Origin of the sequence: Rothia sp. ZJ1223 (assembly GCF_016900985.1) — a bacterium.
In the GTDB taxonomy this organism is placed as follows: Bacteria; Actinomycetota; Actinomycetes; order Actinomycetales; family Micrococcaceae; genus Rothia.
In genome coordinates this window covers 57,672-115,342 of sequence record NZ_JAFEUT010000001.1, presented here as the reverse complement: position 1 = coordinate 115,342, position 57,671 = coordinate 57,672, and the positions used below count along the sequence as shown (strand labels likewise).

51 protein-coding genes (1 of these 51 only partly in view) are annotated in these 57,671 nt (G+C 54.3%); 5 read left to right on the top strand and 46 right to left on the bottom strand.

Annotated elements, in window-relative coordinates:
* Positions 1-7: 7 nt before the first annotated feature.
* Both JTP09_RS00525 and leuS read right to left on the bottom strand, forming a co-directional pair.
* The gene (locus JTP09_RS00525) at positions 8-877 is read right to left on the bottom strand and encodes a DegV family protein (protein ID WP_204875847.1); all 870 of its coding nucleotides are present in this window, start codon (positions 875-877) and stop codon (positions 8-10) included.
* A gap of 152 nt (positions 878-1,029) precedes the next feature.
* Positions 1,030-3,498, bottom strand: a complete 2,469-nt coding sequence (leuS, locus tag JTP09_RS00520; RefSeq protein WP_204876593.1) for a leucine--tRNA ligase — start codon at positions 3,496-3,498, stop codon at positions 1,030-1,032.
* A gap of 343 nt (positions 3,499-3,841) precedes the next feature.
* Between leuS and JTP09_RS00515 the strand changes: the two genes are divergently transcribed.
* Positions 3,842-4,726, top strand: a complete 885-nt coding sequence (locus JTP09_RS00515; RefSeq protein WP_370592454.1) for an alpha/beta fold hydrolase — start codon at positions 3,842-3,844, stop codon at positions 4,724-4,726.
* Positions 4,723-5,820 carry a glycosyltransferase family 1 protein gene (locus JTP09_RS00510; RefSeq protein WP_204875845.1) on the top strand — a complete coding sequence of 366 codons (1,098 nt, stop codon included), beginning with the start codon at positions 4,723-4,725 and terminating at the stop codon, positions 5,818-5,820. Before JTP09_RS00515 ends, JTP09_RS00510 begins: the two co-directional genes overlap by 4 nt.
* A gap of 9 nt (positions 5,821-5,829) precedes the next feature.
* Here JTP09_RS00510 and JTP09_RS00505 read toward each other — a convergent pair whose 3' ends face one another.
* From JTP09_RS00505 to hisS, 30 genes are all read right to left on the bottom strand, one after another.
* Complete coding sequence (locus JTP09_RS00505) at positions 5,830-7,989, bottom strand: primosomal protein N' (protein ID WP_239478535.1); 2,160 nt, start codon at positions 7,987-7,989, stop codon at positions 5,830-5,832.
* A gap of 10 nt (positions 7,990-7,999) precedes the next feature.
* Entirely contained in the window at positions 8,000-9,205 is a 1,206-nt protein-coding gene (metK, locus tag JTP09_RS00500) for a methionine adenosyltransferase (protein ID WP_204875841.1), read from the bottom strand.
* A 41-nt stretch (positions 9,206-9,246) separates the two neighbouring features.
* Positions 9,247-10,500 (bottom strand): bifunctional phosphopantothenoylcysteine decarboxylase/phosphopantothenate--cysteine ligase CoaBC, encoded by a 1,254-nt coding sequence (coaBC, locus tag JTP09_RS00495; RefSeq protein WP_204875839.1) that lies wholly within the window; start codon positions 10,498-10,500, stop codon positions 9,247-9,249.
* A 24-nt stretch (positions 10,501-10,524) separates the two neighbouring features.
* Positions 10,525-10,914 (bottom strand): DNA-directed RNA polymerase subunit omega, encoded by a 390-nt coding sequence (gene rpoZ, locus JTP09_RS00490; RefSeq protein WP_240333873.1) that lies wholly within the window; start codon positions 10,912-10,914, stop codon positions 10,525-10,527.
* 186 nt (positions 10,915-11,100) lie between these two features.
* On the bottom strand, positions 11,101-11,673 hold the full coding sequence (gene gmk, locus JTP09_RS00485; RefSeq protein WP_204875835.1) for a guanylate kinase: 573 nt from the start codon (positions 11,671-11,673) through the stop codon (positions 11,101-11,103).
* Between the two features lie 18 nt (positions 11,674-11,691).
* Positions 11,692-12,006 carry an integration host factor, actinobacterial type gene (mihF, locus tag JTP09_RS00480; RefSeq protein ID WP_204875833.1) on the bottom strand — a complete coding sequence of 105 codons (315 nt, stop codon included), beginning with the start codon at positions 12,004-12,006 and terminating at the stop codon, positions 11,692-11,694.
* 112 nt (positions 12,007-12,118) lie between these two features.
* Positions 12,119-12,985, bottom strand: a complete 867-nt coding sequence (pyrF, locus tag JTP09_RS00475) for an orotidine-5'-phosphate decarboxylase (RefSeq protein ID WP_204875831.1) — start codon at positions 12,983-12,985, stop codon at positions 12,119-12,121.
* Positions 12,982-16,287: a carbamoyl-phosphate synthase large subunit gene (gene carB / locus JTP09_RS00470; RefSeq protein ID WP_204875830.1), complete on the bottom strand. Its 3,306-nt coding sequence runs from the start codon at positions 16,285-16,287 to the stop codon at positions 12,982-12,984. The genes pyrF and carB overlap by 4 nt, the downstream gene beginning before the upstream one ends.
* Positions 16,288-16,303: 16 nt before the next feature.
* Positions 16,304-17,464, bottom strand: a complete 1,161-nt coding sequence (carA, locus tag JTP09_RS00465; RefSeq protein WP_204875828.1) for a glutamine-hydrolyzing carbamoyl-phosphate synthase small subunit — start codon at positions 17,462-17,464, stop codon at positions 16,304-16,306.
* Between the two features lie 44 nt (positions 17,465-17,508).
* Entirely contained in the window at positions 17,509-18,030 is a 522-nt protein-coding gene (locus JTP09_RS00460; protein WP_370592453.1) for a hypothetical protein, read from the bottom strand.
* Between the two features lie 20 nt (positions 18,031-18,050).
* Entirely contained in the window at positions 18,051-19,352 is a 1,302-nt protein-coding gene (locus tag JTP09_RS00455) for a dihydroorotase (RefSeq protein ID WP_204875824.1), read from the bottom strand.
* Between the two features lie 11 nt (positions 19,353-19,363).
* Complete coding sequence (locus JTP09_RS00450) at positions 19,364-20,353, bottom strand: aspartate carbamoyltransferase catalytic subunit (protein ID WP_204875822.1); 990 nt, start codon at positions 20,351-20,353, stop codon at positions 19,364-19,366.
* 5 nt (positions 20,354-20,358) lie between these two features.
* Complete coding sequence (gene pyrR / locus JTP09_RS00445) at positions 20,359-20,928, bottom strand: bifunctional pyr operon transcriptional regulator/uracil phosphoribosyltransferase PyrR (RefSeq protein ID WP_204875820.1); 570 nt, start codon at positions 20,926-20,928, stop codon at positions 20,359-20,361.
* A gap of 311 nt (positions 20,929-21,239) precedes the next feature.
* Complete coding sequence (gene nusB / locus JTP09_RS00440; RefSeq protein WP_204875818.1) at positions 21,240-21,650, bottom strand: transcription antitermination factor NusB; 411 nt, start codon at positions 21,648-21,650, stop codon at positions 21,240-21,242.
* 14 nt (positions 21,651-21,664) lie between these two features.
* Positions 21,665-22,228 (bottom strand): elongation factor P, encoded by a 564-nt coding sequence (gene efp, locus JTP09_RS00435; protein WP_204875816.1) that lies wholly within the window; start codon positions 22,226-22,228, stop codon positions 21,665-21,667.
* 169 nt (positions 22,229-22,397) lie between these two features.
* On the bottom strand, positions 22,398-23,501 hold the full coding sequence (aroB, locus tag JTP09_RS00430; protein ID WP_204875814.1) for a 3-dehydroquinate synthase: 1,104 nt from the start codon (positions 23,499-23,501) through the stop codon (positions 22,398-22,400).
* A complete protein-coding gene (locus JTP09_RS00425) occupies positions 23,498-24,109 on the bottom strand; it encodes a shikimate kinase (RefSeq protein ID WP_204875812.1) in 612 nt (203 codons plus the stop codon). The genes aroB and JTP09_RS00425 overlap by 4 nt, the downstream gene beginning before the upstream one ends.
* Positions 24,110-24,112: 3 nt before the next feature.
* Positions 24,113-25,327 carry a chorismate synthase gene (gene aroC, locus JTP09_RS00420; protein WP_204875804.1) on the bottom strand — a complete coding sequence of 405 codons (1,215 nt, stop codon included), beginning with the start codon at positions 25,325-25,327 and terminating at the stop codon, positions 24,113-24,115.
* 133 nt (positions 25,328-25,460) lie between these two features.
* On the bottom strand, positions 25,461-26,381 hold the full coding sequence (locus JTP09_RS00415) for a shikimate dehydrogenase (RefSeq protein ID WP_204875797.1): 921 nt from the start codon (positions 26,379-26,381) through the stop codon (positions 25,461-25,463).
* A 10-nt stretch (positions 26,382-26,391) separates the two neighbouring features.
* Entirely contained in the window at positions 26,392-27,597 is a 1,206-nt protein-coding gene (gene mltG / locus JTP09_RS00410) for an endolytic transglycosylase MltG (protein ID WP_204875795.1), read from the bottom strand.
* Positions 27,594-28,133: a Holliday junction resolvase RuvX gene (gene ruvX / locus JTP09_RS00405; RefSeq protein WP_240334023.1), complete on the bottom strand. Its 540-nt coding sequence runs from the start codon at positions 28,131-28,133 to the stop codon at positions 27,594-27,596. The genes mltG and ruvX overlap by 4 nt, the downstream gene beginning before the upstream one ends.
* Positions 28,134-28,136: 3 nt before the next feature.
* The gene (gene alaS / locus JTP09_RS00400; protein ID WP_204875793.1) at positions 28,137-30,821 is read right to left on the bottom strand and encodes an alanine--tRNA ligase; all 2,685 of its coding nucleotides are present in this window, start codon (positions 30,819-30,821) and stop codon (positions 28,137-28,139) included.
* Between the two features lie 53 nt (positions 30,822-30,874).
* Positions 30,875-31,345 carry a peptide chain release factor 4 gene (locus tag JTP09_RS00395; RefSeq protein ID WP_204875790.1) on the bottom strand — a complete coding sequence of 157 codons (471 nt, stop codon included), beginning with the start codon at positions 31,343-31,345 and terminating at the stop codon, positions 30,875-30,877.
* Entirely contained in the window at positions 31,345-31,800 is a 456-nt protein-coding gene (locus tag JTP09_RS00390) for a DUF948 domain-containing protein (protein ID WP_370592451.1), read from the bottom strand. The genes JTP09_RS00395 and JTP09_RS00390 overlap by 1 nt, the downstream gene beginning before the upstream one ends.
* Before the next feature lie 191 nt (positions 31,801-31,991).
* Positions 31,992-32,624, bottom strand: a complete 633-nt coding sequence (gene rpsD / locus JTP09_RS00385; RefSeq protein WP_204875786.1) for a 30S ribosomal protein S4 — start codon at positions 32,622-32,624, stop codon at positions 31,992-31,994.
* Between the two features lie 425 nt (positions 32,625-33,049).
* Positions 33,050-34,168 (bottom strand): hypothetical protein, encoded by a 1,119-nt coding sequence (locus JTP09_RS09930; protein ID WP_239478534.1) that lies wholly within the window; start codon positions 34,166-34,168, stop codon positions 33,050-33,052.
* 309 nt (positions 34,169-34,477) lie between these two features.
* Positions 34,478-35,866 (bottom strand): replication-associated recombination protein A, encoded by a 1,389-nt coding sequence (locus JTP09_RS00375; RefSeq protein ID WP_204875776.1) that lies wholly within the window; start codon positions 35,864-35,866, stop codon positions 34,478-34,480.
* Positions 35,866-36,303 (bottom strand): D-aminoacyl-tRNA deacylase, encoded by a 438-nt coding sequence (gene dtd, locus JTP09_RS00370; RefSeq protein WP_204875775.1) that lies wholly within the window; start codon positions 36,301-36,303, stop codon positions 35,866-35,868. The genes JTP09_RS00375 and dtd overlap by 1 nt, the downstream gene beginning before the upstream one ends.
* Positions 36,304-36,393: 90 nt before the next feature.
* Positions 36,394-38,169, bottom strand: coding sequence for an aspartate--tRNA ligase (aspS, locus tag JTP09_RS00365; RefSeq protein ID WP_204875774.1), 1,776 nt, complete (start codon positions 38,167-38,169; stop codon positions 36,394-36,396).
* A gap of 84 nt (positions 38,170-38,253) precedes the next feature.
* A complete protein-coding gene (gene hisS / locus JTP09_RS00360) occupies positions 38,254-39,603 on the bottom strand; it encodes a histidine--tRNA ligase (RefSeq protein ID WP_204875773.1) in 1,350 nt (449 codons plus the stop codon).
* A 370-nt stretch (positions 39,604-39,973) separates the two neighbouring features.
* On the opposite strand from hisS, the gene JTP09_RS00355 reads away from it, so the two are divergent.
* Positions 39,974-41,257 carry a DUF349 domain-containing protein gene (locus JTP09_RS00355; protein WP_204875772.1) on the top strand — a complete coding sequence of 428 codons (1,284 nt, stop codon included), beginning with the start codon at positions 39,974-39,976 and terminating at the stop codon, positions 41,255-41,257.
* Positions 41,258-41,366: 109 nt separating this feature from the next.
* The gene (locus JTP09_RS00350) at positions 41,367-42,113 is read left to right on the top strand and encodes a hypothetical protein (protein ID WP_204875771.1); all 747 of its coding nucleotides are present in this window, start codon (positions 41,367-41,369) and stop codon (positions 42,111-42,113) included.
* A gap of 132 nt (positions 42,114-42,245) precedes the next feature.
* Here the strand turns inward: JTP09_RS00350 and JTP09_RS00345 are convergent, their stop codons facing one another.
* From JTP09_RS00345 to JTP09_RS00300, 10 genes are all read right to left on the bottom strand, one after another.
* The gene (locus tag JTP09_RS00345; protein WP_204876583.1) at positions 42,246-44,543 is read right to left on the bottom strand and encodes a bifunctional (p)ppGpp synthetase/guanosine-3',5'-bis(diphosphate) 3'-pyrophosphohydrolase; all 2,298 of its coding nucleotides are present in this window, start codon (positions 44,541-44,543) and stop codon (positions 42,246-42,248) included.
* A gap of 335 nt (positions 44,544-44,878) precedes the next feature.
* Complete coding sequence (gene secF, locus JTP09_RS00340; RefSeq protein ID WP_204875770.1) at positions 44,879-45,946, bottom strand: protein translocase subunit SecF; 1,068 nt, start codon at positions 45,944-45,946, stop codon at positions 44,879-44,881.
* Positions 45,936-47,633, bottom strand: coding sequence for a protein translocase subunit SecD (gene secD / locus JTP09_RS00335; RefSeq protein ID WP_204875769.1), 1,698 nt, complete (start codon positions 47,631-47,633; stop codon positions 45,936-45,938). Before secD ends, secF begins: the two co-directional genes overlap by 11 nt.
* An 84-nt stretch (positions 47,634-47,717) precedes the next feature.
* Positions 47,718-48,125 (bottom strand): preprotein translocase subunit YajC, encoded by a 408-nt coding sequence (gene yajC, locus JTP09_RS00330; protein ID WP_204875767.1) that lies wholly within the window; start codon positions 48,123-48,125, stop codon positions 47,718-47,720.
* Positions 48,126-48,261: 136 nt separating this feature from the next.
* Positions 48,262-49,293: a Holliday junction branch migration DNA helicase RuvB gene (gene ruvB / locus JTP09_RS00325; protein WP_204875764.1), complete on the bottom strand. Its 1,032-nt coding sequence runs from the start codon at positions 49,291-49,293 to the stop codon at positions 48,262-48,264.
* A 37-nt stretch (positions 49,294-49,330) separates the two neighbouring features.
* Positions 49,331-49,957: a Holliday junction branch migration protein RuvA gene (gene ruvA, locus JTP09_RS00320; RefSeq protein WP_204875760.1), complete on the bottom strand. Its 627-nt coding sequence runs from the start codon at positions 49,955-49,957 to the stop codon at positions 49,331-49,333.
* An 88-nt stretch (positions 49,958-50,045) separates the two neighbouring features.
* Positions 50,046-50,702 carry a crossover junction endodeoxyribonuclease RuvC gene (gene ruvC / locus JTP09_RS00315; RefSeq protein WP_204876582.1) on the bottom strand — a complete coding sequence of 219 codons (657 nt, stop codon included), beginning with the start codon at positions 50,700-50,702 and terminating at the stop codon, positions 50,046-50,048.
* A 50-nt stretch (positions 50,703-50,752) separates the two neighbouring features.
* Positions 50,753-51,511, bottom strand: a complete 759-nt coding sequence (locus tag JTP09_RS00310) for a YebC/PmpR family DNA-binding transcriptional regulator (RefSeq protein WP_204875758.1) — start codon at positions 51,509-51,511, stop codon at positions 50,753-50,755.
* A gap of 74 nt (positions 51,512-51,585) precedes the next feature.
* The gene (locus tag JTP09_RS00305) at positions 51,586-52,314 is read right to left on the bottom strand and encodes a type 1 glutamine amidotransferase (RefSeq protein WP_204875756.1); all 729 of its coding nucleotides are present in this window, start codon (positions 52,312-52,314) and stop codon (positions 51,586-51,588) included.
* Positions 52,315-53,601: a Mur ligase family protein gene (locus JTP09_RS00300; protein ID WP_204876580.1), complete on the bottom strand. Its 1,287-nt coding sequence runs from the start codon at positions 53,599-53,601 to the stop codon at positions 52,315-52,317.
* Between the two features lie 103 nt (positions 53,602-53,704).
* On the opposite strand from JTP09_RS00300, the gene JTP09_RS00295 reads away from it, so the two are divergent.
* Positions 53,705-54,703: a hypothetical protein gene (locus tag JTP09_RS00295; protein WP_204875755.1), complete on the top strand. Its 999-nt coding sequence runs from the start codon at positions 53,705-53,707 to the stop codon at positions 54,701-54,703.
* Positions 54,704-54,706: 3 nt separating this feature from the next.
* On the opposite strand, the gene JTP09_RS00290 is transcribed toward JTP09_RS00295, so the two are convergent.
* The 4 genes from JTP09_RS00290 to JTP09_RS00275 form a co-directional block, all read right to left on the bottom strand.
* Positions 54,707-55,276 carry an HIT domain-containing protein gene (locus JTP09_RS00290; RefSeq protein WP_204875753.1) on the bottom strand — a complete coding sequence of 190 codons (570 nt, stop codon included), beginning with the start codon at positions 55,274-55,276 and terminating at the stop codon, positions 54,707-54,709.
* A 44-nt stretch (positions 55,277-55,320) separates the two neighbouring features.
* Positions 55,321-55,776: a 23S rRNA (pseudouridine(1915)-N(3))-methyltransferase RlmH gene (locus JTP09_RS00285; protein ID WP_204875752.1), complete on the bottom strand. Its 456-nt coding sequence runs from the start codon at positions 55,774-55,776 to the stop codon at positions 55,321-55,323.
* Between the two features lie 442 nt (positions 55,777-56,218).
* Positions 56,219-57,304 carry an NADH:flavin oxidoreductase/NADH oxidase gene (locus JTP09_RS00280; RefSeq protein ID WP_204875751.1) on the bottom strand — a complete coding sequence of 362 codons (1,086 nt, stop codon included), beginning with the start codon at positions 57,302-57,304 and terminating at the stop codon, positions 56,219-56,221.
* A 171-nt stretch (positions 57,305-57,475) separates the two neighbouring features.
* Positions 57,476-57,671 carry the 3' end of a carboxylesterase family protein gene (locus tag JTP09_RS00275; RefSeq protein WP_204875750.1) on the bottom strand. It continues 1,103 nt past the right edge of the window, so the window shows 196 of its 1,299 coding nt (coding positions 1,104-1,299); its start codon lies off the right edge, out of view; the stop codon is at positions 57,476-57,478.

The following is a 57,671-nucleotide window of genomic DNA, read 5'->3' as shown; positions in this document are numbered from 1 at the left end:
ACGCGGCTTAGTAAGTGACCGCAGCAAGCACGCCCACCCCGGTATGTGCCGCCAGAACATCTGGCAGCGGAGTAACGGTTGCCTGGGGCGCGTTAAGTTCTTCGACAAACCGGTGTGCTTCAGCTGTATTTCCGCTGTAGTGAACAGCGACAACTTTGCCTTTTGGTGCTAGTAGACCTTCCTCAGGCATCCAGAAATCTCGGGGACGCTGCGATTCGCGCTGAATATAGTGTACTAAAGAGGCTTTAGCACGGGCGATGGTGCGGGGGCGTTCAAGATAGACCAGCTTGCCGTCGTCCACCGTTGCCACCGGTCTAATTTGGAACATCTGCCCCACGGTCGCGAGAGCGGGGTGTATACGTCCGCCCCGTCGCAGTGCTTCGAGGGTGGGTACGTAAAAGAAGAGACGGGTGTTATCGGCAACGTCCATAGCGTACTCAGCAAGTACGGGTGCCTCTAGCCCCAGGGCGCTGGCGCGCATCAGCTGCTCAACCACCAGCCCCTGAGCCATTGCCACGGTACGAGTATCAATGACGTAGACGGGAATTTTCATGTTGCGTGCAGCTGTGTGGGCAACCTGAACGGTACTCGAAAGCTCGCCCGAAAGATGCACCGAAAAGATGGCATCGAATCCCTGTGCCTCAAAATCTTCATAGATTCGGAGGAGAGCGCCCAGCCCCGGTGCTGAGGTGGTGACAGGTTCCCCCTGAATGTGGGCGAGGGTGATGCGCTCAGAAGTATCAGCCTCCGCAACCGTTGCACCGCCAACACTCACCGGCAGGGGAACCTGTGCAAACCTCCCGCTGGCAGTAAACTCCTGCACAGTCTCAGACGGTAGTGCGCAGGCGGTATCGGTAACAACGGCGATTTTAGGCATAGAACTATTCTAAGATGGTTGCCAGTTACCTGCCTCCCTCACTACCCGTAACCTCGATATGAGCAAGAACCAGCGCCCCAGTACACAGCAGAGGCAGAACCTGCCTTATAGCACAGATTCTGCCCCTCCTTACTGTTTTTGATAGCAGGTGACTAAATCACAATGTTCACGAGCTTGGGTTCACGAACAATCACCTTGCGAATCTCTGCTCCAGCCAGCGCCTTCTGGATCGTCTCAGATCCCAGCGCCAGCTTCTCAAGGTCAGCGGCGGAGATATCTTTAGCAACCTCTAGGCGGTCTTTGACCTTGCCCTTGACCTGCACCACGGCGGTGACAGTATCATCAACCAGCAAAGCGGGGTCAACGGTGGGCCAGCCAGCAGTGAGCACGGGAGCGTCATAGCCTAGAGTATGCCACATATCTTCTGCAACATACGGTGCGTAGAGAGAAAGCAGAATCGCTAGAGCCTCAGCAGCTTCACGTACTGCCGGATCCGCTGCGCCGGCACCCGAGTCGATGGTTTTACGAGTAGCGTTCACCAGTTCCATGGTCTTAGCAACCACCACGTTGAACTTACCGCTTTCAACCAGCTGAGCAGCGTCATTGAGGGTGCGGTGGGTAATGCGACGCAGGGCAACATCACCGGTGGACGCGTCCGCCCCCATCTCGCTAGTGATATCGCTGGCAATGCGCCAGGCACGCGCCAAAAACTTGGACGCACCGCCGGGGGAAACATCTGCCCAGTCGACATCATCTTCGGGCGGGGACGCGAACACCATGGTGGTACGTACCGCATCCACGCCGAAGATATCGAGCTGTTCACCCAAGTCAACACCGTTGCCCAAAGACTTAGACATTGCCTTGCCCTGGTTGAGTACCTGCCCCTGGTTCATCAGTGCCTTGAAGGGTTCACCGTGTTCAATTAGACCCAAATCGCGAATGACCTTGGTGAAGAATCGTGCATAGAGTAGGTGCAAGATAGCGTGTTCTACACCGCCCACGTACATATCGACCTGCCCCCACTTTTTCATCTGCTCGGGATCGAAGGGAGCCTGGTCATAACCGGGTGAAACGTAACGCAAGAAGTACCAGGAGGAATCCACGAAAGTGTCCATGGTGTCCGAGTCGCGCTTGGCTTCGCCGCCGCATTCGGGGCATTCCACATTGTTCCAGTTGGTAGCTGCCGCCAAAGGAGACTGACCCTTGGGCGCCAAATCTTCGCCCTTGAGGTTATCGGGAAGCAACACGGGCAGCTGTTCTTCGGGCACCAGCACTTCGCCGCACTTTTCACAGTGGATTACGGGAATGGGTGTGCCCCAGAAACGCTGGCGTGAGAGCAACCAGTCGCGCAGACGGTAGATGGTTTTACCCTCGCCAGTGCCTGCGGCTTCAATGATTTCAATAGCCTTGGCAATACCCTCAGCCTTTGACAGACCGGTAAGCTCACCAGAGTTAATGAGCGTACCTTCACCGGCAGTAGCAACACCGGTCTCTGCCGGATCGTCTTCACCAGTATCGAGAACACTCACCACCGGAATATCAAACTTCTTCGCGAAATCCAGGTCACGCTGATCGTGGGCGGGCACAGCCATAATAGCGCCGGTACCGTAGTCAGCCAGCACATAGTCAGAAGCCCAAATCGGCAATTCAGCACCGGTCAGCGGGTTAACGGCGTAACGACCGGTAAAGACACCGGTTTTCTCGCGTTCAGTTGACTGACGCTCAATATCGCTGAGCGCCTTAATCTCTTCGCGATAAGTCTCCAAAGCGTCCTGCTGGTCTTCAGCCACCAAGTCCAGTGCTAGCTGAGAGTCCGCTGCCACCACAAAGAAGGTTGCGCCGTAGAGAGTATCGGGGCGGGTAGTAAACACCGGAATACTGGTTTCTTCTTTGCCACCACCGGCAGCAACCACAAAGTTCACCTCGGCACCGCTTGAGCGACCAATCCAGTTTTTCTGCATAGCAAGGACGCGCTCAGGCCAGTGACCTTCGAGCTCCTTCATATCGTCCAGCAGCTGCTGGGCGTACTCAGTGATCTTGAAATACCACTGGTTCAAATCTTTTTTGGTTACGGCGGTGCCGCAGCGCTCGCACTCGCCGTTAACGACCTGCTCGTTAGCAAGAACGGTCTGGTCTTTGGGGCACCAGTTCACTTTGGAGAACTTACGGTAAGCTAGGCCCTTTTTGTAGAACTGCTGAAAGAGCCACTGCGTCCACTTGTAGTACTCGGGATCTGAGGTGTGCAGGCGGCGGTCCCAGTCAACGGCGATACCGTAGCGTTTGAAGGAGTTAGCTTGGGTCTCAATGTTCTTGTAGGTCCACTCTTTGGGGTGGGTGTTGTTCTTGATTGCCGCGTTTTCTGCGGGCAAACCGAAGGAGTCCCAACCAATGGGGTGCAGAACATCCATGCCCTGCTGACGCCAGAAACGAGCGTTGACGTCGCCAATAACGAATGCCTCAGCGTGCCCCATATGCAGGTCACCCGAGGGATAGGGGAACATATCGAGCACGTAGCGGTTCTCTTTGGCGGGGTCATTGGTGGGTGCGTAGACACCGGTTTCTTCCCAGTAGGGCTGCCACTTCGCTTCAATAGTCTTGAAGTCGTAGGAGGAGCCGTTCATTTCTGTCTCGTGAGACAAGGCAATTCCTTACATATACGTTGTGTGTCATCAAATCCCGTGTTGAAAAATGTAGGACTGACCGTCTATCGAGATAGAAAGCACAGCGCTACCCAACCGGGGCTTTTATGAAGTGGTTATAGTCTATCGTGTTCGGGCGAGCAGGAACTAAATATCTTCTCACGAGGTAGACCACAGATACCTCAGTGCATCAGTACACTAAACGTTTGCGCCCCGCTGCCGGTAGCTCGTGGTTTGCGAGTAAACTGGTGCCTTGTACTCGTGCGCAGTTGAGTTCGCTTGCGCCTATTTTTTAGAGACAAGGTTTCTCGCCAAGGAGGCACCCGTGGTTTTCGAACCGGTTATGCAGTCAATAGACCGCGGCAGTCAGCGCAGCGTGCAGGTCTTGGGGTCTGAAACCCACTACTGGGTCTATGGTAGCGAAAAGAACCCGCTGGCGGTGCTGGTACACGGCTTTCGCGGCGATCACCACGGGCTAGAACTCATTGCTCAGAAACTCTCTCAGAGTTTTCACGTTGTGATACCTGATCTGCCCGGTTTTGGGGTGAGTGAGTCCATTCCCAACGCTCAGCATTCTATTTCAACATACGCTAGCTGGTTGGTGGAGTTCATCGCCACTTTGAGCTCACCGCCGCAGGTTTTGGTGGGGCATTCTTTTGGCTCTATCGTGTGTACCTATGCCGCAGCAAGTCGCCCTGGCATCGCCAAGAAACTGAGTCTCATCAACCCGATTTCTGAACCTGCGCTCGAAGGGCAACAAAAGGTTGTCTCTGTTCTTGCGTCAAGCTACTACAGCGTAGGCGCGAGTCTTCCCGAAAAACTGGGGTTCGGTTGGCTACGGCTGGCACCTGTAACCCGCGCGTCCAGCCGATTTATGATGCGTACCAAAAACCCCGAGCTACGCGATTTCATTGATGCCCAACACGATGCTCACTTTGGCTCTTTCAGCAGCCGCGCCACAGTCCTAGAGGCGTATCGGGCGTCCATCAGCGAAACCGCTGCCTACTATGCCCCTGCCCTTCCGATGCCCACTCAGATGATTGTCGCAGAAGATGATGATTTAGGTTCGCTTGCGACAGCACGCGCCATGTACACTTCTTTAAACCTTGGCCGCATGGACGTCATTGAACGGGTAGGTCATCTTATTCACTATGAGACCCCCCAACGGGCGGCAACTCTGATTAAAGATTTTGTGAAGGACGCGCTGTGAAGCTCATTATTGACGCCCGCTATACCCGCACTGACTACCATGACGGGATTTCTCGCTATACAGCGTCCCTCATTGATGCGCTCAAGAATCTGGTTGATACAAAACACCCAGAGGTCCCTGCCGGTTTTGAGCTGGTTATGGCGATTTCTGATCCGGCGCAGTTGAAGATGCTCCCTGATGTACCGCACGTTAAAATTTGCTCACCCACCGGCTCTTTAGAGCTTTTAGCGGCGCGTCAGCTTAACAAGTTCTCTCCCGATGTCGTATTTTCCCCCATGCAAACTATTGGTTCTGTGGGGCGTAAATTTAAGCTGCTGCTGACCCTGCACGATTTGATTTACTACGATTACCCGACTCCTCCCAGTTTTCTACCGATGACCGTTCGCTGGGGCTGGCGTGCTTTCCACACTTCTTTTGAACCGCAGCGTAAGCTGCTTAACCGGGCAGATGCGGTGGTAACGGTCAGCCAGACCACGGCAGCTCAGATCGCTGAGCACAAGCTGACAAAGCGACCGGTTCATATTGTGCCTAACGCTCCGCAGCCCGGTTCTATCATCGGTGCTGACACCGCCATCGAACGGGCTGAACGACGCACTAAGCACCTGCTCTACATGGGGTCTTTTATGCCCTATAAGGGGGTAGAAACTTTGGTGGAAGCAATGAAGTTGCTGCCGGACTATCAGCTGCATTTGCTCTCGAAGATTAATAGCGCAGACCATATGCATCTGAGTGCTCTGGCTGGCGCCAACGTCACCTTTCATAACGGTGTGGATGAGAGCGATTACCGGCATATGCTATCGTCTGCGGCAGCCCTGCTCACCGCGTCCCGTGCCGAGGGCTACGGTCTGCCGGTGGTAGAAGCCCTGGCGGCTGGTTGCCCTGTCGTTATTTCTGATATTCCCATTTTCAGGGAAATAGCTCCGCACGCTTTCTTCGCTGCCGCCGATCAGCCCGAAGATTTTGCCCAGCATGTGCGCTGGCTAGAAGACACCGATATTCAAAGCACGCAGGTTCTTAATGGTTTAGAGGACGCAGCGGCTTATTCCTGGCAGAATTCAGCGCTGACGCTATTGCGAGTTATCAAAGATCTCTAACCCTAAGGACTAGAGAATATCTAGCCCATCGCAGCGAATTTGCACCGGTGGGTGTAGCCTCAGAGCTGAGGCGGACGCGCGTGCTGACCTGAGCATGGGGGTCACCATGGTCGCCGTGCTGTAGGAGAAGAAGAGAATGGCGCGTACCAGCGTAGTCTCTGGTTCTTCCTCGTAGAACCCTCGTGGATCGTCTAAAGGGGTGGGTCCCACAACTCTCACACCTTCAGGAATGTTCAAGGACTGCATGAAAGCGTGTACCGCAGCTGGCTCACCCGTGACCGCCGCCGTCCGCATGGCAGGTGGCAGTCCCAGCTCCCCGCGTTGGTTAAGTTCATCCAGCGCAAAGCCCACCGGGTCCCACCGCACCAGTGCTTGCAAAGCCACCGAATCGCTGGCGGTAGACACCACGCGTCCGCCTTCAGAAAAAGGACGCACCAGGGCAGCAGCGTTGAACCAGCGTCGCAGGGCTTCTTCGGGTGCTCGCAGGGAGTCTCGCTGAATCATGCGATCAGCGTCCAACAAGAGGGCGGCCGCATAACCTTTTGGTGCCACTGGCTCGGCACCGGGGGTGGCGATCACGAGGGCTGGCTCGTCATCGATTTCAGCTTTGATGTGTTCTCCTGCTGAAGAAATCACGGGTACTTGAGGAAATGCCCTGCCTAGCTCTTCGGCGGTACGCAATGCCCCCACTGAGCTCATGCGCCACTGGGTGAACCCGCACTCGTTACAAGCCCATGTGTGAACTCCACGACCGCACCACGAGCACTCGGGTGCTCCCCCGCGCTTGCCCACGGCAACCGGCCCGTAACAGTGGGTACAGCGCACCGGCATTCTGCAGCGCTGGCAGGCCAGATTGGGAACGTACCCAGAGCGCGCCACCTGCACCAGCACCGGGCCCGTCTCAAGGGCGGAACGAGCCAAATTATAGGCAAGTTGCGGAATGCGGGCAATAGCGGCAAGAGGATCTTTTGCCAGTTGGTAATCATCGCCCACAGTAAGGACGCGAGGGGTTGCCTCACGCACGGCAGGACGCTCAGCACCCACATAGGTTGCCCAGCGGGTGCGTACCAACCGTGCGCTTTCGCTGCTCAGGGAGTAGCTCATAAATAAGGCGGCTGCATCAGTGGCTGCAGCACGCAGTAAAAGTACGTCGCGGGCATGGCAGTAGGGCGCACGCGGCTCAATAAAGTTAGCGTCGGCGTCATCCCAGCATGCCACAAAGCCCAGGTTATGAACCGGTGCATAGGCGGCAGAGCGAGTGCCCACCACTAACCGCACCTCCCCGGTGAGCACTTTCAAGAAGTTCTCGTAGCGTTGAGAGGGCTTATCTGCTGCGGTCAGGCGGACAAAGTGCTCAGAGGCACCCAAACTATCGAGCGCATCTTCTAAGCGGGCGAGTGTTTTTTGGTCGGGCACCACGCCAATAGCACCGCGTCCTGTTGCTCGAACAGTGAGCAGAGCTTGTGCCATAGCATATTCCCAACGATATTCACCGGTGGCAGGTAAAAGGGTCATCACCGCCCGGGCTGAAGCACCCGCAGCGAGATCTTCTATAAACTCGGTGCCGTGAGTGTAAGCATCAAAAGCTGAGGTAGCAGGGGCTGTTACTTCTGCTGGCTCGCGCCAGAGCGAATCTAGGTCAAACACCGTAGCGGGCGGCGCTGTCTCAGCTTCAGAATCGCTCTCAGCTTCTTGGCTCTCGTGAGTTTCAGGGGTTGTCTGCGCGGTAGCAATCAAGCAATCTTCGACCCTCGCTACCCGTGGCGGCACAGCCAAACGCAGAACATCGGCAACCGTACCGCTGCAACGTTGAGCCACCGCGTCCGCCAAGTCAAAAATTTCGGGACCGACTACCGGCACCGGTGAAATAACCGTGCGCAAGGGTAGGATGCGGGTGGGGACGGAAGACTCAGCCACACGCTCTCGAATGAAACCCTGCATCTCACGCCCAGAGAACTTAACTTTGACGCGCGCGCCCACCGTGGCGCTGGCATCTAGGTGTTCGGGCACCTCGTAATCGAAAAGCCGGTCGAGGTGGGGTATATGCGAATCCAGCTGGACGCGCGCCACCGGCAACTCAACCTCGGTATCAAGTGCTGGTGCTTTAAGTTCAGGAAATCCCTGCAACAGATCTGTTTGCAGGGATCCTGAATTTTTCTGTGAACCCATGGGTTCTATTTTATGCGCCGACTGCCTGAGTGAGAGCATCTACGCGGTTTGTGCGCTCCCAGGTGAACTCTGGCTCTGTGCGCCCAAAGTGACCGTGCGCTGCCGTCTTAGCGTAGATGGGGCGGCGCAAATCGAGCTCGTTGATAATCGCCAGCGGACGCAGGTCAAAGACCTCGCGGATTGCCTTCTCAATTTTCACCGGATCAACTTTTTCGGTATCGAAGGTTTCAACGTAAAGCCCCACCGGTGCGGCCTGACCGATAGCGTAGGCAACCTGTACCTCAGCGCGGTCAGCGAGACCTGCTGCAACTACGTTTTTGGCAACCCAACGCATAGCGTAGGCAGCTGAACGGTCAACCTTCGAGGGGTCTTTACCCGAGAAAGCACCGCCGCCGTGACGTGCCATACCGCCGTAGGTATCAACGATGATTTTGCGACCGGTCAAGCCGGCATCGCCTACGGGACCGCCCTGCACAAACTGACCGGCAGGGTTAATGATGAACTTTGCCTGTGAGCTATCGAGGTCAATGCCTGCAAGAACCGGTGAGATGACCTGCTCACGCACGTCGTTTTCAAGGTCTTTGAGATCGTAGTCGGCAGCGTGCTGGGTTGAAACCACCACAGTGTCAATAGCAACGGGTACGTGATTGGAGTCGTAAGCCAACGTGACCTGGGTTTTACCATCAGGACGCAGACCCTCAAGAGTACCGTTTTTACGCACCTTGGTCAGCTGTTCCGAAAGGCGGTGAGCTGCCCAAATGGGGGCTGGCATCAAGACATCAGTTTCATTCGATGCGTAACCGAACATGATGCCCTGGTCACCAGCGCCCTGGGTATCGTAGTCATCCTTCGCCGTATTCTGGCGCACCTCAAGGGAGTTGTAGACGCCAGAGTTGATATCTAGGGACTGCTCGCCAATAGAGACGGAGACACCGCAAAACTGGCCGTCAAAACCGTGGGTTGAGGAGTTATAGCCGATATCTAGGATTGTTTTGCGCACAATCGAGGGAATATCAACGTAACCTTTAGTGGTTACCTCACCGGCAACCATAACCTGGCCAGTGGTCACCATCGTCTCAACGGCGACGTTTGATGTGGGGTCTACTGTCAGCAGACCGTCAAGAACGGCGTCTGAAATCTGATCACAAATTTTATCGGGGTGGCCTTCAGTGACTGACTCACTGGTAAAGAGGCGCAAATGCTGATTATTACTCACGTTCACCACTGTACATTCCGTACCCGTCAAGCGGGCAATGATTAATTATTATTGAGTTGTTGCGCAATACTACGCATGAGAGTCACCGCTACGTCATACTTACTGCCAGAGGCATTGACAACGTCATCTGTGCGGCGGTTCAAAATGAAAATCTCGTTGGTATCTTGCCCGAAGCCTTTAGTCTCGCCTACCTCATTAACCACGAGTAAATCGCAGCCCTTGCGTTGAAGTTTCGCTCGTCCAAATTCGAGGGCTGACGTCGTAGCATCCCCTGTTTCAGCGGCAAAACCCACAATAGTGGCAGGCAGAGAACCTGTGCCGCGCTGTGCCACCGCGTCTTTGAGGATATCGGGGTTACGCACCAGCTCTATGGTCGGTACCTGGTGAGGGTCATCAGTTTTCTTGATTTTGGAAGCCTCAAACTGGGCAGGCTTAAAATCAGCAACCGCTGCTGCCATGACCAGCACATCGTGGGTATTGAGTTCTCCCAGCACCTCGCGATGCAGTTCATCGGCGGTAGAAACCTTGATGACGCGCACATCAGCTGGAGGCTCAACCTCCATATGGGCGGCAATCAGGGTGACGTGCGCACCGGCCGCCACCGCAGCTTGTGCAATAGCAACCCCCTGTTTGCCAGAAGAACGATTACCCAAGAACCTCACGGGATCGAGTGGTTCACGGGTTCCTCCTGCGGTGACTAGGACGCGCCGTCCTGCCAGGTCACCGGCTTGAGGCTGAGCGGGGGCAGCGGCATCGAGCACTCCTCCGTCAGAACTAATAATCTCCAGCGCCTGAGCGAAAATATCTTCGGGTTCGGGCATTCTGCCCACACCCGAATCGGGGCCCGTCAAACGCCCCACGGCGGGGTCAATCACGTGATAGCCAAAAGACCTCAGCGTCTCAACGTTCTTGACTGTTGCCGGGTGCTCCCACATCTGCGTGTGCATCGCTGGAGCAAGAATCACCGGGGCGTGAGTGGTTAGCACGGTGGCACTGAGCAGGTCATCCGCGCGTCCAATCGCCAACCGAGCCATGAGATCAGCGGTTGCAGGGGCAATCACTACCGCATCGCACTGCTCAGCCTGAGCAACGTGATTAACCTGGGGTACCCGCTCAAAAACAGAGACTGACACCTCATTGCTGCTGAGTGCCTCAAGTGTAGGCTTACCCACGAACTCAAGGGCGGCAGCAGTAGGCATCGCAATAACCTCATGCCCCGCCTTAGAAAATAGACGAAGGAGCATTGTTGCCTTATACGCAGCAATGCCCCCTCCGATACCAACGACAATACGCATAAAAGTAATGTCTCTAGCAGAAAATTATTCTGATTCCGGTGCGTCTACGAACTCAACCACCGGTGCGTCAACAAATTCTTCACCGTATACATCACCGGGGAAGAAGTCAGCGCTCATAGCTTCGTGAATAATCTGACCGTTCTCGTCAAACTTTGAATCAGTCACGTGGTTAGCTTCAATCAAACCCTCGTTGATTTCGCGCATTGCAACAGACAGCGCCTTCTCGTTAGGCTCACTATCCACCAAGGGACCTACAAAATCGTAGAGATTGTCGTGAAGCTGCGAGTAGTAGGCGTTGATCTGGCGAGCACGACGCGCACCAAAAATCACCAAACCGTACTTTGATTCAGCCTTCTCAATCAGGGCATCAGCACTGGGGTTGATGATTCCTTCTTCGTTGTGAGCAGTAGCCACGAAAACTCCAAAAATTGTCGGTAAAAATGCGGTGAGTACCGCTTCTTTCAAGAACTCCATAAGCGGAGCCAAAACTAAATATCAACTATAGCCTGTTCGCAGGATTTTGGCACGCAAAAGCCCTGTGAGCCGCACCAAGAACACGTGCCTTGAGCAATTCACAGGGCATATCGGCATGAGAAAACCCTATTTTTTGTTCAGACCCATCAGGGCGATGATTTCCTCTGCGGCGCGCTCAACCTCATCATTGATAACGGTTTCATCGAACTCGACCTCAGCAGCTAGCTCGTCTTTAGCGGTCTCCAAGCGAGCTGCCTGCTCTTCTTTAGTTTCGGTGTTACGACCAACCAAACGGTTCACCAGCTCTTCCCAACTCGGAGGAGCCAAGAAAATGAACTGGGCGTCGGGCATGTTGTTACGAATCTGACGAGCACCCTGAATATCGATTTCCAAGAAAACGTGCTTGCCTGCCTCTAACGCATCCTCAACCATGGTGCGCATGGTGCCGTACTTGTAAGAGTTGTGAACAACAGCCCACTCCAGCATCTGACGGTTATCAACCATCGCATCGAATGCTTCTTCAGAAGTAAAATAGTAGTGCTCGCCGTCAACCTCACCCGGGCGAGGGTCGCGAGTAGTAGCAGATACAGAAAACCACACCTGCGGGTAGTTCTTACGAATGTAAGCAGAAACGGTACCCTTGCCCACAGCCGTAGGGCCTGCAAGTACTGTTAGTTTGGGTGCTGTTTTCTCTGCCATCTGTTACCACCTTGTGTGTTAGCGATTAAGGTAATCAATGAGCGCCTGACGCTGGTGAATGCCTAATCCACGCAGTCGCCGCGAAGACGCAATATTGAGTTCTGCCATGATAGCCTCAGCCTTTATCTCGCCAATGCTGGGGATAGAGCGAAGCAAATCCATTACTTTCAGTCTACTCAGCGCTTCGTCAGATTTCGACCGCTCAAGAACTTCTTCAACAGTTATTTTGCGCTGTTTTAAATCTTCTTTGACGGCAGCTCGTGCTGCACGTGAAATATTAGCCTTCGCTCTTGCTTCGGCTCGCTGCTCATTGGTGAGTGGCTTAATAATCATCTTTACCCCAAGTAAAAAATATCTCTATCGCGAAAGCGTCCCTGTTCCCCATTCACCGATTGATATCGGCTCATCAGGGACACTTTCGCACAAGATAGGTTATGCAATAGTTTTAGGCGGCGTTCAAAACCGTCAAGAGATCTTCGCGCGACGCTTCGGCAGCTTCGCGCAAAGAATCGGTGTTTGGACCGTGCGCCAAAACGCCACGGCTCGAATTCACCAGTACCTGTTTCTCAATTCCTGAGAATACAGAATACAGGTCAGCAGCTGTTGCACCTTGCGCACCGTAACCGGGTGCCAAAATGGGCCCGTTGAAGCTGGAGAGGTCAATCTCCAAATCTACAAGCGCCTGCCCCACAGTAGCACCCACCACCAGACCACATGAGCCCATATGGTACCAGCTGCTACGCTCGTTCTCAGCATGAGCTTGCTCGATGATAGAACGGGCTACGGACGCTGTGCCTCCGATATGCTGTACCGAGCGTCCTTCAGGGTTTGAGGTGAGCGCCAATACAAAGGTGCCACGCTGATGCTTATCAGCTGCATCTAGTGCCGGACGCAAAGACTCAAAACCCAGATAGGGGCTCAACGTCACAGAGTCAGTAGCTAACGGTGAACTACCCAACCATGAATCAGCATAGGCCTTCATCGTTGAGCCAATATCACCGCGCTTGGCATCAGCAATAATCAGAATATTTCGTACACGCGCCTCGGTGAACAACTCTTCAAGCACCTGAAAGCCAGCGGCTCCATGGCGCTCAAAGAAAGCTACCTGCGGCTTGAAGGCTGCAACGTGGTCACCGCACCCCTCAACCACAGCCTCAGTAAAAGCTCGCAGACCCTCAGCGTTATCGGGCAGTCCCCACTGCTCCAACAACTGGGCGTGCGGGTCAATACCCACGCACAGAGAACCGCGCTCGCTGATGGCTGTTGCCAGCCGATCGCCGAAAGGCATCTTTTCTACTGACGGATTGCTCATGCTCGTGCCTCGACTGAGTCAAGAAGCTGAGCTTCATGCTCCTGCAAACTCATGACGTCCCAGCTGTACTCGCGCAGAGCGTTAATTGCCTGAACCGCCGCACCAAATTCAGAGATAGTGGTGACGATGGGGCAACCGATACTGGTTGCCGCCGCGCGAATCTGGTAGCCATCACCGCGAGCCTGACCACCTGAAGGCGTATTGAAAATCAGGTTGATCTCGCCCTCGCGAATCATATCGACAATTGAGGGCTCACCCTCAGCTTCTTCACCGATCTTAGGTACAACCTGCGAAATAACGCCGTTGCGGCGGAGCACAGCAGCGGTGCCGCCGGTGGAAACAATGTCAAAGCCCAGCTGCTCTAGCATCTTCACATAGATGATGGTGCTGCGCTTATCGCGGTTAGCCACTGACACAAAGACCTTGCCTTCGGTGGGTAGCTTGGCCCCCACTGCTGTTTGGGCCTTGGCGAAAGCGGTATCGAGGTAGCGGTCAAGACCCATGACCTCACCGGTTGAACGCATTTCCGGGCCCAGCAGTGAATCAACCACAATACCCTCGGGGGTGCGGAAGCGGTTGAAGGGTAGTACAACCTCTTTGACCGCAATAGCAGTCTCATCGGGTAAGGATGCGCCGTCCATCTTGCTCGGCAAAACACCGTCAGCCTTCAGATCAGCAATGGTCTTACCCACGCCAATCAGTGCCGCTGCCTTCGCCAGCTGCACACCGGTTGCTTTAGAAACGAAAGGAACGGTACGCGATGCACGGGGGTTAGCTTCAATGACATAGAGAATATCTGAAGCAACCGCGAACTGCATGTTAATCAGACCCTTGACACCCACGCCCTGAGCAATCTTGAAGGTTGCTTCTTTGACTCGTTCAAGGATGTCGGTGCCCAAGGTAATCGGGGGCAGCGTACACGCTGAGTCACCGGAGTGAATACCTGCCTCTTCGATGTGCTCCATGATGCCTCCGAGGTACATGTCTTCTCCGTCGTAGAGAGCATCCACGTCGATTTCGATGGCGTCCTCAAGGAACTTATCAATGAGAGCGGGTTGTGAGGGCGAAACCTCAGTAGCGTTTTCAAGGTAACGTGCCAACTGAGCTTCGTCATACACGATTTCCATGCCGCGTCCACCCAGCACATAGGAGGGGCGTACCAGCACGGGGTAACCGATTTCATCGGCAATCTTCTTGGACGATTCGAAGGTGAAGGCTGTGCCGTTCTTCGGTGAAATCAGCTGAGCTTCTTCAAGGACGCGCGCGAATTCCCCGCGGTCTTCGGCAAGATCGATTGCTTCGGGGGTGGTACCCAGAATTGGAATGCCAGCCTCTTTAAGAGCCTTAGCAAGTTTCAGCGGGGTTTGACCACCCAACTGTACAAACACGCCCATCAAACCACCGGTGCGGCGTTCTGATTCAACAACCTCGAGTACATCTTCGAGGGTGAGCGGTTCAAAGTAGAGACGGGTTGACACATCGTAATCCGTTGAGACAGTTTCGGGGTTGCAGTTAACCATGACGGTCTCGTAGCCCGCCTCGCGCAGAACCAGTGAGGCATGCACACAGGAGTAATCGAACTCAATGCCCTGACCAATGCGGTTGGGGCCCGAACCCAGAATCATAATGGAAGGCTTTTCGTGGGGTGCTACCTCGTCCTCAGCATCATAGGAGGAATAGTGGTAGGGGGTGAATGCCTCGAACTCAGCTGCGCAAGTATCAACGGTCTTAAAGACCGGGCGAATACCCAGAGCGTGGCGAACACCGCGCACCACGGCTTCTGAGTTGAGGGTCAGTTCTGCAATCTGAGCGTCAGAGAAACCGTGACGCTTAGCAAGACGCAGGGTGTCAGCATCCAGATGCCCAGCCTTAGAAGAAACCTCTTCGGCAACCTCATTGAGCAGTACCAGCTGGTCCAAGAACCAGGGGTCGATAGCAGTTGCTTCGTACATCTGCTCAATGGTTGCACCGGCAAGCAGAGCCTGTTGCACCTGGTAGATACGCTCGGTAGTGGGAGTCTTCGTCTTTTCAATCAGCTCGGCAAGTTCAGCTTCGGTCAGCTCAGGCTTGACGAAAGAGAAGGACGAGTTCTTCTGCTCCATCGAGCGCATCGCCTTCTGCAGTGCTTCGGTGAAGTTACGGCCCAGTGCCATAGCCTCGCCCACTGACTTCATGGTGGTGGTCAGGGTCGGGTCAGCTGCGGGAAACTTCTCAAAAGCGAAACGGGGAACCTTAACCACGACGTAGTCGAGGGTAGGTTCGAAGGACGCCGGGGTCTTCTGGGTGATATCGTTAGGGATTTCATCCAGGGTGTAGCCCAGCGAAAGTTTGGTTGCGATCTTAGCAATCGGGAAGCCGGTTGCCTTGGAGGCGAGAGCTGATGAACGTGAGACGCGGGGGTTCATCTCGATAACGACCACGCGACCGGTGTTGGGCTCAATCGCGAACTGAATGTTGCAACCACCAGTGTCGACGCCAACTTCGCGAATCACGTTGATTGCGATATCGCGCAGCTTCTGGAATTCGCGGTCGGTGAGGGTCAGCGCGGGGGCTACGGTGATGGAATCACCGGTGTGTACGCCTACGGGGTCAAAGTTTTCGATCGAGCAAACGACCACCACATTGTCGTTGGTGTCGCGCATCATCTCTAGCTCGTATTCTTTCCAGCCTAGGATTGATTCTTCGAGCAGAACCTCGCTGGTGGGGCTGTACTGAATACCTGCACCTGCGATGCGGTAGAGGTCTTCTTCGTTGTAGGCAAGGCCTGAGCCCAAACCGCCCATGGTGAATGAAGGACGCACCACCATGGGGTAGCCGAGTTCTTTGGCTGCTTCCAGCGCTTCTTCCATGGTGTGAACAATTACCGAGCGCGCTGACTCGCCACCAGCGCGCTCTACAACGCCCTTGAACGCCTCGCGGTCTTCACCCAGGTTGATTGCCTCGATGTTCGCACCAATCAGCTCAACCTTATACTTATCGAGAATTCCCGCTTCGTCCAATGAAATCGCGGCGTTGAGCGCGGTCTGACCGCCCAGGGTCGGCAAAATCGCGTCCGGCTTTTCCTTAGCGATAATCTTCTCAATCACCTCAGGGGTAATCGGCTCAATATAAGTGGCATCAGCAAACTCAGGGTCAGTCATAATGGTAGCCGGGTTGGAGTTCACCAGGATGACGCGCACGCCCTCTTCTTTGAGCACGCGCAGTGCCTGGGTACCCGAGTAGTCGAACTCAGCTGCCTGACCAATAACAATGGGGCCAGAACCAATAACAAGAATACTGTTCAAATCTTTTCTGCGTGGCATAGTGTGAGGTTCTCTCTTAGTTCTTCTTCTCGAGCATCAGGTCAATAAAACGGTCAAAGAGGTAGGCAGAGTCGTGAGGACCTGCCGCCGCTTCGGGGTGGTACTGCACACTAAAGGCAGGAATATCTAGGCAGCGCAAGCCCTCAACCACCTGATCGTTCAGACCAACGTGTGAGACCTCAACGGTGCCGAATTCAGCTTCGGGTGCCTGTACGGTGCCTTCAACCGGCGCGTCCACAGCAAAACCGTGGTTCTGGGCGGTGATTTCTACCTTGCCGGTGAGCTTATCGAGCACGGGCTGGTTGATGCCGCGGTGACCGAAAGGCAACTTGTAGGTGCCAAAGCCAAGGGCACGACCCAGTAGCTGGTTACCAAAGCAGATGCCAAAGAAGGGAGTGCCCTGCTTGAGAACGCTCTGCAGAAGCTGCACCTGGGTATCGGCGGTAGCGGGGTCGCCAGGACCGTTCGAGAAGAATACGCCGTCAGGGTTATAGCCGTTGATATCTTCAAGAGTTGAAGAAGCAGGCACCACGTGAACACGCACACCGCGCTCAGCAAAACGCTCGGGGGTCATTGACTTGATGCCCAGATCGACAGCAACGAGGGTTGCCTTGGGCTCTGAATCCCAGCCGAAGTTCTTGGGTTCAACGGTGTACGCCTCATCGATTGATACTGAATCAGCGAGGGCGCGACCAGCCATCGGTACAGAGTTTTTGACCTCGTCGAGCAGTTCTGCTTCAGGACGCTGCGCAGCGTCTGCGCTAAAAATACCGGCACGCATCGAACCAGCTGAGCGCAGGTGACGGGTGAGGGCGCGGGTATCAATACCCTGAATGCCCACGATGCCCTGCTCAATAAGTTCTTCATCGAGGGTGCGCTCGCTACGCCAGTTGGAGGCACGGCGGGCGGCATCGCGTACCACATAACCAGCAACCCAAATCTTGCGAGATTCCGCGTCTTCCTCGTTAACACCGGTATTGCCGATGTGCGGTGCGGTTTGTACAACAATCTGACCGGCGTAGGAGGGGTCGGTCAGGGTTTCCTGGTAGCCGGTCATGCCGGTGGAGAACACAGCCTCACCGAGAGTTGAACCGGTTGCACCGTAAGCGGCGCCACGGAATACAGTTCCGTCTTCAAGGATTAGAAGCGCCAGCTTCTGTGCTGAATTTGTAGCCATGAATCCTTTTCTTTCTGTGTCAAAAATGAGTATAAGTGTGTGGTTTATAGGGAGGGCAGTTCTTGGGCCGCGTGCGGTGCGATAGTGCAAATCTCTTGCAGCAGCATGGGCTTATGCTCAGCGAACTGGGTTCGGAACCCGGTATCGAGCTTTGCCTGACCGTGCTGCCAAGAGACCATCACGAGCCCGTCTTTCTCAACGAACTTTCCACTCATGCCAGCCTCAGTACGTACCGCAATGATATCGGTGACGGGTATGAAAAGATCATGAGCACCCTCGCGAGAAATAATCAGCGCGTCCTCGTAGACCAACACGGTAGCTTTAGCTTTAACACCTAAGCTGTGTACCGCCACTCGGTCAAGCCAGTCTCCCATGACGGTGGTGGCAACGTAGGTGCCAGGTACGCCAATCGTTGAAGCACGTTGGTCATAGCCGGCGGGCACCACCGCAAGAGTAGGTAGGTTTTCTTGGCGGCGTTGGCGGTTTCTCCATCCCAGCCACATCAGTGAGAACACCGCAATCACAATTCCGATGCAGATGAGGGTGGGTATAAGCCTAGTTTCCACGACAACGGTCTCCCCTGGTCTTAGCGGTTGGGTGTAGCAAGTTTTCCGTCGAGCACGGTGGGATGACCCTTATAGAAAGTCGCCTGAACCTTGCCGGGTACCTCCATGCCGCGATAAGGGTTGTTCTTGCCCTTGGTTGCCTGAGCATGTGGGTCAATGACGCGCTTGGCTGCGGGGTCTACCAGCACAAGGTTGGCGGGCTCTCCCTCTGCCAGCGGACGTCCCTGCTCATGTGCCAAACCAATTTCGGCGGGCTTGGTGCTCATAATACGAGCTGCATCAGCCCAGGTAATCTTGCCGGTATCAACCAGGGTCATCTGAATGACAGAGAGCGCCTGTTCCAGACCTGTCATGCCGTTAGCCGCACACGCCCACTCCACCTCTTTAGCTTCGGTGGGGTGCGGGGCGTGGTCAGTACCGATGACATCGATAGTGCCATCGGCAATTGCATCGCGCAGAGCCATGACGTCTTCTTCGGTGCGCAGGGGCGGGTTGACCTTGTAGACCGGGTCATAGGTTCGTACCATTTCTTCGGTCAGAATCAGGTGGTGAGGGGTCGCTTCGGCAGTGACATTGATGCCACGCTGCTTTGCCCAGCGAATAATATCGACGCTGCCTTTGGTGGAGAGGTGGCAGATGTGGACGCGTGATCCCACGTGCTCAGCCAAAAGTACGTCACGAGCGATGATAGCTTCTTCAGCTACTGCGGGCCAGCCTGCCAGACCCAGCTCAGCTGAGACGGTACCCTCGTTCATCTGGGCGCCTTCGGTGAGGCGGGGCTCCTGGGCATGCTGGGCAATAACACCGTCAAAGGTCTTGACATATTCAAGGGCGCGGCGCATCAAGGCAGGATCCCACACACACATACCGTCATCTGAGAAAACGCGAACTTGAGCACGGGAGTTAGCCATAGCCCCGATTTCAGACAGACGCTCACCCTTGAGACCAACAGTGACAGCGCCCACCGGGTTAACATCAACCCAGCCAGATGCCTTGCCTAAGGCGTGAACCTGCTCCACCACGCCTGCGGTATCAGCCACCGGGTTAGAGTTAGCCATCGCGAATACAGCGGTGTAACCACCCAAAGCTGCAGCCTGAGTACCGGTCTCTACTGTCTCGGCGTCTTCCTGACCGGGTTCACGCAGGTGGGTGTGAATGTCCACTAAACCGGGCAAAGCAATCAGGCCCTCGGCGTCAATAACAGTGGCACCATCAGCGTCAAGATTCTCACGCACACGGGCAATTACACCGTTTTCAATCAGCAAATCGGCGGTGGTTTCGCCCAAGAGGGAAGCACCCTTAATTAAAAATTTCTCGCTCATAGTCATCTTCCTTAGTATGATGCGTGAGGGTAAAAGTCGTCGGCGCTACCGCCGGTCATCAGAAGGTATAGCACCGCCATGCGCACCGACACGCCATTAGATACCTGGCGCAGCACCCACGAACGCTCAGAGTCAGCGGCAACAGCACTAATCTCAAGACCGCGGTTCATGGGGCCGGGGTGCAGAACGGCGGTTTCATGTTCCATCGCGTCCAGCTGAGCAAAACGCTCGGGGGTCAAACCCCACAGACGGGAATATTCTTCAGCGGAAGGAAAGAAAGCAGCATGCATACGCTCGCTCTGAATACGCAGCAACATAACCGCGTCCAGACGGGTTTCAAGAGCATCATCAAAGTTGTAAAAAACTTCACAGGGCCAGTTCTCTACACCCACCGGTAACAGGGTGGGCGGCGCGACGAAAATAGCCTCAGCGCCCAAGGTGTTGAGCAACCACAGGTTTGAACGTGCCACGCGAGAGTGCAAGATATCGCCTACAATGGCTACACGCATACCGCTTAGATCCATACCGCGGGTTGGCTCACCGGTGACCTGAGACTTAAACTGGCGCAAAGTCATGGCATCTAGGAGTGCCTGGGTAGGATGGGCGTGAGTGCCATCGCCCGCGTTGAGCACAGGAGCGTCAATCCACCCTGCCTCTGCCAAACGCTGAGGAGCACCCGATGCTGAGTGGCGAATAACCACAGCATCAGCGTTAATAGCAGCTAAGGTCTGGGCTGTGTCCTTGAGTGATTCGCCCTTAGACACCGATGAGCCCTTGGCTGAGAAATTGATAACGTCTGCTGAGAGACGCTTCTCTGCTGCCTCAAAAGAGAGTCGAGTGCGGGTGGAATCCTCAAAGAACAGATTGACCACAGTGCGACCGCGAAGCGCGGGGAGCTTCTTGACCTCTCGTGTTCCGACCTCAGCCATGTAATCAGCTGTATCGAGAATATTCAGTGCCTCGTCTTTGGTGAGGTCTTTAGTATCAAGAAGGTGACGCATATGCCCTACTCCCCCTGTGAGATTTCTACGCGGTCATTGTCACCGTCAATATCAGTGAGAACTACTCGCACCTTTTCATCGGACGAGGTGGGCAGGTTCTTACCCACGTGGTCGGCACGAATCGGTAGCTGACGGTGCCCTCGATCAACGAGCACAGCCAAGCGCACAAGTGCCGGTCTACCGAAATCGTTGAGAGCGTCAAGAGCCGCACGAATCGTACGACCCGAGTAGAGCACATCGTCTACAAGAATTACTTTTTTACCGTCAACGCCACCGGTAGGAAGTCGCGTGGGCTCGGGAGATTTGCCGGGGTGAGAACGCAAATCGTCACGGTACATGGTGATATCTAACTGCCCTAAAGAAGATCTGATATCAAAAGAAGAATCGTTAGCAGCTATTTTTTCTGCCAGGCGCTGGGCAATCGGAAGCCCCCGACGGGGGATGCCCAAGAGAACGACATCTTGGGTTCCCTTATTCGTTTCAATAATCTCAAATGAGATTCGAGTCAATGCTCGATCAATGTCGGCTGCTGTGAGAATCACTCGGGGCTCAGTTGATACACCGGTGTCAGTCATAGTGCCGGCCTCCTTCCCCGCCTCTCAGGACGGACTTAAAGGTTGCTTGCTTGATGCCTAACTTACCATGTCAGCCACCTTTTCGCGTCCGTATGACACCTGTGAGCTACAAAAATCGCTTACACCTCGCGCTATCATTCTTGGGCACACGGTGTTCTTCTTCATCAAGCACCCTAGGTAGCACAAAGGAGCCGGATTATTCATCACAATGCAATGAATAACCCGACCCCTCAATGTTTTTGCGCTCTTAGAACCCCAAGGACGAACGCACACTCAGCAATGCTGTGTTCGCGGTGAGGTATAGGTGCCGTTTAGGCAAGCAGGGTGGGTTTAACCTGACGTAGTCGATCCAGCAAACCGTTGACAAACTTTGGCGAGTCGTTAGTCGAGAGAACTCGAGCTAAACCGGCTGCCTCAGAAATTGCTACGGCATCAGGAACATCGTCGTTGAAGAGTAGTTCCCATGCGCCAATACGCAAAATAGTGCGGTCTACATCGGGCATGCGATCAACGCTCCAGCCCTTGGAGTAGGTTTCAATGTACTCACGAATTTCTTCGTCGTGTTCCACTACTCCACGAACGATTTGTTCTGAGTAAGTAGAAATTTGCGCAGAGGTGTGCGCGCGGCGTCGCACGAGGGTATCGAGTACAGTATCGCCCCGTTGCTCCGCTTCGAAGAGCACTTCGAGTGCTCGCAGGCGTGCTTTAGTTCGTGAATTCATATGAAAAACTACCCTTAGTCGTTGACGCGACCGAGGTAGTCACCGGTGCGGGTATCAACCTTGATTTTGGTGCCCTGTTCAACGAAGAGGGGAACCTGAATCTCAGCGCCGGTCTCAACGGTCGCGGGCTTGGTGCCTGCTGATGAGCGGTCGCCTTGAAGGCCGGGCTCGGTGTAGGTGATTTCGAGTACAACTGAGGCGGGAAGCTCGATGTAGAGCGGTGAACCGTCGTGCATAGCGATAGTTGCGTTCTGGTTTTCGAGCATGTAGTTAGCTGCATCGCCCACTACAAGACCGGGTACATAAATCTGATCGTATGTCTTCAGATCCATGAAAACGTAGTCATCGCCATCCTGGTAGAGGTACTGGTAATCTGAGCGGTCAACGGTTGCGGTCTCGACCTTTGCGCCAGCGTTGTAAGTACGGTCTACAACCTTGCCGGAGGTAACATTACGCAGCTTGGTGCGCACAAAAGCGCCACCTTTACCGGGCTTGACGTGCTGGAATTCGAGGACTGACCACAGCTGGCCGTCAATCTTGAGAACAACGCCGTTCTTGATGTCACTGGTAGTTGCCAACCGACTCTCCTTTAGTATGGGGTTTTCAAAAAACAAATGAACGTAAGCAATTCTAACGGGTGGAGCACTAGAAGTAAGCCCTTGGCTGACGTGTTCTGCGCCAACTTATTGAGTGATGTCACCAGCTGTAATATACAGGGCAGGAGACACCACTCTTGGTGTACCGTGTTTATACCTCAGACGCGATTTCTTGGTAGGTGGCAAAAAGAATCGAGTCGTCTGGAACCTCCATAATGCGCGGTTTGCCCGGTGCGTCAAGAACTACAAAGCGCAGCAGGGATCCGCGGGATTTTTTATCGCGACGCATAGCTTCAAGCAGTTTCTTCCACTGGTCACCACGGTAGCTAGTGGGTAGTCCCAGAAGCTCGCAGATGCGGCGAGTTCGATCAACGGTAGCTTCATCCAGGCGTCCTGCGGCAAGGGCAAGTTCGGCAGCAAAGACCATGCCAACAGCCACGGCTGCACCGTGACGCCACTGATAGCGCTCATTGAACTCAATAGCATGCCCAAAAGTATGACCGTAGTTCAAGAACTCACGTTTACCCGATTCTTTGAGGTCCTCAGAGACCACGGCAGCTTTGACTCGAATAGCTCGCTCAATCAGATCGCGCACCACATCAGACTGTGAGTCTTTGAGCTTTTCGGGGTTAGCTTCGATGATGTCAAGAATCTCAGTATCTGCGATAAAACCGCACTTGATGACCTCTGCCATCCCAGTGAGTAGCTCGTTTTCGGGCAGGGTACGCAGGGTACCCAACTCGCACAGCACAGCAGCGGGCGGGTGGAAAGCACCCACCAGGTTCTTACCCTCAGCAGTGTTAATACCGGTTTTTCCGCCCACTGCCGCATCCACCATGCCCAGCAAAGTGGTAGGTATGTGTACAACACGCACGCCGCGCAACCAGGTAGCGGCTACAAAGCCGGCAAGGTCGCTGACAGCACCGCCACCGACGGAGATAATCGCATCCGTGCGGGTGAAATCATTCTGCCCCAGTACCTGCCAGCAAAAAGCGGCAACCTGAACATGTTTGCCCTCTTCAGCATCGGGAATTTCGGCGCTAAAGGTCTCAAACCCGACCTTACGTAAGTCGGTCATCACGAGTTCACCGGTTGATCGCAAGGCACGCGGGTGAATCACCAGAATACGCTGGGTACGCTGACCCAAAATCTCGGGGATTCGAGCCAGCAGATTATGCCCCACCAATACGTCGTAGTTTTCTGAGGGCTGGTTACCCGTGACCGAAATAGTTGTTATCTCGTGTTCGGCACTCATGAGTTTGCCTTTCGTGTACTCAGAACAAACTGCTGAATCTGCGCAGTCATGTCTGTGATGGTCTGTGAACCGCTAGCGTTGAGGGTAAACGACGCTAACGATTCGTAGCGTCCGCGGCGGGCAGCAAAGATTTCTTGCCATTTTTCAACCGGGTTGGGTTGCAATAGCGGACGGTTTTTGTTTCCTACAATGCGCGGAGCTACGGTCGCTACGTCAATAGAGATATAAATAACCGTCTCATGCGCCAAGAGCTCAGCTACGGCTGGGGTCATGACAGCTCCCCCACCCAATGAGAGAACGGTGTTACGGTGGGCAGGATTTTCCAAGATTTCACGAATAATCTCTGCCTCGCGTTGCCTGAAACCAGCTTCGCCGTACTTCTTAAAAATGTCGGGAACAGCCCCGTAGCGTTCAACCAGTACCTGGTCGCTGTCAATAAACTCGTAGCCGTAAAAGCGCGCTAAATGCATACCGATGTACGACTTACCAGCAGCCATCGGCCCAATAATAACGATGGGGCGATGCCTGTCAGCAAATTCTTCTTGAAGTTCGCGAACCTGTTGCGGATCAATAAAGTCCGCGCGAGATCTTCGCGCAGGTGACGTCATTTTCTATGCGTCCCCACCGGCAACGTTTGATTCCCAGGCTAACGACTCGGGAATTGCCGCCAGGTAAGCATCGAGGTTGCGACGTGTCTCGGTGATAGAGTCACCACCGAACTTTTCCATGTAAGCATCAGCCAGCACCAGGGCGGTCATTGCCTCTGCGACTACACCGGCAGCCGGTACCGCACACACATCGGAACGCTGATGGTGAGCCTTAGCAGGTTCACCGGTGGTCGTGTCAATGGTAGAAAGCGCTTTAGGCACAGTAGCAATGGGCTTCATCGCGGCGCGTACTCTCAGCAAATCACCGATGGACATGCCACCTTCGATGCCGCCTGCACGGTTAGTAACGCGCTTGATACCGTTTTCGCCAATTTCGATTTCATCGTGTGCCTGGGTTCCGGGGCGATCTGCGGTCAGAAAACCATCGCCAACTTCAACGCCCTTGATTGCCTGAATGCCCATGAGGGCAGCTGCAAGCCGAGCGTCCAAACGGCGGTCCCAGTGAACGAAAGAACCCAGCCCCGGTGCCAGACCATAGGCGAGAACTTCTACAAGACCACCGAGAGTTTCGCCGTCTTTCTTTGCCTCTTCAACCCTGACCACCATTGCCTTACTGGTGGTCTCGTCGAAACAACGCAAGGGGTCAGTATCCAAAACAGGGACGTCGCCGGGAGCAGGCTTGGGCGCATCGATCGGGGTGTTAACTCCCCCAACGCCTACGGTATGGCTCACCAATGAAACACCCAGTGCTTTGAGAGTCTGAGCTGCTACAACACCGAGCGCTACACGGGTAGCAGTTTCACGGGCGGACGCACGTTCTAGCGCCGGGCGGGCTTCATCGTAGCCGTACTTCTGCATACCGGTGAAATCCGCGTGGCCTGGACGCGGACGCGTCAGCGCTGCGTTGCGCGCACGACCTTCAAGAAGCGCCGGGTCCACTGGATCTGAGCTCATCACGTCTTTCCACTTAGGCCACTCGGTATTTCCAATCTCAATGGCAACAGGGCCGCCCATGGTCTTGCCGTGGCGCACACCGCCCAAGATGCGAACGGCGTCCTGCTCAAACTTCATGCGGGCACCGCGCCCGTGGCCCAGACGGCGGCGAGCCAGCGCGTCCTGAACCATCGACGAGGTAAGTTCAACCCCGGCAGGCACGCCTTCGATAACGCCGATGAGGGCTTCACCGTGCGATTCACCGGCTGTTAGCCAACGCAACATATTATTTTCTCGCAATCTTTATGTGTACTACCGGGCAGGGCACGGCAATATATCAGTCTTCAGCTGTTCTCAATAGTTCAAGAGTTCCAAAAAAACTAGGGGACTTCAAGCTGACGCCATGATATGAAAGTTATTAAGCGTCCACTTGCCCTAGAGCCGAACCGTCGTACACCTGCACAGCAGGCAGCTGACGCTGGGGTAAACCGACCGCCCGGCACATGGCATTAATGACGTCTTCCTCGCGCGGCAGGCGCTCATTCAGAGTGTGCCCGGTAAACAGTTTGACCTGATCCACCGCCTGATACATGAGCATCTCTAACCCAGAGACAGCGGTACCGCCAGCGCTTTCAAAAGCCGAAGCAATGGGTGAAGGCCAGGGGTGGTAGCTAACATCAAGCAGCACAGCATCATCAAGGGGCATCACAATATCGTCAGCGAAAACGTCAGCGGCTCCGGCAGGCAGGGTTGAGACAACCGTGGGATAACGCAGATAAGCGGTCGCAAAACTCTCTAGGGGGTTGAAACTAGTTTTCACGCCCAGACGTTGTGCAACCTCTGACACCGCACTGGCGCGGGTTTCATCACGGACGAAAATATCGATGCTCTCAGTACCCATGAAGCGTAGGGCCGCTACAGCGGCAGTGGCAGTACCTCCCCCACCCAAGATAGCGGGAACGCTCTCTCGGTGAACCAGCGCCTTTGCATAGTTGAGAGCATTCACAATGCCTGATACATCCGTATTGTGTCCCCATGCTTTGCCATCACGCCAAAAAACCGTATTGACAACGCCCACAGCACGCGCAAAGTTGGTGAGTTCATCGAGGTGGTCGATGATCGCAGATTTAAGGGGCATCGTGACAGAAAAACCGCGTACATCGTAAGCACCAGTGAGCTGTTGCCACACCGAAGGAAGGCTCACGGCATCTGTCTCTTGGCGCTCGTACTCAAGCTGCTCCCCCAGTACCCGGTAGGCTGCCCTGTGCAGATCAGGTGATTTGGAATGGGAAATAGGATGCCCCAAAACATAAGCTTTGGGGCAGTTGTGAATAGTCATATTCAATATTTTAGACGCACTTACCGGGGTTATCTGAACACCATTGCTCGTAAACTTCTACGTTCTTAAGGTGCTCTTCATAGGTCTCAGCGAAGAGAGTCTTACCGGTGTTCAAATCAACGGTAACCCAGAAGTAGTAGTCATTATCTTCGGGGTTCGATGCCGCCTCAATTGAAAGGCTACCGGGAGAGCCAATGGGACCTACCGGCAAACCCTTGTGGTAGAAGGTGTTGTAGCGGTTAGATTCATCGTTCTTTTCAGCTGTGGTGATGTGGTAAGTCTTCTTACCCAAGCCGTAGGCAACGGTAGCATCAGACTGCAGGTAACCGCTGGTTTCACCCTCTGGGTTATCCAAACGATTTTCAATGGCACCGGCAACAGCTTTGTAGTCCTGTTCCAGAGCCTCAAACTCAAGAATGGAGGCTACGGTAAGTACGTGGAAGATTTCCTCATCGCCAGTGATACCCGCTTTTTCTAGCTCACTGCGAGTACGATCCACCAGGCTCTGAAGGATTTCCTCAACGGTGGTGCCTTCTTCAAAGCGGTACTCGCCCGGGTGAATCCACCCTTCTAAGGAGGGAAACTTCTCTGGAATACCGAAGCGTGACCTTTCTTTGTCGTAGCGGCTAACCTCAGAAACATCAACACCGGCAGCATCTGCAATCACCTGATACGCCTCGTCAGCTCGCAGGTTGCGTTGCAGCGCGATATAGACGGAATTTGCGTTCTGCTCCCCCACCAGTTCAGAAATAGCAGCTGAAGAACTCATCTCCTGCTGCATCTCATACTCGCCGGGCTGAATGAACTTCTTGGCAGCCTCTTTTGAGTAGGTCTCCACGAAGCGTCCAGCATCCGCAATCACACCCGCCTCTTCAAGGTTGGCGGCAATAACACCAATGGGGTCACCCTCGTTGACGGTGAAGCTCACGGACGTGCCGTTACCCTCACCGGCGAAGTCCTTGCGCTTGAACCAGCCGTACTGCGGTGCCAGGGTAGCAATGACCAAGACGATAGCAACACCGAAAACCAGCATGGCCGTAATCATGAAGTTACGGCTGCGTGCCCTGCGGCGGCGACGTTCGTCATCGCGGCGCTCACTGTGTTCAATGAGCGGGCTGACGATTCCTTCCTGTTCTTCAGCGTCGGTTGGTGCCAGAAGATCAGAGAGGCTGTCTGGCTCGTTGTCAGCACCGTAAGAACTCGGATTCTTAGTCACTCGGGTTCTCCGTTTCGTTCGCGAGTAGGGTGGGGGGAATCTTCGGCTGATACTTCGCGTGGTTCTACCAAGTATCCAGGTAAAGAGCGATCCGCTTTGAGAGTATCAAGACTGAACTGCAAAATATTGACGGCTGCAACCTGATCCACCACAGCCTTAAAGTTTCGTGATGAAACTCCTGCTTCGTGGAGGGATCGGTGGGCGCTCACCGTGGTCAGGCGTTCATCAACGAGATAGATAGGCAGGGGGTTACCTTCGGCAGCTAGCTCATTCGCCAGAGCCTGAGCGTATGTTTCTGCCATCTCGGTGGATGCGCTAGAACCACCTGACATGGTTTTGGGCAGACCCACAAAAATTTCGGTTGCCTCATGCACCTCAATCAGTTTGCGCAGCACCCGTCGATCTGAGTTCTTCTTCAGGTCTCTGCGCAGGGTCTTGAGGGGGGTTGCTAGGATTCCGTCTGGGTCGCACGCAGCGACGCCGACCCGGGCATTGCCCACGTCGATACCGATGCGTACCCCGCGTGTGAAGCTCACGCTTTAGGCACCTGCCGCCGTGATGGCATCGCGCAAAGCCGCAAATGCTGCGTCAATCTTAGTGGCGTCCTGCCCACCACCCTGAGCAAGGTCGTCCTTGCCACCACCGCCGCCACCGAGGACGCCGGTTGCAACGCGCACGAGTGCGCCTGCCTTGATACCTGCATCGCGGGCTGCCTGGTTGGTAGCAATGATGATGACGGGGCGTCCGTTGCTGACGCCGGTGACAGCAACAGTTGCTGCGTCTTCACCCAAGCGTGAACGCAGGTCAATAGCCAAATCTCGTACTTCGTTGGCTGAGAGTTCACCCGCCTTATGCAGCAGGGTGCGCACGGAGCCAATCATTTCTGCCTTTTCGGTCAGCTTGCCGGCTTCAGCCTGCAGTTTCTCCTTACGCAGTTTTTCGAGTTCCTTTTCAGCCTGCTTGAGTTTGTCGAGAGTCTCGGTGAGCTTAGCGGGCAGGTCAGCTGATTTCTGAACCTTCATCAGACCGGTGAGCTGGTTGACCAGGGTGCGCTCAGCAGCCAAGTGGTTGAAGGAATCCAAACCAACGAGTGCCTCAACACGACGGTTACCTGAACCAACGGACTGCTCGGTGAGCAGGGTCAGCGAACCAATCTGAGCTGACGAATCAACGTGGGTACCACCACAGAGTTCACGGGAGAATTCGCCACCAATTTCGACCATACGCACGGTGTCGCCGTACTTCTCGCCGAAGAGACTCATAGCGCCCATGGCCTTTGCTTCATCAAGTGACATCTCACGGGTAACAGTCTGCAGGTTGTCGCGAATAGCGAGGTTTGAAAGTTCTTCGACTTCCTGCTTCGCTGACTCTGACAAACCTTCGTTCCATGCGAAGTCGAAACGCAGGTAGCCTTCTTTGTTGAAGGAGCCACGCTGGGTTGCTTCGTTACCCAGAATCTGGTGCAGGGCTGCGTGAACGATGTGGGTTGCCGAGTGGGCTTTTTCGCCATCGCGGCGACGCTGCACATCAACCTGAGCAGTCACAGAAGTACCCGCAGCGACTTCGCCGTCAAGCACAGTTGCGCGGTGAACGCTCAGACCCTTGACAGGCTGCTGAACGTCGTGAACCTCAATGGTGAAACCGTCGCCGGTAATTTTGCCGGTGTCTGCTGCCTGACCGCCTGCCTCAGCGTAGAAGGGGGTCTCGTCAAGAACAACCTCGACCTTATCCCCTGCTTTAGCAGCGGGTACGGTGGCACCGTCTACCAGCAGGGCACGCAACACAGTCTCGGTGTGCAGTTCGTCATAGCCGGTGAAGACTGAGCCACGCTCGTCTGCCAACTGGCGCAGGGCAGAAAGATCAGCGTGTGAGCCCTTCTTTGCCTTGGCATCTGCCTGAGCACGTTCGCGCTGTTCCAGCATAAGAGCACGGAACTGCTTCTCATCGACCTTCACGCCAGCTTCTTCAGCCATTTCGAGGGTCAAGTCAATGGGGAAACCGTAGGTGTCGTGCAGGGCGAATGCTTCTTCACCTGAGACAACAGCGTTGCCGCTCTTGGCCGCCTTCACGGCAGTTTCAAGGCGCTCAGTACCAGATTCAATGGTGCGCAAGAAAGCGAGTTCTTCTGCGTAGGCAATGCGTGAAATACGCTCGAAGTCATCTGCAACGTAAGGGAAAGCGCCCTTCATCGCATCGCGGGAGGCAGGGAAGAGAACGGGTAGGCAGGGCTCGGTAACGCCCAGCAGACGCATAGCGCGAATAGCACGACGCATCAGACGGCGCAGAATGTAGCCGCGTCCTTCATTTGACGGTGAAACGCCGTCGGCAATGAGCATGAGTGAGGAGCGAATGTGGTCAGCTACCACGCGCATGCGCACGTCGTCCTCATAACCCTCATCAGCGGATGACTCTGAGCCGTGGTACTTCTTACCCGAGAGCTTGGACGCCGCATCGAGGACGGGGCGCACTTGGTCGGTCTCGTAGAAGTTCTCAACCCCCTGCAAGAGCATAGCTAGACGCTCAACGCCCAAGCCGGTATCGATGTTCTTCTTGGGCAGTTCGCCCAGAATCTCAAAGCTGTCTTTGCCGGTACCCTCGCCACGCTGGTACTGCATAAACACGAGGTTCCAGATTTCAATGTAGCGGTCATCGTCCGCTGCTGGGCCGCCCTCTTTGCCGTACTCAGGGCCGCGGTCGTAAAAGATTTCGGAGTCGGGGCCGGCAGGACCGGGCTGGCCGGTTGACCAGTAGTTCTCTTTCATGCCCATGCGCTGAATACGTTCGGCGGGGAATCCTACGCTCTTAGTCCAGATATCGTAGGCCTCATCGTCACCCTCGTAAATGGTGACCCACAGGCGGTTAGCGTCCAGACCAAAGCCGCCGTCTTCAACGGATGAGGTTAGCAGCTCATAGGCCCAGGGAATAACTTCTTTTTTGAAGTAGTCACCGAACGAAAAGTTACCCGCCATCTGAAAGAAGGTACCGTGGCGGGCAGTCTTACCGACCTCTTCAATATCTAAGGTACGAATACACTTCTGCACCGAAACAGCACGCGAATAGGGTGCAGTTTCACGGCCCAAGAAATAGGGAATGAAAGGCACCATACCGGCGATAGTGAACATAGCGCCGGGCTCGTGTGAGACCAACGATGCTGAGGGAACAGGGGTGTGCCCGCGAGCTTCAAAGAACTCAGTCCAGCGCTTGGAGATTTCCTGTGAAAGCATGAAGAAGTTTTTCCTTACCTTCGATCATCAAAACTTATGTGTACTCAAGACTATTACGCGAAGAAGTCTTTGCCTAATTGCGTATCTCGCGCCATTCTTTGGCGGATGCCCTCTGCTGAATCGACTTCAACCACTTCAGATTCGAGGTAGTCGCCGGGTTCGGCTGACTCTAACGGACGGTTGCCGGGTTCTTCCTCCCAGCCATCGAGAGAGCCGGGGCGCACGTCTTCAACGTGAGCATCAAACTTGGTTTTTAGCTGCTCCTCGCGTTCGTTCATTCCCTGCTTGACCGTAGCCGCGAACTTTACAGCTTTCAGTGCATAGGGCTGCAGGGGCTTACCCAGGGGCGAGTCGAAGAACTTTGCCATGTTCGCCTGCCTTTGCGTCAGAAGTTCTTGAGCAGAGCGCTCTCGACGCTCAAGCTCTGTAGATGTTTCGTGTTTTCTGCGCTCTTGAGTTTGGGAGGCCAAGTAGCCTGCGATAGCGCCCCCAGCTAGCAGCGCCGCTGTTCTGAGAAACCCCATTAGATACTGCCGCCCTGACCAGGGGCTTGGGTAAAGCCAGCTGATTCACCGGTGGCGCGAGCAGACGCGCCAGCTGCGGTACTGCCTGTAGCGGTGGGGTTGGAGCCTGCATCATCGCCCTTGACTGCCTTACGCAGACCGTAAGAGAAAGAAGCGACTTTAATCAGTGGCTGACCCACCGTTGAAGCAACCAGCGAAGAAAGCGCTGAAACATTAGCTGAAGCATCAGAGACGTTAGAGGTGATGCCGTCAACCTTCTCAAGCTGTGAGTTGGTGGTAGCAACAGTGCGGGTCACCTCGTCGATAAGCGGGGTGGTGTTCGCATTGAGGTCTTTGACAGTATGGGTGAGTTCATCAAAGAGTTTGCCGAGCTTCCACAGGGGAATAGCTAGGGCAACGGTTAGCGCCACTGAGATAAACGCTAGGACTATAACTGCTGCCTCGGGAGCACTCACAATGAACCTCATAACGACTAAAAGATAACGAACTGATAACAGTCTACTGTAAGGGCTTTGAGTTTCGTAGTTAAGAGTCCTTCGTGGTGGCACACACCATTTAGCGCCGACCGTGAAGAATATCGTCTCTTAAATAACTAGCGACCCGAACCCATCTGTTGCCAGAGGGGCGCGGGCCACTAGGTTAGCGATTACGCCAGGCGTGAGTAGTATTCAACCACGAGCTGCTCTTCACAGGTCACGGGAATCTCTTCGCGCTTGGGTGAACGCTCAAGCTTAGCGTGCAGCTTCTCAATTTCAACGTTCAGGTAAGCGGGAGTGTCAGGCAACACGTCCTGGTGTGCACCGGTTGCTGCAACCTGGAAGGGAGCCATCTTCTCTGACTTGGGGTGAACGTGAATGAGCTGACCGGGCTTCACACGGAATGAGGGGCGGTCAACGCGTACGCCGTCTACCATGATGTGACGGTGTACAACGAGCTGACGTGCCGCTGCAATGGTGCGTGCGAAACCTGAGCGCAGTACAAGTGCGTCGAGGCGGGTTTCGAGGATTTCGACCATGTTCTTACCTGTCTGACCTTCGATACGCTTCGCTTCGAGGTATGCGCGACGCATCTGTGCTTCGCGGATGTTGTACTGTGCGCGCAGACGCTGCTTCTCTTTCAGCTGGGTAGCGTAGTTTGAGTCAGCTTTCCTACGCGCGCGACCGTGCTGACCGGGGCCGTACGGGCGACGCTCCAGGTACTTTTCAGCCTTGGGGGTCAGTGCGATGCCGAGCGCACGTGAGTGACGTACGGTACGGCGGGTGCGATTCTGCTTAGACACAGTTCATATTCCTTTTCTTTAGCGGTTGACACGGCTCGTAACGCATGTACGGTGATGTGCTGAGCCTTCCCAGCTGTGTGGATGTGCCATTTGTTCTGGTGACCTGGCCTCCCAATGGGTCGCCCACAGTTTGAGCGGTGGAGAGCAGAGAGCAGCCGCACTCTCGATACTACGAGCTACCCAGTAATCAGTACCTTCTCCCTTACCAAGGGCAGATACTGCGTTTAGGGTAGTCTGCCAGTCACTTCATCTAGTGTAACCCCGAGCCTAGAACTTGTCAGCGTAAGAACACCTAAGCTAGGTGTGGGTTTCTGCACAAGGTATAGCTACAGGACAAAAAGGTGGCGCCCCATTACAAGAGCGCCACCCTAAATCACAGAGCATCAACTGCACTTAGTAATTTTCACCCTTGGCGCAACAAAGTCTTACCAGATGCCATCTGCGTACATAAGCTGATAACCCAGCTGAGTGTTCTGACCAGCGGTAAGCCCGACCAGCTGCTTGTTAAAGAAGTCAATGGCGTTGGTATCGCCAGAGGCGAAGCTAGTACCTGTAAGTGCCCCCTGGAAAGCACCAATCTCGTGTGAATAAACAAAGTCGTCACTAAAGTAGGCAACGGTCTTAACATCACCGGTAGAATCAAAACCCCAACCGCTGAATTCAACAGTGGCACCAGCGAAACGCTCACTGCTGCTACGCCAAGCTTCTGCGCGCTTGGTGTAGGCCTCTACCAAGCAAGTTTCGTCGATAGAAGATCCAACAGCCGCACGAACCTCTTCAAAGCTGGGAGGAAGGTAGCCGATGGGTCGCACACCAAGAGAGGTGTAAATTGCACCGCCGCCACCAGCACCGGTACCACCATCACGCCAGTTAGAATTAACGAAGTCTACAACTGATCCCTTAGTGACGGCGGTATCCGGCCTCATAGCAAGAATCCAAGTGAGGTGGTTACCCCGGGGAACACCAGTCTCCTCACCAAATTCACCCGAAGCTAAATCGTTGTAAAGACCGTCCGCGGAGTAAGACTTGGCGAAAGAAGAAGCGTGGGAAACATCTCGCTGGTTAGCCGCAAAGGGATCATCGACATTGATAGCACGCGGAGTAGAATTTGCTACACCAGTTCGAGTGTTCCACTTAGCATTCGCGGGCCATTCCACCGGCATCCGAGCGGTACGAATAGTACCACCCGAGAAGAGCTTGTTAATGGCAGCTGAAGTAGCAACGTTGCGCTGAGCGAATTCAAAACCGAAAGGCAGACCGGCAGCGTCAATTGCACCACCGTTAGTTACCTGCGCACGCAGGTTGGAAGTATGCAGACCTCCATTAATACCAGATCTATTGGTGAACCATAAACGGATAGAGGTGCCGGAGAGATCGGGCAATGCAGCCAGGCGAACCTGGAAAACTGCATCGACCTGACTGTCAATATCTGAAGGGCAGTTGGGGGATGCAGCGTAAGCTGGCACCGCAGATGACGCGACAACTACAGGAGCTGCCCATGCAGCACCCTTTGCCAGGCTACGGCGTGAAATATTCTGAGTCATAGTTCCTCAAAGTGTATGGTGGGGTATAAAAATCTGAGACATTCACAGCGAAAAGATGCTCGGAATGCATTTTTCACCAAAGTCAGTCTCGACTCTTTATGATAACGCACCCTCGCTGATTTATAGTTTTACATGCGGCAAACGCTAAGTCACAAGGGGGCAATAGAGTGTTTTACCTGAAGAAAGCCGACCTAAAAACAATTCTGACTAGGCTAAAAGTCTTCTCAGGGAGCAACTTTCAAATTATCGAGTGAATACTTTCAGATGTTCAGCGTGTCGCGTAATGAACGTAAAAGATTCCTTCTCTGGTCATTCCTCCGGGTGCAACAATCCCTCAACCCTCTCCAGCCGCTCTGCCAACATTTTCTCAGCCCCGTAGCGGGAAGGAACGTAATATACAGTACCCATCAGCTCATCGGGTAGGTACTGTTGGGCGGCTACCGCTGCCGGTTCATCGTGCGGGTAGATGTAGCCGCGACCGTGCCCCAGCGCGTCCGCACCCTGATAATGAGCGTCCCTCAGATGCAGCGGGACGGAACCAGCTCCCCCAGCTTTCACATCGGCAATCGCCGCATCGATAGCCCGATACACCGCATTAGATTTGGGTGCAGTCGCCAAATGCACAGTTGCCTGAGCAAGATTCAACCGCGCCTCAGGCATACCAACCAGCTGCACCGCCTGCGCCGCACTCACCGCCGCCGTCAGTGCCGTAGGATCAGCCATACCGATATCTTCACTCGCATGCACCACCAAGCGGCGGGCAATAAACCGCGGATCCTCCCCCGCCACTATCATGCGCGCCAAATAATGCAAGGCAGCGTTCACATCAGAGCCACGAATAGATTTAATAAAGGCACTCGTGACGTCATAGTGTTGGTCTCCCGCACGGTCATAGCGCACCGCCGCCTGGTTCAAAGCCTCCAAAGCGTGCTCCAGAGTAATCTCAGGAACACCCTCCTGCTGTACCTCAGAGCTTTGATGCTCGGAGCTTTCTTCGAGCGCAACCGCAGCGGCAGCTTCCAACGAAGTGAGCGCGCGCCTAGCGTCCCCCATTGAAGCTCGTACCAGATGTTCCCGAGCAGAATCACTCAATGATACCGACCGGTAGAGTCCGCGTCTATCGGTCACAGCTCGCTGCAAAAGGTCAGCAATATCATCATCTTCTAAAGCGGTGAGAGTTAACAACACAGAGCGCGAGAGCAAAGGTGAAATCACCGAAAAAGAAGGATTCTCCGTGGTTGCCGCAATCAGTACCACCCACCCGTTCTCGACCCCCGGCAGCAAGGCATCCTGTTGGGCTTTCGTAAAACGGTGAATCTCATCAAGAAACAGCACGGTAGAAATACCGTGAAAATCTCTGTCTTGCAGCGCCTGCTCCATCACCGCGCGCACATCTTTCACACCGGCGGTAATAGCAGAAAGCTCCACAAATTTGCGCCCACCAGAGCGGGCAATCACGTTGGCGAGAGTTGTTTTACCGATACCGGGCGGGCCCCACAAAATTACCGACTGGGCAGCGGTGGCACGCCCCTTCTCCCCCGCTAATACTCGCAAGGGAGAACCGGGGCGTAAAAGATGCTTTTGCCCCACAATCTCATCAAGCACCCGCGGACGCATACGCACAGCCAAAGGCGCACGCACCCTGCGAACCTCAGATTCAGTCGAATCATCGTCTACCGCATCGAACAGATCAGCCATTAGAGCAAATCCTCAGAATCCAGCAGAAGGGTCACCGGACCATCATTCACCAAACTCACCTGCATGTCGGCACCAAAGACTCCAGTTTCAACCTGCGCCCCGGCATCGCGGAGCGCCTGAACGTAGGCCTCATATATCGGCTCAGACACAGCCCCCGGAGCCGCCTGTGACCAGGACGGGCGGCGCCCCTTCTTCATATCTGCATAGAGGGTGAACTGACTAACCACCAAAAGAGGAGCACCGATATCAGCAGCCGACTTCTCACCGGCAAAAATGCGTTGATTGAGGGTTTTCTCGGCAAGTTTAGCGACCTCACGCTGCCCATCAGCGTGGGTAATACCCACTAAAGCCAGCAAGCCGGCTCCTTCAATAGAGCCCACTACCGCACCATCCACCTCAACGCTAGCGCTAGAAACCCGCTGCAGAACAACCTTCATCTCTACCTCACCCTCGCAACAATAAAACAATCTTTAAACAACTCTAGCGCCGCTACACATCAGCGACGCTAGAGTTACGCAATGAGAAGACTACTTCTTGTCTTCATCCTTCTTCGGCTTGAAGTCAACGCCAGCTTCCTTGCGCTGAGCCGGGGTAATCGGCGCGGGCGCTGCGGTCAGCGGGTCGAAGCCGCCACCGGTCTTGGGGAAGGCGATGACGTCACGGATAGAGTCGGTGCCGCCAATCAGCTGCAGGACGCGGTCCCAACCGAAAGCGATACCGCCCATGGGAGGCGCGCCGAAGGAGAAAGCGTCCAGCAAGAAGCCGAACTTCTCCTGAGCTTCTTCTTCAGAGATGCCCATAACCTTGAAGACACGCTCCTGAACGTCCTTACGGTGAATACGGATTGAACCGCCACCAATTTCGTTGCCGTTGCACACAATGTCGTAGGCGTAAGCAAGTGCTTCACCGGGCTCAGAGTCGAACGAATCCATGAACTCGGGCTTGGGCGAAGTGAAAGCATGGTGAACAGCAGTCCAAGCTGAGTTACCCAAGGCAACATCGCCGGAGGCAGTAGCATCAGCAGCAGGTTCGAACATGGGCGCATCTACTACCCACACAAATGACCAGTTGCCGTCCTTGATAAGACCGGTACGGTGACCGATTTCAACACGAGCCGCACCCAGCAGAGCACGGGAGGACTTGGCATCGCCGGCTGCAAAGAAGATGCAGTCGCCGGGCTTTGCACCGGTTGCGGCAGCCAAACCTTCACGCTCAGTTTCAGTAATGTTCTTTGCGACAGGACCGGTCAGTTCGCCATCTTCCTGAATCAAAACATACGCCAGACCCTTAGCACCGCGCTGCTTAGCCCATTCCTGCCAAGCATCGAGGGTGCGACGTGCCTGAGATGCGCCACCGGGCATCACTACAGCACCCACGTAAGGAGCCTTGAAGACACGGAAGGTGGTGTCTTTGAAGTAGTCAGTCAGCTCGGTCAGTTCAAGACCAAAGCGAAGGTCAGGCTTGTCAGAGCCGTACTTCTCCATCGCGTCCTTGTAGGTAATACGCTCAATGGGGCGGGGAACCTTCACATCAATCAGGTTCCATACAGCCTCAACAATGCGCTCACCGAGATCGATGATGTCTTCTTGATCAACGAAAGACGCCTCGATATCAAGCTGGGTGAATTCAGGCTGACGGTCAGCGCGGAAATCCTCATCTCGGTAGCAGCGAGCAATCTGGTAGTACTTCTCGATACCGCCCACCTGCAACAGCTGCTTGAAGAGCTGGGGTGACTGGGGTAATGCGTACCAAGAACCGGGCGCCAAACGGGCGGGCACCAAGAAGTCACGCGCACCCTCAGGGGTTGAACGGGTCAGGGTGGGAGTTTCAACTTCAGTGAACTGATCCCCCGCCAGAACCTCGCGAGCAGCGCGGTTAGCATCCGAACGCAAACGCATCAGACGCGCAGGCTCCGGGCGGCGTAAATCGAGGTAACGGTACTTCAGGCGAGCCTCTTCACCCACCTCAACGTGCTCATCAATCTGAAAGGGCAGGGGCGCTGCGGTGTTCAGCACCTCAACCTCTTTGACCATAACCTCAATCTCACCGGTAGTCAGGTTGGGGTTCTCGTTGCCTTCGGGGCGCTTAGCAACCTCACCGGTTACCTTCAGCACGTACTCATTACGCAGGTGCTCAAAGTCAGCTTCATTGTGGAAGACAACTTGGGTGACACCTTCACGGTCGCGCAGATCGACGAAAGCCACACCACCGTGGTCGCGGCGGCGAGCTACCCAACCAGCTAGGGTCACGGTCTCACCAATGTTCTCGGCAGTTAGTTCACCGAGGGTATGTGTGCGTAGCACTCATAGTCCTTTCGTTAGCGCCACCGATTCTTTGTCGGAGGCGGCACGTTCAATAATGTATAAAACTTCTAGTGAAAGCTGGTGTTATTCAGCAACAACCGGGCGGACGCGCACCTGCAAGTCCTCTGCCGGGGGCATCCAAGCAGTGGGATCAGCTTCTACCTGCTCACCGGTACGAATGTCTTTGACCTCGTGAACCAGCTGACCTTCCTTCTCGTTGATAAACCACACGAAAGGAATACCACGCTTTTCAGCGTACTTAATCTGCTTGCCGAACTTCGCTGCGGTTGCAGAAACCTCACAGGCAATCTTGCGTGTACGCAGGGCATCAGCAACGTCCTGGGCTGCTGACCACATCTCATCGTTAGTCAAAGCAATAAAGACTGCCGAAGGCACACCGCGAGATGCTTCTGCTAGGTTTTGCGAAAGGATGCGTGCTACCACGCGGGTAACACCAATCGACAACCCCACACCGGGGTAGGTGCGCTTGCCGTTAGAGGCCAAAGACTCGTAGCGACCGCCGGAACAAATGGAACCTAGCTGCTCGTGACCCACCAGCACCGTCTCGTAGACAGTGCCGGTGTAGTAATCAAGGCCGCGAGCAATTGACAGATCAGCCCGCACTCGACCGGGGGCACGCTTAGCAGTCTCAGAAATAACCTCGCTCAGCTCGGTCAGGCCCTCCTCTAACAGCTCATGGTTCACACCCAAAGCGCGCACCTGCTCAACAAAAGAGGTGTCCTCGGTTTTGATCTGCGCCAGCTTAATAGCAGCCTGTGCCTGCTCATCACTTGCACCCAGCTCGTCCTTGAGAAGCTGAGCAACTGCGTCCGACCCAATCTTGTCAATCTTGTCAATCGAACGCAGAACACCGGCAGTATCTTCTAACCCAATGCCCTTATAAAACCCCTCAGAGAGCTTACGGTTATTAATACGCAGCTTGAACTCAGGAATAGGCAGTTTCGAGAGGGCATCAACCATTACCAGCGCCAGCTCAACGTCATAGCGGAAAGGCAGGACGCCATCGCCAACTACATCAACATCAGCCTGAGTGAACTCACGCGCACGACCCTCCTGCGGACGCTCACCGCGCCACACCTTCTGAATCTGATAACGCATAAACGGGAAGTTCAAGTACCCGGCGTTCTCCACCACATAACGAGCAAAAGGCACCGTCAAATCAAAGTGCAACGCCAGCTTTTCCTTCTTGCCACGCTCACTCTCGTCCTCTTGCAAACGTGAAACAGCGTACACCTCTTTATCAATCTCGCCCTTACGCAGCAACTGCTCAACAGTCTCAACGCTGCGAGTCTCAATCGACGAAAATCCGTGAAGCTCAAAGGTCTCACGCAAAGTATCTAGCACAAAGTTTTCGACCAGACGTTCAGCCGGTAAGTGCTCGGGAAAGCCAGACAGTGAAGCCTTACGCGCCATGAGTCATCTCCTCATAAAAAAGGTGGTACACCAGTAAAAATCTCGCGCCAGCCACCAGAGACCAACGCACACTTACACCTAACATTACTGGAAACAGCGCACCGCACCCAACCTGCACACCTCCTACGCGCGCAAGTTCAACACTTGGAATTGGTCACAATAACCCTCAGCCCTTCTCACCGCCTTTCCAAGCGCACACTTGTTTAACAGTGTCAAAGATGCACACCTGCCCCTCGCTTCAGTACACTAAAATCAATTGCCGGTTTAACCTCAACCCATCGATGGTGACCGGCAGTCTAAGTTTTTGCAGATAAACAACCACAAACCTGCAACTTATTTTCCAGTTCGCTCAAGCAAGAAAGTTATAGCGGTGACTACTAAATCCGACGACACTGTAAACCTCGAAGAAGCCCGCAAGTTCGGCCGCGTCTCTGACGACAACCACGTTTTCGTCATTGTTGAAGGCGAAGACTTCGTGGTCGGTCAGGTTCCCGAAGCGCAGAGCGCAGACGAAGCACTGACTTACTTCGCCCGCAAGTTCCAGAACGTAGAGGCGCAGGTTGCTCTACTTGAAGCTCGCGTCGAAAATAAAGCTCCCGCAGCTGACACCCAGAAAGCGGTTGAGCACCTTGCAACCCAGGTTGCCAAGCGTGACATGGTAGGTGACTACACTAAGCTCACTGAGCGCCTGACCAACCTGACCGCTAAGATTGCAGCACGCGCAGAAGAAGAAAAAGCTGAGTCAGAAGCCAAGCGCGCTAAGGCTATTGAAGCCCGTGAAACCATCGTTGCCGAAGCTGAAACCATCGCAGCTCAGGACGAAGCCAGCATCCACTGGAAGAACTCCTCCAACCGCATGAACGAGCTCTTTGAAGAGTGGAAGCAGGTTCAGCGCACCCTTCACCTGGCGAAGTCAGTAGAGGACGATTTGTGGAAACGATTCCGCGCTGCCCGCACCTCTTTCGACAAAGCACGACGCGCTCATTTCTCGCAGCTTGACACCCAAAACGCTAAGGCGAAGAAAGCCAAGCAAGCACTGATTGAAGAAGCTGAAGTGCTCTCCAGCTCCACCGATTGGGCTGAAACCGCTACCAAGTACCGCGATCTGATGGATCGTTGGAAAGCAGCTCCCCGCGCATCACGTCGAGAGGACGACGCACTGTGGGCACGATTCCGCGCCGCTCAGGACAAGTTCTTCGACGCGCGCACCGCAGCTAACGCTGAACTCGACAAAGAGTTCGAAGCTAACCTCGCCGTCAAGGAAGGTCTGCTCGAAGAAGCACGCGCTATTCTGCCCGTCACCGACATCAAGGCAGCAAAAGCAGCGCTTGAACCCATTCTTGACCGCTGGGACGCAGCAGGTAAGGTACCCCGCAACGCAGTACGTCGCGTTGAGGGTGAGCTGCGTAAGATTCAGGACGAAATCAACGGCGCTGAGCAGGCTAAATGGTCAAAGACCGACCCCGAGAAGAAAGCACGCGCTAACTCCATGCTGACTCAGCTTGAAGAAGCCATCGCAGGTCTTGAAGCTGACCTTGAAAAGGCGCGCGCCACCGGCAACGCCAACAAAATCAAGAAAGCTGAAGAAGCACTTGAAGCTCGCCGTCAGTGGCTGGCGACCTTGCAGGCATCATCATCTGACTTCAATGCCTAAACGCTAAAAACATAGCTGACTAGGCTTTATCTCGCACTGTTACAGAGTTATCCACAGGCTCTGAGGCAGTGCGAGATTTTTTATGCCCGTCTGTTGTAGATTGAACACCATGAACCACACACGAACTTCTCTACTGACCGCACTGCCCTACCCCCTGCTAGCAGGCACCCATAGCGCACAAGCCCAGGTTGCCCACTGGCGTCCGCCCTCAACACCCAGCACTATTGCCACCAACCACAGCACCTTTGAAAGTTCTCTTGGTCAGCTGTGCCTCGACGATTTAGTCAATCTAGCAAGTGCCGGAATAGCAGTTGAAGAACATGACGTCTTTGCCCGAGAGCTAGGGCTGGTTCATCTGCACGGAAGCATCTACGTGGAACAAAACACCACCGTTACTGCCCGCCACAGGGCCCTTGCGGTCTCTCTGCAATTTCCTGAGGTTTTTAGTCTCTATGATGGGCGCATCTCGCGCTCAACAGCCAGCTGGGTATGGGGGTTCACCACCGCCTGCCCAGTAGTACACATTGACTTCAACCGCCACCGCCGCGCCAACATAGGAATGCTCGAACGCAAAGGAATCATTGCCCACCAAATCAACTTTCATCTCTACGACGATCTGACTTTCAACGGCATACGATGCGCCACTCCCCTGCGTACCGTGGCAGATATGCTTATCTACGACCCCGATGCCAGTGAGGCTGTTGTGCCTTATATCCTCGCACACGGAGTTCTCGGCTGTACGGTTGAAAAAGTGCGATTTTATCTGCGACAGACGCCCTACCTCAAATATAAGAAGCAAGGTCTAGCACGCCTACTCATTGCCGAAAAAATTGCCTCTACCTTAGACATGAGATAGGTGGCAATCATCGACAACGCCCAACCTGCGTCTCTGAGCAATCAGAAAAGCCCCCGCCACTGGCGAGGTAGCCAATAGTGGGGGCCTCTTTAATGAAAGTGAACAACACGCAGCTTTTAGGATGCCACAAACCTAAGCATGAACATACTCAGGACGCGTGCCGGTGAGGCGGTAGGCGCTGTAAACACCCTTGACATTCAACAACACGTTAATGAGGTGCTCCACCATGAACCTATCGCTGATATCCAACTGATACGTTGAGATAGCAACACGGTCACGGGTAGTAGCAGTTCGCATATCAACCACGTTTACTCGCTGCTCCGCAAAAACCTTGGTGATATCAGCAATCAAACCGCGACGATCAAGCGCCTCAATTTGAAGACGTACCTGGTAGGTTGTGTTGCTGTTGGGCGCCCACTTGACCTCGACCGAACGAGCAGCACTCTCCTCACTCGCAACGTTGGTGCAATCTTTGCAGTGAACAGAAATGCCCTGCATCTTAGTCACCACACCAACAATTTCATCGGGCGGAATAGGGCTACAACAACGGGCAATACGGGTCATCACAGAATCCGCGCCCGCTACCATCACACCGTTGTTACTGTTCTCCAGTGTGGTTGGGCTACCAAACATGACCTCGTCGAACTCGTCTACCTCAGGTTCAGGTGTACCCTGATGACCGTAGTAGAGAGACACCAAGTGATCGATGACGTCCTGGGTAGAGACAGTCCCCTCGCCTACAGAGTGGTAGAGAGTCGCCATATCGTTCTTGTTCAGCTTATGAGCAACCTGCGTCATGAGGCTCTGAGTCATCATCTTCTGTAAAGGCAGCTCATGGTGACGCATAGCCTTCGTCAGCTGTTCTTTACCCTTATCAATCGCCTCCAGACGACGCCCCTTAGCAAAGTACTGGCGAATCTTCGTGCGAGCACGAGAGGATTTAACAAACTTTAGCCAATCCTCACTCGGCTCGGCAGTTGGTGATTTACTGGTTGTAATCTCCACCGTGCTACCTGACACCAACTGAGCGTGCAGGGGCACCATCTTGCCATTGACATGGGCGCTCACCGTCTTCTCCCCCACCTCAGTATGCACAGCGTAAGCAAAATCCACCGGCGTAGAACCGGCAGGCAAAGCAATAGGCTTACCCTGAGGTGTCAGCACCACAATCTCATCGGTATCCAGAGTGTCAGCCAACATCTCATAGAACTTCTCAGAATCCGGGTTAGAACTCGAAATCTCAGCGATACTCTGCAAAATACCGATGTTAATCGACTGCGTATGAGCGTCCGGCTCCTTCTTCGCCTCAAGCGACTCACCGCGCGAAGCAGCCTTATACCGCCAATGCGCCGCAAGGCCGTACTCAGCCTCTTCATGCATCTTATAGGTGCGAATCTGCACCTCCAGCGGAAAACCGCCAGGACCAATCAAGGTAATATGCAAAGACTGATAATGATTATTCTTCGGAGTACGAATATAATCCTTAAACCGCCCCGGAACAATCGGCCAAATACTCATCGCCTGCCCCAGCGCACTGTAGCATGCGTCCTCGTCCTCCACCAGAATACGAACAGCCAAAATATCATTGATATCATCAAAGTTCTTATTCTGGGTCACCATCTTCTGGTGAATCGAATAGAAGTGCTTGGGTCTTCCAGTAACCTGAGCCTCAATACCCGTATCCGTCAGACGGTTCGCAATCGTGATGCGCGCGTCCGCTAAATGCTTTTCCATCTGCGGGGTGCGCTCACCCACCATCTCTACCAGCTCGGCATAAACATCAGGTGACATCGCCGCAAAAGAAAGATCCTCAAGCTCCCACTTAATAGTGTTCAGTCCCAGCCGATGCGCCAGCGGAGCATAAAACTTCAGGGTTTCCTCTGCCTTCTTTGCCGCAGAACCGGGCGAGACGAAACGCCAGGTACGGGCATTGTGCAGACGATCCGCCAGCTTAATGAGCAGCACACGCACGTCCTGGGTCATGGCAATAATCAGCTTGCGAATAGTCTCAATCGGCGCATTCACACCGTAATCAACCTTATCGAGCTTAGTCACACCGTTAACCAGCAGTGCAATTTCCTCACCAAAGTCAGCCGTCAGTTGCTCTTTAGTGTACTCAGTATCTTCAACGGTATCGTGCAGCAATCCAGCCACCAGCAGCGGGCCGGTAGCACCAAGCTCCGCCAAAATAGTGGTTACCGCAACCGGGTGAGTAATATAAGGATCCCCGCTCTTACGCTTCTGCCCGCGGTGGTACTTATCAGCAACCTCAAAGGCACGCTGAATAACATCCAAGTCCTCGTTCGGGTGGTATTTCTTCACCGTACGGATCACCGGCGCCAACACCGGCGAATAGTGACGCGCGGACGCATTCTGTGGGTTTACTCGTGGAAAAACAAGGCGGGTGGGGACGCGCTCTCCTGCCGACATCACTCGATGGGAGCCGCGGGTAGGCTTCTTTGCCCTACCCAAATTTTGACTCGAGTTCTCTTGAACAGACACGGTCAACTCCTTTCGATGGCATGGTGTGTAGATTTATTCTAAGCAATCGCGCGAACGAATGTGTCAAAGTGCCCCGCTCTAGCCAAGAAAGTCTGAACCTTTTGTGTAAGGTCTTCGATCAATAGCTGCTGTTGTGCCTCTATTCCCCACAAAGTCGCGGTTTTAAACGGTATATCCCGCCGAACCCTCATTGATGGGTCGGCGGGATATACCGCTACGTTAAAGTCACTGCGACGTAATGCCGCGTTCCTCACCTTTGACTTTTACAGATTGATGTTGTTGACCTCGATGCGTTGCATGGTTGCTTCAGGTCGAGTAACCGGCTGCTCATTGTGTTCTTCTGTGATCTCGCCGCGGCAGTGCTTTTCAACCAGCGCGTCGTGTTCGACAATAGCTTTCTCTCCCAGGCGCAGCCACGCATAAACCGGTGCAGCAACAAAAAGAGTACCTAAGGTACCCACGATGATACCGATGAAAAGAGCCAACGAGAGGTCTTTGAGAGTACCCGCTCCGAGCATCAGCGAACCAATGAAAAGAATCGACCCCACCGGCAGCAAACCAACAATCGAGGTGTTGATGGAACGTACCAGGGTCTGGTTGATAGCCAGGTTAATCTGCTCACCAAAGGTCTTGTCTTTACCTTCAAACGCGCGGGCTGTGTTCTCACGAATTTTATCGAAGACCACCACCGTGTCGTACAACGAGTAACTGAGAATCGTCAGGAACCCAATAATTGCACTAGGGGTAATCTCCAAACCAATCAGTGCGTAAAGACCGACGGTGGTAACCACAGTGAAAATAAGACCGGCAATGGCTGAGACTGCCATCTTCCAGGTGCGGAAGTAAAGCGCCATACCAGCCATGACCAGGGTAACGAACCAGACCAAACCCCACAGCGCCTGACGGGTTACATCAGCACCCCAGGTTGGGCCAACAAAGGATGAGGTCACCTCAGCATCACTCACCGCATAGGCATCGCGTAGGGATGACGCAACAGCAAGCGTCTGATCGTCAGTCAGCTCGCTCATCTGGGCACGCATAGTACCGGGGGCGATGTTCGTAACACGTACATCTGACGCTTCGGGTGCAGCTGTAAAGATGGCATTTTCACCGATGGCAGGGGCAGTCTGCTGAACGGAGGAAACAGTGAACTCTGAACCCCCGCGGAACTCAATACCAAGGTTGAAGCCACCGCGCAGTACCGGCACCAAAGCAGCCGCCACCACAATCAGTAGAGCCAGCACAGCCCATTTTTTACGGTTGGCAACAAACCCAAAAGACTTTTGCCCCGAATGTAGATCATTACCAAATTGAGCTAGTTTATTCGCCACGGTTGCCACCTGCCTTCATCTTGTCAGCTTCTAGAGCTTCTTGTTCAGCTGCCAAACGTGCAGCCCGGCGACGCTCTGCCGCGCTTTCTAGCGGCGCTTCATCGGGCGTGCGGACGCGTCCGGCACCTCGGTACAACGGAGTAGCGCCCAGCGCCACCGGATCCATACCCGAGAAACGCCCACCGTTCTTGAAATAGCTGGTGTTGCCCAGAAGAACAATCAGCGGGTGAATCAGCAGGTAGGTCACTACCAGGTCAGAAATCGCGGTCAATCCCAGAGTAAAGGCAAAACCACGAACGTTACCCACCGACGCCAGGTACAGCACAACCGCAGCCAGTAGGTTCACTGCCTTCGACGCCAAAATAGTGCGCTGGGCACGTTGCCAACCGTGATCAATCGCTGCGGCAATAGTTCTGCCACTACGAATCTCATCGCGAATACGTTCAAAGTAGACGATGAAGGAGTCAGCCATCAAGCCAATCGACACAATCAAACCGGCAACACCCGCCAATGACAGACGGTAGTTCATCAGGTTGCCCAGCAAAACAATCAAAGCCAGCGAAAAAATAGCCGCGACAATGATGGAGAAGATATTAACCAGACCCACCAGGCGGTACTGGAAAATTGAGTAAATGAAGACCAACACCAGACCAATCAGACCCGCTAACAGACCCCACTTCAACTGGTCGGTACCCAGGGTTGCTGAAATCTGCTGCTCAGACTGAATAGCAAAGCTAATGGGCAAAGCACCATACTTAAGCTGCTCGCTCAGCGCCTTAGCGCTCTCTTCAGTAAAGTTACCGGTAATCTGCGCGCGACCGTCGGCAATAATAGCCTTAGATGAAGGTGAAGAAAGCACCTTGCCATCAAGCAAAATCGCAAAACGAGAACGGGGGCTACCGGGGGTAGTAGCACCAATACCAACCATACGAGTGGTGATATCGCGGAACACTTCACGAGCAGTATCGGTGAATTCAATATTCACACCCCACTGACCGGTCGCAAAACCCTGAGCAGACTGTACCTGACCGTAGGATGCGTTCTTAATATCGGTACCGTTAAGCTCCACCGGGCCCAGAATGTACTTCTCAGTGCCATCGGTTGCACAGGCAACAATCGCGCTTTCAGGGTTTTGTGCTTCGGCGTCCTCGTTAGCAACAGCGGCACAATCCAAAGCCTCAAACTGACGGTACAAATCAGCGCTGATCCAGTTAGGGTCTGAACCGTTCTCAGGCTCCCCCGCAGGCTGAGGCAACTGATCCTCCGACAAACGACTCTCCTCAGCAACAGCCGTAGGTGCCCCCGCCTGCAATACCGAACGGAAAGACATCTGCGCGGATGCCTGAATCAAATCACGGGTCTGCTTATCAAGCGCACCCGGCAAAGACACCACAACGTTCTGCCCCGACTGAGTAGTAACCTCAGCTTCAGCAACACCTGAGCCATCCACACGCTGACGAATAATATCAACCGCTTGCTCAAGCTGCTCCTCTGTCACCTCTTGAGAATCAGAACCTGAAACCTGCGGTGCAAGAATCAACTGGGTGCCCCCGGAAAGGTCCAGCGCCAACTTGGGCGACCAGGAGCCACCCGATGCTGTGGTAGCAAAAATTCCGCCCACCACAGCGGCGATTACTAAAAACATACCCACCAGAGTGTTTCTAGCATGAGAGAGTTTACGGACCATACCCCCACTACTCCTTCTTGTGTGCTCACAATACTAAAGCACGCAAGCAGCACCGGATGTGCTACTTGCGTGCGAGAAAAATCTTTACTGTTGCGGACGCTCGTTATCGGCTACGCGCGAGCTCTCAGATGCACCCGATGCCGGGTACTCCACAGCTGATGCGGGCTGCTCGGAAGAAATCTGAACGGCAGACTGAACATGGGGAGCGCCGGTCTCAACGATTTCAGCAATAGCCGCCAAACGTATCTTGACCACAGTGCCGGGTGCAATCTCAACCAAAGCAAACTGAGAATCCCTATTAACCTCTTGGATCACTCCAAAAATGCCAGCCACGGTTACAATCTGGGCACCCGCCTGCAAACTGTCGTGCATCTGCTGAATCTGTGCCCGCAGAGCCTTCGCACGGCGAGCCGGCAGGATAAAGAGAAAGACCACCATCAGCACCAGCATGAGAATATAGAAAACTGCGCTGGATGAAGAACCCGAATTCATAGAAACCTAACGTCAAAAAACAATTAATCCCATACTAGTAGACGTACCGGTCTAGCCCAGAACAAACGCGCCACTAAGGTAAACCTCAGTAAAGTCACGGCTTGAAGCTGTCTATTGAGAAAGTGGTGCCCCTAGGCTAGGGCAAATCGGGTGCCTCTAAGTCCAAGTGCTCCCAGGCAGCAGGTAGAGCCACGCGTCCGCGCGGTGTACGACCAATCAACCCCTCACGCACCAAGTAAGGCTCAGCCACCGTTTCAACAGTTTCAGTTTCTTCGCCCACCGCAATAGCAAGAGTAGAAAGACCTACAGGGCCACCACCGAATTTGTGAATCAGGGCTTCGAGCACCTCGCGGTCAAGGCGATCAAGACCGCGCGCATCCACCTCATACATATCAAGAGCGGCAGCAGCATCGTGGGCGTTGATGTAATCAATGCCGTTAACCAGCGCCCAATCTCGCACACGACGCAAGAGGCGGTTGGCAATACGCGGGGTGCCACGGGAACGTCCGGCAATTTCGGCGAACCCTTCAGAAGAAATCTGCATATCCATAAGCCCCGCTGAACGGCGTAAGACCAGCTGTAGCTCGTCCACCGAATAGAACTCAAGGTGACCGGTAAAACCAAAGCGGTCACGCAAGGGACCGGGTAACAAACCTGCACGGGTGGTAGCGCCCACCAGGGTAAAAGGAGGCAACTCTAGAGGAATAGAGGTGGCACCGGCACCCTTACCCACCACAATATCTACACGGAAATCCTCCATCGCCATATAGAGCATTTCTTCGGCTGGGCGGCTCATGCGGTGAATTTCATCGAGAAAGAGAACTTCGCCGGGGGTCAAGGACGAAAGAATAGCCGCCAAATCACCCGAATGTTGAATGGCAGGTCCGGACGTAATACGCAACGGTGCCTCCATCTCAGCGGCGATAATCATCGACAGAGTTGTTTTACCCAGACCGGGAGGCCCCGACAGCAAAACATGGTCGGCGGAGCGTCCGCGCATTTTTGACGCCTCAAGCACCAGAGAAAGCTGCTGACGCACCCGCTTCTGCCCCACAAAATCGTCCAGCGACTTGGGTCGAAGCGCCGCCTCAATCATCTTCTCTTCTGGCTCTTCCTCCATGGCGACAAGACGCTGACCGGGAATCTCAGCTGCGGAATCAAAACTCATAGAAACTGGTGATCTTTCGTAAAAGGCTGAAAAAAAATTAGTGACGTCCCAGCGAATGCTGAGAGCCTAAAGTCGCAAGCACTGCTTTTAGTGCCTGGGCAACGGTCATGGTCTCAGCCTGCGGTTCATGCTGAATGAAGGTATCGACGGACGCGGTGGCGTCCTTCTCGCTCCACCCCAACCCCATGAGGGCATCAATAACCTGAGGCTTCCAGACGATACCGGTATTCAGCGGTAGTCGATCAGCAGACTGGTCTTCGCCCGAAAGAATCAGCTTACCCGCGAGTTCCAAAACAATACGGCGGGCACCCTTAGGACCAATGCCGGGCACCTTAGTAAAAGCTTTATCATCACCCATTGCTACCGCCCGCTCAATATCTTGAGCAGTGTGAATGCCTAGCGCAGCTAAAGCGATACGCGGCCCCACACCTGAGACTGAGAGCAAGAGGTCAAAAACTGCCCGCTCAGCAGGTTCAGAAAAACCGTAAAGAGTCATGGAATCTTCACGCACAATCATGGTGGTGAGAACCGTTGCCGTTTCACCGGTACGCAAAGAAGCAAGCACTCGGGCAGGTGCATTCACCAGCATGCCAAAGCCATTGACATCAATTACGGCAGAATCAAGACCAACGTGTACCACGCGGCCGGTCAAAGAAGCAATCATAGAACCCATACTATTAGAAAATATGTTCGAAAATCCACTCAGTCACGCACAGCGCAGCTACCCGTTTACTCACCTGTTCCGCGCCCATCTACTGCCCCGCACGGCGGGCTTTGGCTTCAGCGTCAGCCCACGCCCGCTGGGCAGGAGTAAGGTTCTGTATGCGACGCGCCCGCGCAGCAGATGGACGCGAGCCCTGGTGAGTCTGAGTAGTTGCCGCCATGTTGATACCAGAACCGATGCCACCACCACGCCAGCCATGACAGATAGCAAGCGCCAGCGCGTCCGCCGCGTCCGCAGGTTTAGGCAGAGTCTCCAGACCCAGAATGCGCGCCACCATGCGCTGCACAGACGGCTTATCGGCGCGTCCAGAACCCGTCACAGCAGCTTTCACCTCAGACGGAGTGTGAAAGAAAACCGGGATACCCCGCGAAGCAGCCGCAGCAATCACCACACCCGAAGCGTGGGCGGTACCAATCACAGTATTCACCTGCTCCTGAGCAAAGATACGTTCAATTGCCAAGGCGTTAGGCTTATAGGCATCAAGCCACTGCCCAGCAGCCTCAAAAATAGTGTGGACGCGGGTATCAAGAGGCTGGGCGGCAGCGGTTCCAGCAACCCCCACATCCACAAAATACGCCTTGCGGTTGGCAGTCATATCAACCACCCCAAAACCGCACCGCGTCAAACCGGGGTCAACCCCTAAGATACGGGCGGCGCCCGGAACGCGAGCTTCATGCTCACCCACCGGGCGCCTGAAAACATGGGAAGAAGGCAAGCCTTCACATCCTTTACATTTTATTCAGCGTCGAGTTCTGCAGCTACTTCGTCTGAAATATCAGCGTTGGAGTAGACGTTCTGAACATCGTCAAGCTCTTCGAGAGCGTCCGCCAGCTTGAGGAACTTCTTAGCGCCTTCAGCGTCCAAATCAACGTTCATAGTGGGGCGGAATACGGGATCATCATTGTTGTATTCCAGCTCAGCTTCTTCAAGAGCCTTACGGATTTCGGGCAAATCTGAGGGACCAGAAACCACAGTGAATACATCGCCATCGTCGATAACTTCTTCAGCACCGGCGTCCAGCACTGCCATTAAGACGTCATCCTCGGTCAGACCGTCAATCTTGGTAACCTCAGCAACGCCCTTACGCTCGAACATGAAAGCAACAGAACCTGAGTCAGCCAGGGTGCCACCGTTGCGGGTCACCGCGGTGCGAACCTCTGCCGCTGCACGGTTGCGGTTATCAGTCAGACACTCAACGTAGAGAGCGGTACCCTGCGGGCCGCGTACCTCGTACATAATTTCGGTGTAGTCAATGGTTTCACCGGTCAGACCAGCACCACGCTTGATAGCGCGGTCAATGTTGTCGTTAGGAACAGAGTTCTTCTTAGCCTTTGACACTGCCAAGTCAAGCGCGGGGTTAGCTGAGGTATCAGCGCCGCCCATGCGTGCGGCAACTTCAATACCCTTAATGTACTTAGCGAAAGTCTTAGCGCGCTTAGCGTCGATGGCTGCTTTCTTGTGCTTGGTAGTAGCCCATTTGGAGTGACCCGACATGGAATCTCCTTTTATCTCAGTCTTTCACCCGCTAGAAGCGAGTCTTTTTCACAGTTATCTATTGTACCGAACCGCTAGCGGGGGCGTTCCATGGCGGACGCACGCGCCCTCTCAATCACAGAATCATCAAGTGTGGCAGGAGTAAACTCGCCGTACTTGTTCAAGACCGCCTTTTCAATCAAAAAGTCAGAAATGCGAGGGTTTTTAGGAAGCAACGAACCGTGCAGGTAGGAGCCTACAACATTATGGACGCGCGCGCCCTCTCCTGAGTCTTCGGTATTGTTGCCCTCGCCCTTAGTGACGTGTGCCAGCGGTTTGACGTTTTCGCCCAGGTAGGTCAGCCCTGAGTGGTTTTCGTAGCCCACAATGGTGCCGAATTCCTCTGATTCCTCAACGATATTGCCAATCAGGCGCTCTTCACCGCCGACGGTGTGCAGGTCGAAGATGCCGATACCCTTGAGATTTTCGCCGCCAATGGTACGAAACTCTTTGCCGAAGAGCTGGTAGAGACCACAAATCACCAGCATGGGTGTACCCGCCTCTGCTTGAGCTTTGAGGGTATTGCCCAGGGCAAGCAGGTCATCCTGAATAATGGTCTGACCTGAATCTTGACCGCCGCCGCCCACAATAACGTCAGCGTCTTCGGGGAAGGTATCACCGGGGTTATAATCAACAATCTCGGTCTCAAAGCCGTGCGCCTGCGCGCGACGAGAGAGCGAAAGAGTATTGCCCCAGTCCCCATAAATATTCATGTCTTGGGGGTACAGCTGAAGAATTTTCAGAGATTTTCGAGCCTGAGTCATTTAGGAAATCTCCTCAACATCGGTAATCTTCGCAAGCTCTTTACGCAGGGCAAGCATGGCGGTGTAGGTGCAGAAAATACGCATGGGCTTACCCGCAGAGTTCTTGATAAAGGTCGCCAAGGCTGATTCTAAGTTCTCGTCGATGTGGGCAACGGTAACGTCATCGTGCTCCAAGCGCAGCGCCATATCGTAGGCACGCACACCGGTCACCATATCAACCCCGCCGTTTTCGAGGGAGTGGAAATCAACATCCCACAACCACGAAACATCGCGACCATCAGCGTAAGCATCGTTAATGGCAATCATAGTGGCGTAATCCTTGGCATCTGCTGAAGCCAAGGAGAGGCGGAAACCCGAAGGATTCTTCACCAGCAGCAACTGCAGGGTCTGCCCCTCTACATTGAGGGTCTCACCGCGACCAAAAGCCGGGGCAATCTTTGCCAACTCAGCAATCAGAGCCGAACAGTTCGCGTCCGCACCCATCACTTCGAGGGTCAGCGCCATCGCCGCAGCTGCATTAAAGATGTTGTACACACCGTAGAGGTTGACCTCGCCTATGACCTCTTCACCCTCAATATCAAAGGTTGAACAGGTGCCCGCAAAATCGGCCAGAGCGACCTTAGCCTCGGGGAGATTCTGCTCGCTGGCAGTAACTCCCGAACGCATCTCATCATCAGAGGGGAACATCGCCCGCAACTTGGGGCTCAGACCGAAATACTCAATATTGGTACCGGTGGCAACGTCATCAGCAATACGACGAATGCGCGAATCCTCGCGGTTGAGCACCACCGTGCCAGTAGTTGCCGCAGCAACGGTTGAGAGCATACGGCGGGTTGTGTCAATCTCACCAAAACGATCTAACTGATCGCGCAAAACGTTCAACAACAGCGCATAATCAGGCTTGACCATCTTCACAAAATGAACAGCATGCGCTTCATCAAGCTCAAGAACAGCGATATCAGCATCCAGCTTGCCGGTCAGACTCATCTCGCCCAACAAAGCAGCCGCCACGCCGCGCACAAAGTTAGAACCCGTACGGTTGGTAAAAACCTTCAACCCTTGAGACTCCAGCAACTGCACCACCATTTTGGTAGTGGTCGTCTTACCGTTAGTACCCGAGACCACCACAACGCCGCGCGGCAAAGTCGCCAACGCCTCAGCTACAAAACCGGGGTGAAATTTTTCCATCACAAGACCGGGGAAAGCAGAACCTCCACCACGCAACCTACTCGCGTAACGAACACCCTGACCCACAAGTCGAATAAGAGGTCTAGACATGCACACCAGTTTACAGGGTGAAGAAAAATCGTGCTGAGGTTCTCCCTCCCCTACACCCTCCGGCTATGTTCCTGGCAGGTGCTCATCCCTGACCGTGGATTAGACTTAATCGGTGCATAACCTACTTTTTACTGACAACGCTACCCCGGTAATTTTTCGCGACCTCAAATGGGTCGACCGAGCGCCCACCCTCGTCCTTGAAACCACTCAGGACGTGCGCCCCACCGGCATCCTTACCCAGGTACCGCTAACGCCTGGCGCTTTTCTGGGCTTCTCAACCATAAAAACCGACCTTCAAGCAACCGGTCTGAGCACCAACCGCTATTGCGCCGGTTACGCACAAGCATCCCACCAATACGTCGGCTTCGAACATCGCCCCTGCCCCAACACAGCACCCATCACCACCGGCAAACAATGCTCCCGCTGCATAGCTCTCGACGAGTTCTCAGCCATGCACGGCATCCACCGCGGGGCACGCCTGCTCCCGGCAGCCCAAGCCTACGCATCCTTAGACCACTGGCTCTACATCGCAACCTTTCCCGACGGAACCTCAAAAATCGGCACCGCCAGCGCCCACTCCAACCCCCGCCGACTCGACGAACAAGCCGTGGCATTTGCCACCTTCATCGGTCACGCCAATGACGGGGCACAAGTACGCATCTGGGAAGACTTCATCAGCAAAGAAACAGGGCTAGTACAGGCAAAACAAGCGCGAGCCAAATACAAGGCATGGTGCTCACCGCTACCCCACGACCGAGTGGAAAAAGCTCACTCACAAGCCGTCGCGCTCGCCCGTTGGAGCCTGCAAGAAGCCGCTCTCTTTGAAGACTTCATCACTGAGGATCAGATTATTGACCAACCGTGGCAGCCCTCCTCGGCGATGGAAAGCACCTATTCAGCTCTCAAAGCCGGATGGCTCAATGCGCTACCTACGCTGGTAGATCGTGAGTGTGGTTTCTACGTCAGCGGTGCCACGGGGAAATTCTTGACCGTTCATCACGGTGACCCGGCTCTGCCCTTTTTAGTTAACCTCACAGAGCTCAGCAACCGGGCACTTCTACCCCACCACCAACCGAGCGAACAGCCGCTGAGCCAATCCTCACTCTTTTAAAAACTAAGACTCGTCAGCCCAGCCCTCAGCAAGCAGGGTACGGATCTCATCCAGAGTCTGGGTCATGGTTTTGGTACCCGCAATGATGGGCAAGAAGTTGGTGTCACCAGACCACCTAGGCAAAACATGCTGATGCAGGTGGGCTGCGACTCCAGCGCCGCCAACCTTGCCCTGATTCATGCCGATATTAAAACCGTCAGCTTTAGAGACCCCGCGCATGACCTTCATGGCGCGCTGGGTGAGAGCCGCGATCTCGGCAGTCTCCTCAGCGCTGGCATTGTCATAGTTTGGAATGTGGCGATACGGGCACACCAACAAATGCCCTGGGTTATAGGGGTAAAGATTCAAAACCACGTAGGCGTGCTCGCCGCGGTACACAATGAGCGATTCTTCATCGGTACGCTCTGGGGCAGCACAAAACGGGCAGGAATGTACCGTGTAATCCTGCTGACCGGTTTTCACGTAGGCACGACGGTGTGGGGTCCACAAACGCTGAAAGGCGTCAGGAACACCGGGCAACTCGAAATCATCAACAGTAACGGCAGCGTTTTCACCAGCGAGGTTTTCAGACATACCAACAGTCTAAAGCAAGCGCAGCCAACTGCCCGTTCAAGAGTCTATACGTGGTGGTAAGGGCGGTTATGAGCGATCTCGCCTGCCCGGTAAATCTGCTCCGTCAGAATCAGACGCACCAACTGATGCGGGAAAACCAGCTTCGACAGGCTCCACACCGTGTTAGCGCGCTGGCGCACAGAGTCATCAACACCGTAAGCGCCACCGATCACGATGATAATCTGTTTGAAACCCAAGTGACTGTTGAGCAGAGCTGATAATTCTGGTGAGCTCAAATTTTTACCCCGCTCGTCTAAGAGAATGAGGTAGTCACCGTTGCTGACCTTATCGAGAATACGTTTCGACTCTTCAGCCCGCGCCTGCTCTTCGGCAAGTGAAGAATGCGGTAGGTAGGTCCAGGTGATATCCCACGGCTTGCGCAAACGGCTCTCATAGCGGTCAATCCCCTCGCTCACCCACTTCTCGTGCTTCTTGCCAATAGCAATAATCTTGATAGTCACAAAAAAGGGTTCCTCTCGAAAAGTATTGAAGTGAAGAGCCATTAAAAGAAAGGCAAAAGTAGTGTTCACAATGGGGGTGCCCACCATTTTCACTTTTCACAATCATCTTTGCCTGTAAGCAACATGCCCTCAACAGAAGACCGCTGAATCAGCGGTAACCGTTATTCCCCATGTCTTGCGACTCACCTGAGCGTTACTCTGTGCCACCGGTTCTTCTGTTGTTTCATGCCAACCGCAAGGTTTCTTCAATAAAAAATCACAGCGGGTGAAAAAATATTCTATCCCCTGCAAGACTGAAAACTTTACACATCCACTATGAAAAAATAAATGAAAGTCACAGTAATCTTTTTTCATCATCTTATCTTGATTACCGAGAATGCAAAAGGTGACATATTTTAGGTGAAATATGCCACTTTTTGCACTCTCGGTGCTGGGTTAGAGGCTAGCGGCGAGTATTCCAGGCACGGGCATACTGACCGGGTGCGTAGTCAACGTTTTCTTTCATTTCCCGCGCCCATTCCAAGGCGAAGGACGCGTTACGCAGGGCCTCGCGTCCGACCAATACAACATCAGCCTGTTCAGAGCCGACCAGATACTCAGCTAGTCTCGGTGAGTTAATCATGCCAACAGCAGCGACGGGAATCTGAGCATTGTGCTTGACCTGGGCTGCAAAGTGCGACTGGTAACCAGCGAAAACGCGGATCTCAGCCGGGTAGTTGCCCGAGGTTGAAATATCTGCCATATCAACACCGTCTTCTTTCAACCAGCTGGCAACCTGGGCGGTTTCTTCAACGGTAATGCCGCCCTCTAGGTATTCGGTAGCTGACAGGCGCACCAGCAGGGGCATCTCTTCAGGCATGGACGCACGCATGGCACGTGCTACACGGCGGATCATGCGGGCACGGTTTTCCAGCGAGCCACCGTATTCGTCATCGCGCCTGTTTGACAGCGGTGACAGGAACTGGGTGAGCAAGTAACCGTGAGCACCGTGAATTTCGAGGAAGTCATAACCGGCTTCAACAGCGCGCGCCGCAGCCGCACCGTAGGCTTCAACCAGTTCGTCAATACGCTCGATAGTCAGTGCGGTTGGCTGCTTAAGACCGGGGTAAGCAAGAGCCGAAGGAGCAAAGGTTTCCCAACCACCCTCGTCCTCCTTCAAAGAACCACCGTCACGCGAAACACGCTCTGGAACGCTTGATGCCTTACGACCGGCATGGGCAATCTGAACGCCCGCTTTAGCGCCACCGGTGTGAATAGCGTCCACAATGTTTTTGTGCGCCTCGGTGTGCTCGTCACTCCACAGACCCAAGCAGTTGGGGCTAATGCGCGCTGCAGGTTCAATGCCCGTCATCTCAACAATAATTGCACCTGCGCCACCGCGCGATAAGGCGTTGTAATGGTGGGTGTGGTAGCTGGTGGGAATACCGTCTTCTTTATCAACGGAGTACTGGCACATCGGCGGCACCCACAGGCGGTTACGGGTGGTCATTGAGCGAACGGTGAACGGTTCAAAAAGGGGTGATCCCACGAAAATAGCCTCGTTAGGTCGGTGTGTATGTCGCAGGTACAGCAACCTAAGCAGGCAGTTTATTCCCAGGTACCCGCCTCTACTGCGCTGCACACCGAAAGTGCCTGCCCTAGACCCTGCTGTATGTAGGGGCGCATTTTGGGTGTACGGCAGCTATGACGGTGGCGGTATTTAGCTGAATTCGATTCTTCCCTGTTGTGCTAAATCGGTGCGCACCTTCCCTGTTTTTGCGAAAGTTGCCCAGATGTTGCGTAGTGCGCGGGCTTGATCTTCGCGTTCGCACGGGTAGAGGCCACCAAAGAGATCAGAACCTTTCCATGACGGGTTATCAAAGAGCAGCCCCAGTTCAGCACAGTGTACGGACGCC

Excerpts from the sequence above, each read along its gene's own strand:
- JTP09_RS00525 (WP_204875847.1), bottom strand. The coding sequence starts at position 877 with ATGCCTAAAATCGCCGTTGTTACCGATACCGCCTGCGCACTACCGTCT.
- leuS (WP_204876593.1), bottom strand. The coding sequence starts at position 3,498 with ATGAACGGCTCCTCCTACGACTTCAAGACTATTGAAGCGAAGTGGCAG.
- JTP09_RS00505 (WP_239478535.1), bottom strand. The coding sequence starts at position 7,989 with ATGGGTTCACAGAAAAATTCAGGATCCCTGCAAACAGATCTGTTGCAG.
- coaBC (WP_204875839.1), bottom strand. The coding sequence starts at position 10,500 with ATGCGTATTGTCGTTGGTATCGGAGGGGGCATTGCTGCGTATAAGGCA.
- gmk (WP_204875835.1), bottom strand. The coding sequence starts at position 11,673 with ATGGCAGAGAAAACAGCACCCAAACTAACAGTACTTGCAGGCCCTACG.
- mihF (WP_204875833.1), bottom strand. The coding sequence starts at position 12,006 with ATGATTATTAAGCCACTCACCAATGAGCAGCGAGCCGAAGCAAGAGCG.
- pyrF (WP_204875831.1), bottom strand. The coding sequence starts at position 12,985 with ATGAGCAATCCGTCAGTAGAAAAGATGCCTTTCGGCGATCGGCTGGCA.
- carB (WP_204875830.1), bottom strand. The coding sequence starts at position 16,287 with ATGCCACGCAGAAAAGATTTGAACAGTATTCTTGTTATTGGTTCTGGC.
- carA (WP_204875828.1), bottom strand. The coding sequence starts at position 17,464 with ATGGCTACAAATTCAGCACAGAAGCTGGCGCTTCTAATCCTTGAAGAC.
- JTP09_RS00455 (WP_204875824.1), bottom strand. The coding sequence starts at position 19,352 with ATGAGCGAGAAATTTTTAATTAAGGGTGCTTCCCTCTTGGGCGAAACC.
- JTP09_RS00450 (WP_204875822.1), bottom strand. The coding sequence starts at position 20,353 with ATGCGTCACCTTCTTGATACTAAAGACCTCACCAAAGACGAGGCACTG.
- pyrR (WP_204875820.1), bottom strand. The coding sequence starts at position 20,928 with ATGACTGACACCGGTGTATCAACTGAGCCCCGAGTGATTCTCACAGCA.
- nusB (WP_204875818.1), bottom strand. The coding sequence starts at position 21,650 with ATGAATTCACGAACTAAAGCACGCCTGCGAGCACTCGAAGTGCTCTTC.
- aroB (WP_204875814.1), bottom strand. The coding sequence starts at position 23,501 with ATGAGTGCCGAACACGAGATAACAACTATTTCGGTCACGGGTAACCAG.
- JTP09_RS00425 (WP_204875812.1), bottom strand. The coding sequence starts at position 24,109 with ATGACGTCACCTGCGCGAAGATCTCGCGCGGACTTTATTGATCCGCAA.
- aroC (WP_204875804.1), bottom strand. The coding sequence starts at position 25,327 with ATGTTGCGTTGGCTAACAGCCGGTGAATCGCACGGTGAAGCCCTCATC.
- JTP09_RS00415 (WP_204875797.1), bottom strand. The coding sequence starts at position 26,381 with ATGACTATTCACAACTGCCCCAAAGCTTATGTTTTGGGGCATCCTATT.
- alaS (WP_204875793.1), bottom strand. The coding sequence starts at position 30,821 with ATGCTTTCACAGGAAATCTCCAAGCGCTGGACTGAGTTCTTTGAAGCT.
- JTP09_RS00395 (WP_204875790.1), bottom strand. The coding sequence starts at position 31,345 with ATGGGGTTTCTCAGAACAGCGGCGCTGCTAGCTGGGGGCGCTATCGCA.
- JTP09_RS09930 (WP_239478534.1), bottom strand. The coding sequence starts at position 34,168 with ATGACTCAGAATATTTCACGCCGTAGCCTGGCAAAGGGTGCTGCATGG.
- JTP09_RS00375 (WP_204875776.1), bottom strand. The coding sequence starts at position 35,866 with ATGGCTGATCTGTTCGATGCGGTAGACGATGATTCGACTGAATCTGAG.
- dtd (WP_204875775.1), bottom strand. The coding sequence starts at position 36,303 with ATGAAGGTTGTTCTGCAGCGGGTTTCTAGCGCTAGCGTTGAGGTGGAT.
- hisS (WP_204875773.1), bottom strand. The coding sequence starts at position 39,603 with ATGGCGCGTAAGGCTTCACTGTCTGGCTTTCCCGAGCACTTACCGGCT.
- JTP09_RS00350 (WP_204875771.1), top strand. The coding sequence starts at position 41,367 with ATGAACCACACACGAACTTCTCTACTGACCGCACTGCCCTACCCCCTG.
- JTP09_RS00345 (WP_204876583.1), bottom strand. The coding sequence starts at position 44,543 with ATGTCGGCAGGAGAGCGCGTCCCCACCCGCCTTGTTTTTCCACGAGTA.
- secD (WP_204875769.1), bottom strand. The coding sequence starts at position 47,633 with ATGGTCCGTAAACTCTCTCATGCTAGAAACACTCTGGTGGGTATGTTT.
- yajC (WP_204875767.1), bottom strand. The coding sequence starts at position 48,125 with ATGAATTCGGGTTCTTCATCCAGCGCAGTTTTCTATATTCTCATGCTG.
- ruvB (WP_204875764.1), bottom strand. The coding sequence starts at position 49,293 with ATGAGTTTTGATTCCGCAGCTGAGATTCCCGGTCAGCGTCTTGTCGCC.
- ruvA (WP_204875760.1), bottom strand. The coding sequence starts at position 49,957 with ATGATTGCTTCTTTGACCGGCCGCGTGGTACACGTTGGTCTTGATTCT.
- JTP09_RS00310 (WP_204875758.1), bottom strand. The coding sequence starts at position 51,511 with ATGTCGGGTCACTCCAAATGGGCTACTACCAAGCACAAGAAAGCAGCC.
- JTP09_RS00305 (WP_204875756.1), bottom strand. The coding sequence starts at position 52,314 with ATGACTCAGGCTCGAAAATCTCTGAAAATTCTTCAGCTGTACCCCCAA.
- JTP09_RS00290 (WP_204875753.1), bottom strand. The coding sequence starts at position 55,276 with ATGTCTGAAAACCTCGCTGGTGAAAACGCTGCCGTTACTGTTGATGAT.